Origin of the sequence: Thermotomaculum hydrothermale (assembly GCF_016592575.1) — a bacterium.
GTDB lineage: Bacteria > Acidobacteriota > Holophagae > Thermotomaculales > Thermotomaculaceae > Thermotomaculum > Thermotomaculum hydrothermale.
This window is the reverse complement of sequence record NZ_AP017470.1, coordinates 1038084-1094713: the sequence shown is the minus strand read 5'-3', so window position 1 is coordinate 1094713 and position 56630 is coordinate 1038084. Positions and strand designations below refer to the sequence as shown.

The 56630-nt window shown below is 34.2% G+C and carries 60 protein-coding genes and 1 pseudogene (2 of these 61 cut by a window edge); 37 read left to right on the top strand and 24 right to left on the bottom strand.

Annotated features, from left to right (window positions below):
* From TTHT_RS05010 to TTHT_RS04980, 7 genes are all read left to right on the top strand, one after another.
* On the top strand, positions 1–97 hold the 3' portion of the coding sequence (locus TTHT_RS05010; protein WP_201328941.1) for a 4-(cytidine 5'-diphospho)-2-C-methyl-D-erythritol kinase. Its footprint begins 773 nt before the window's first position; the window shows 97 of its 870 coding nt (coding positions 774–870); its start codon lies off the left edge, out of view; the stop codon is at positions 95–97.
* The gene (gene tilS / locus TTHT_RS05005) at positions 75–1469 is read left to right on the top strand and encodes a tRNA lysidine(34) synthetase TilS (protein WP_201328940.1); all 1395 of its coding nucleotides are present in this window, start codon (positions 75–77) and stop codon (positions 1467–1469) included. Before TTHT_RS05010 ends, tilS begins: the two co-directional genes overlap by 23 nt.
* Positions 1470–1505: 36 nt before the next feature.
* Complete coding sequence (ftsH, locus tag TTHT_RS05000; protein ID WP_236578202.1) at positions 1506–3350, top strand: ATP-dependent zinc metalloprotease FtsH; 1845 nt, start codon at positions 1506–1508, stop codon at positions 3348–3350.
* Positions 3298–4497 carry a dihydropteroate synthase gene (gene folP, locus TTHT_RS04995; RefSeq protein ID WP_201328939.1) on the top strand — a complete coding sequence of 400 codons (1200 nt, stop codon included), beginning with the start codon at positions 3298–3300 and terminating at the stop codon, positions 4495–4497. The genes ftsH and folP overlap by 53 nt, the downstream gene beginning before the upstream one ends.
* A gap of 78 nt (positions 4498–4575) precedes the next feature.
* Positions 4576–5361, top strand: a complete 786-nt coding sequence (locus TTHT_RS04990) for an electron transfer flavoprotein subunit beta/FixA family protein (protein ID WP_201328938.1) — start codon at positions 4576–4578, stop codon at positions 5359–5361.
* A 12-nt stretch (positions 5362–5373) separates the two neighbouring features.
* The gene (locus tag TTHT_RS10830; RefSeq protein WP_236578201.1) at positions 5374–6330 is read left to right on the top strand and encodes an electron transfer flavoprotein subunit alpha/FixB family protein; all 957 of its coding nucleotides are present in this window, start codon (positions 5374–5376) and stop codon (positions 6328–6330) included.
* Between the two features lie 98 nt (positions 6331–6428).
* On the top strand, positions 6429–7103 hold the full coding sequence (locus TTHT_RS04980; RefSeq protein WP_201328937.1) for a Flp family type IVb pilin: 675 nt from the start codon (positions 6429–6431) through the stop codon (positions 7101–7103).
* A gap of 11 nt (positions 7104–7114) precedes the next feature.
* On the opposite strand, the gene TTHT_RS04975 is transcribed toward TTHT_RS04980, so the two are convergent.
* Together TTHT_RS04975 and TTHT_RS04970 are read right to left on the bottom strand one after the other, a co-directional pair.
* A complete protein-coding gene (locus TTHT_RS04975; RefSeq protein ID WP_201328936.1) occupies positions 7115–8314 on the bottom strand; it encodes an ABC transporter permease in 1200 nt (399 codons plus the stop codon).
* Positions 8314–9054, bottom strand: a complete 741-nt coding sequence (locus TTHT_RS04970) for an ABC transporter ATP-binding protein (RefSeq protein ID WP_201328935.1) — start codon at positions 9052–9054, stop codon at positions 8314–8316. The genes TTHT_RS04975 and TTHT_RS04970 overlap by 1 nt, the downstream gene beginning before the upstream one ends.
* 142 nt (positions 9055–9196) lie before the next feature.
* On the opposite strand from TTHT_RS04970, the gene TTHT_RS04965 reads away from it, so the two are divergent.
* The 16 genes from TTHT_RS04965 to ispH all read left to right on the top strand — a co-directional run bounded on the left by TTHT_RS04965 (position 9197) and on the right by ispH (position 24852).
* Positions 9197–10165 carry a radical SAM protein gene (locus tag TTHT_RS04965; RefSeq protein ID WP_201328934.1) on the top strand — a complete coding sequence of 323 codons (969 nt, stop codon included), beginning with the start codon at positions 9197–9199 and terminating at the stop codon, positions 10163–10165.
* Positions 10166–10170: 5 nt separating this feature from the next.
* The gene (locus TTHT_RS04960) at positions 10171–10785 is read left to right on the top strand and encodes an ATP-binding cassette domain-containing protein (protein ID WP_201328933.1); all 615 of its coding nucleotides are present in this window, start codon (positions 10171–10173) and stop codon (positions 10783–10785) included.
* Positions 10769–11530: an ABC transporter permease gene (locus TTHT_RS04955; RefSeq protein WP_201328932.1), complete on the top strand. Its 762-nt coding sequence runs from the start codon at positions 10769–10771 to the stop codon at positions 11528–11530. Before TTHT_RS04960 ends, TTHT_RS04955 begins: the two co-directional genes overlap by 17 nt.
* Positions 11511–12554, top strand: coding sequence for an ABC transporter substrate-binding protein (locus tag TTHT_RS04950; RefSeq protein ID WP_201328931.1), 1044 nt, complete (start codon positions 11511–11513; stop codon positions 12552–12554). Before TTHT_RS04955 ends, TTHT_RS04950 begins: the two co-directional genes overlap by 20 nt.
* 13 nt (positions 12555–12567) lie before the next feature.
* A complete protein-coding gene (locus TTHT_RS04945; RefSeq protein WP_201328930.1) occupies positions 12568–13902 on the top strand; it encodes a hypothetical protein in 1335 nt (444 codons plus the stop codon).
* Positions 13903–13957: 55 nt separating this feature from the next.
* Positions 13958–14941 (top strand): DUF2971 domain-containing protein, encoded by a 984-nt coding sequence (locus TTHT_RS04940; protein WP_201328929.1) that lies wholly within the window; start codon positions 13958–13960, stop codon positions 14939–14941.
* Positions 14942–14989: 48 nt separating this feature from the next.
* A complete protein-coding gene (gene kdsB, locus TTHT_RS04935) occupies positions 14990–15745 on the top strand; it encodes a 3-deoxy-manno-octulosonate cytidylyltransferase (RefSeq protein ID WP_201328928.1) in 756 nt (251 codons plus the stop codon).
* Positions 15746–17365 carry a CTP synthase gene (locus TTHT_RS04930; protein ID WP_201328927.1) on the top strand — a complete coding sequence of 540 codons (1620 nt, stop codon included), beginning with the start codon at positions 15746–15748 and terminating at the stop codon, positions 17363–17365. It begins immediately after the preceding gene.
* On the top strand, positions 17362–18183 hold the full coding sequence (gene kdsA / locus TTHT_RS04925) for a 3-deoxy-8-phosphooctulonate synthase (RefSeq protein ID WP_201328926.1): 822 nt from the start codon (positions 17362–17364) through the stop codon (positions 18181–18183). Before TTHT_RS04930 ends, kdsA begins: the two co-directional genes overlap by 4 nt.
* Entirely contained in the window at positions 18170–19135 is a 966-nt protein-coding gene (locus TTHT_RS04920) for a KpsF/GutQ family sugar-phosphate isomerase (protein WP_201328925.1), read from the top strand. Before kdsA ends, TTHT_RS04920 begins: the two co-directional genes overlap by 14 nt.
* Positions 19114–19647 carry a KdsC family phosphatase gene (locus tag TTHT_RS04915; RefSeq protein ID WP_201328924.1) on the top strand — a complete coding sequence of 178 codons (534 nt, stop codon included), beginning with the start codon at positions 19114–19116 and terminating at the stop codon, positions 19645–19647. The genes TTHT_RS04920 and TTHT_RS04915 overlap by 22 nt, the downstream gene beginning before the upstream one ends.
* On the top strand, positions 19648–19980 hold the full coding sequence (locus TTHT_RS04910) for a lipopolysaccharide assembly protein LapA domain-containing protein (RefSeq protein WP_201328923.1): 333 nt from the start codon (positions 19648–19650) through the stop codon (positions 19978–19980).
* A complete protein-coding gene (locus tag TTHT_RS04905) occupies positions 19981–21219 on the top strand; it encodes a tetratricopeptide repeat protein (protein WP_201328922.1) in 1239 nt (412 codons plus the stop codon).
* Positions 21220–21230: 11 nt separating this feature from the next.
* Positions 21231–22226 carry a beta-ketoacyl-ACP synthase III gene (locus TTHT_RS04900; protein WP_201328921.1) on the top strand — a complete coding sequence of 332 codons (996 nt, stop codon included), beginning with the start codon at positions 21231–21233 and terminating at the stop codon, positions 22224–22226.
* 86 nt (positions 22227–22312) lie between these two features.
* Positions 22313–23131 carry a sugar phosphate isomerase/epimerase family protein gene (locus TTHT_RS04895; RefSeq protein ID WP_201328920.1) on the top strand — a complete coding sequence of 273 codons (819 nt, stop codon included), beginning with the start codon at positions 22313–22315 and terminating at the stop codon, positions 23129–23131.
* Positions 23132–23148: 17 nt separating this feature from the next.
* Entirely contained in the window at positions 23149–24852 is a 1704-nt protein-coding gene (ispH, locus tag TTHT_RS04890) for a 4-hydroxy-3-methylbut-2-enyl diphosphate reductase (RefSeq protein ID WP_201328919.1), read from the top strand.
* Here ispH and TTHT_RS04885 read toward each other — a convergent pair.
* The 4 genes from TTHT_RS04885 to TTHT_RS04870 form a co-directional block, all read right to left on the bottom strand.
* Positions 24823–25491 (bottom strand): TrmH family RNA methyltransferase, encoded by a 669-nt coding sequence (locus TTHT_RS04885; RefSeq protein ID WP_201328918.1) that lies wholly within the window; start codon positions 25489–25491, stop codon positions 24823–24825. The two genes, ispH and TTHT_RS04885, sit on opposite strands and share 30 nt — an antisense overlap.
* A 42-nt stretch (positions 25492–25533) precedes the next feature.
* Positions 25534–25758, bottom strand: a complete 225-nt coding sequence (locus tag TTHT_RS04880) for a NifU family protein (RefSeq protein WP_201328917.1) — start codon at positions 25756–25758, stop codon at positions 25534–25536.
* A gap of 27 nt (positions 25759–25785) precedes the next feature.
* Positions 25786–27105, bottom strand: a complete 1320-nt coding sequence (gene lat / locus TTHT_RS04875) for an L-lysine 6-transaminase (protein WP_201328916.1) — start codon at positions 27103–27105, stop codon at positions 25786–25788.
* A 75-nt stretch (positions 27106–27180) separates the two neighbouring features.
* Positions 27181–28116 (bottom strand): hypothetical protein, encoded by a 936-nt coding sequence (locus TTHT_RS04870; protein WP_201328915.1) that lies wholly within the window; start codon positions 28114–28116, stop codon positions 27181–27183.
* Between the two features lie 177 nt (positions 28117–28293).
* Between TTHT_RS04870 and dnaK the strand changes: the two genes are divergently transcribed.
* From dnaK to TTHT_RS04850, 4 genes are read left to right on the top strand one after another with little or no spacing between them, the layout of a single operon-like run.
* On the top strand, positions 28294–30204 hold the full coding sequence (dnaK, locus tag TTHT_RS04865) for a molecular chaperone DnaK (protein ID WP_201328914.1): 1911 nt from the start codon (positions 28294–28296) through the stop codon (positions 30202–30204).
* Between the two features lie 20 nt (positions 30205–30224).
* Positions 30225–31328: a molecular chaperone DnaJ gene (gene dnaJ / locus TTHT_RS04860; protein ID WP_201328913.1), complete on the top strand. Its 1104-nt coding sequence runs from the start codon at positions 30225–30227 to the stop codon at positions 31326–31328.
* Between the two features lie 12 nt (positions 31329–31340).
* Positions 31341–31745, top strand: coding sequence for a heat shock protein transcriptional repressor HspR (locus TTHT_RS04855; protein WP_201328912.1), 405 nt, complete (start codon positions 31341–31343; stop codon positions 31743–31745).
* Positions 31746–31748: 3 nt separating this feature from the next.
* Positions 31749–32603 carry a sigma-70 family RNA polymerase sigma factor gene (locus TTHT_RS04850; RefSeq protein ID WP_201328911.1) on the top strand — a complete coding sequence of 285 codons (855 nt, stop codon included), beginning with the start codon at positions 31749–31751 and terminating at the stop codon, positions 32601–32603.
* Here TTHT_RS04850 and TTHT_RS04845 read toward each other — a convergent pair.
* Genes TTHT_RS04845 through TTHT_RS04835 form a run of 3 tightly spaced genes read right to left on the bottom strand, consistent with a single transcriptional unit; the run spans position 32600 to position 34978 of the window.
* A complete protein-coding gene (locus TTHT_RS04845) occupies positions 32600–33397 on the bottom strand; it encodes a metal ABC transporter permease (protein WP_201328910.1) in 798 nt (265 codons plus the stop codon). The two genes, TTHT_RS04850 and TTHT_RS04845, sit on opposite strands and share 4 nt — an antisense overlap.
* Positions 33390–34166, bottom strand: a complete 777-nt coding sequence (locus TTHT_RS04840) for a metal ABC transporter ATP-binding protein (protein ID WP_201328909.1) — start codon at positions 34164–34166, stop codon at positions 33390–33392. Before TTHT_RS04840 ends, TTHT_RS04845 begins: the two co-directional genes overlap by 8 nt.
* Entirely contained in the window at positions 34163–34978 is an 816-nt protein-coding gene (locus TTHT_RS04835) for a metal ABC transporter substrate-binding protein (protein WP_201328908.1), read from the bottom strand. The genes TTHT_RS04840 and TTHT_RS04835 overlap by 4 nt, the downstream gene beginning before the upstream one ends.
* A 295-nt stretch (positions 34979–35273) precedes the next feature.
* On the opposite strand from TTHT_RS04835, the gene plsY reads away from it, so the two are divergent.
* Together plsY and TTHT_RS04825 are read left to right on the top strand one after the other, a co-directional pair.
* Positions 35274–35873, top strand: coding sequence for a glycerol-3-phosphate 1-O-acyltransferase PlsY (plsY, locus tag TTHT_RS04830; RefSeq protein WP_201328907.1), 600 nt, complete (start codon positions 35274–35276; stop codon positions 35871–35873).
* Positions 35866–36723, top strand: coding sequence for a DMT family transporter (locus TTHT_RS04825; RefSeq protein ID WP_201328906.1), 858 nt, complete (start codon positions 35866–35868; stop codon positions 36721–36723). Before plsY ends, TTHT_RS04825 begins: the two co-directional genes overlap by 8 nt.
* 27 nt (positions 36724–36750) lie before the next feature.
* On the opposite strand, the gene TTHT_RS04820 is transcribed toward TTHT_RS04825, so the two are convergent.
* Positions 36751–38337 carry a DEAD/DEAH box helicase gene (locus TTHT_RS04820; protein ID WP_201328905.1) on the bottom strand — a complete coding sequence of 529 codons (1587 nt, stop codon included), beginning with the start codon at positions 38335–38337 and terminating at the stop codon, positions 36751–36753.
* A gap of 170 nt (positions 38338–38507) precedes the next feature.
* On the opposite strand from TTHT_RS04820, the gene TTHT_RS04815 reads away from it, so the two are divergent.
* Together TTHT_RS04815 and TTHT_RS04810 are read left to right on the top strand one after the other, a co-directional pair.
* Positions 38508–39848 (top strand): AAA family ATPase, encoded by a 1341-nt coding sequence (locus TTHT_RS04815; RefSeq protein WP_201328904.1) that lies wholly within the window; start codon positions 38508–38510, stop codon positions 39846–39848.
* Positions 39849–39869: 21 nt separating this feature from the next.
* Positions 39870–40556: an RloB family protein gene (locus tag TTHT_RS04810; protein WP_201328903.1), complete on the top strand. Its 687-nt coding sequence runs from the start codon at positions 39870–39872 to the stop codon at positions 40554–40556.
* Here the strand turns inward: TTHT_RS04810 and hflX are convergent.
* The 9 genes from hflX to TTHT_RS04765 form a co-directional block, all read right to left on the bottom strand.
* Entirely contained in the window at positions 40545–41618 is a 1074-nt protein-coding gene (gene hflX / locus TTHT_RS04805; protein ID WP_201328902.1) for a GTPase HflX, read from the bottom strand. The two genes, TTHT_RS04810 and hflX, sit on opposite strands and share 12 nt — an antisense overlap.
* Entirely contained in the window at positions 41596–42612 is a 1017-nt protein-coding gene (gene lnt / locus TTHT_RS04800) for an apolipoprotein N-acyltransferase (protein ID WP_201328901.1), read from the bottom strand. Before lnt ends, hflX begins: the two co-directional genes overlap by 23 nt.
* Positions 42581–43048 (bottom strand): hypothetical protein, encoded by a 468-nt coding sequence (locus TTHT_RS04795; protein WP_201328900.1) that lies wholly within the window; start codon positions 43046–43048, stop codon positions 42581–42583. The genes lnt and TTHT_RS04795 overlap by 32 nt, the downstream gene beginning before the upstream one ends.
* A complete protein-coding gene (gene pyk / locus TTHT_RS04790) occupies positions 43048–44463 on the bottom strand; it encodes a pyruvate kinase (protein ID WP_201328899.1) in 1416 nt (471 codons plus the stop codon). Before pyk ends, TTHT_RS04795 begins: the two co-directional genes overlap by 1 nt.
* Positions 44464–44472: 9 nt before the next feature.
* Positions 44473–45042 carry an AmmeMemoRadiSam system protein A gene (gene amrA, locus TTHT_RS04785; RefSeq protein ID WP_201328898.1) on the bottom strand — a complete coding sequence of 190 codons (570 nt, stop codon included), beginning with the start codon at positions 45040–45042 and terminating at the stop codon, positions 44473–44475.
* A gap of 62 nt (positions 45043–45104) precedes the next feature.
* Entirely contained in the window at positions 45105–45383 is a 279-nt protein-coding gene (locus TTHT_RS04780; RefSeq protein WP_201328897.1) for a hypothetical protein, read from the bottom strand.
* A complete protein-coding gene (locus TTHT_RS04775) occupies positions 45380–45913 on the bottom strand; it encodes a cob(I)yrinic acid a,c-diamide adenosyltransferase (RefSeq protein ID WP_201328896.1) in 534 nt (177 codons plus the stop codon). Before TTHT_RS04775 ends, TTHT_RS04780 begins: the two co-directional genes overlap by 4 nt.
* 9 nt (positions 45914–45922) lie before the next feature.
* Positions 45923–47119, bottom strand: coding sequence for a M24 family metallopeptidase (locus tag TTHT_RS04770; RefSeq protein WP_201328895.1), 1197 nt, complete (start codon positions 47117–47119; stop codon positions 45923–45925).
* A gap of 3 nt (positions 47120–47122) precedes the next feature.
* Positions 47123–47656 (bottom strand): DUF6125 family protein, encoded by a 534-nt coding sequence (locus TTHT_RS04765; protein ID WP_201328894.1) that lies wholly within the window; start codon positions 47654–47656, stop codon positions 47123–47125.
* A 113-nt stretch (positions 47657–47769) separates the two neighbouring features.
* On the opposite strand from TTHT_RS04765, the gene TTHT_RS04760 reads away from it, so the two are divergent.
* Both TTHT_RS04760 and TTHT_RS04755 read left to right on the top strand, forming a co-directional pair.
* Entirely contained in the window at positions 47770–48270 is a 501-nt protein-coding gene (locus TTHT_RS04760; protein WP_201328893.1) for a thioredoxin family protein, read from the top strand.
* 13 nt (positions 48271–48283) lie between these two features.
* Positions 48284–49129, top strand: coding sequence for a phosphotransferase (locus TTHT_RS04755; protein ID WP_201328892.1), 846 nt, complete (start codon positions 48284–48286; stop codon positions 49127–49129).
* Here TTHT_RS04755 and TTHT_RS04750 read toward each other — a convergent pair.
* The 5 genes and pseudogenes from TTHT_RS04750 to TTHT_RS11020 form a co-directional block, all read right to left on the bottom strand.
* Positions 49116–49718 (bottom strand): ribonuclease HII, encoded by a 603-nt coding sequence (locus TTHT_RS04750; RefSeq protein WP_201328891.1) that lies wholly within the window; start codon positions 49716–49718, stop codon positions 49116–49118. The two genes, TTHT_RS04755 and TTHT_RS04750, sit on opposite strands and share 14 nt — an antisense overlap.
* Before the next feature lies 1 nt (position 49719).
* Positions 49720–50289 (bottom strand): outer membrane beta-barrel protein, encoded by a 570-nt coding sequence (locus tag TTHT_RS04745; RefSeq protein WP_201328890.1) that lies wholly within the window; start codon positions 50287–50289, stop codon positions 49720–49722.
* A gap of 75 nt (positions 50290–50364) precedes the next feature.
* Positions 50365–51495: a KamA family radical SAM protein gene (locus TTHT_RS04740; RefSeq protein WP_201328889.1), complete on the bottom strand. Its 1131-nt coding sequence runs from the start codon at positions 51493–51495 to the stop codon at positions 50365–50367.
* Positions 51496–51668: 173 nt separating this feature from the next.
* The gene (locus TTHT_RS04735) at positions 51669–52400 is read right to left on the bottom strand and encodes a cyclic nucleotide-binding domain-containing protein (RefSeq protein WP_201328888.1); all 732 of its coding nucleotides are present in this window, start codon (positions 52398–52400) and stop codon (positions 51669–51671) included.
* Positions 52401–52448: 48 nt separating this feature from the next.
* A pseudogene (locus TTHT_RS11020) lies at positions 52449–54718 on the bottom strand (NADP-dependent malic enzyme).
* Between the two features lie 343 nt (positions 54719–55061).
* On the opposite strand from TTHT_RS11020, the gene TTHT_RS04725 reads away from it, so the two are divergent.
* The 4 genes from TTHT_RS04725 to TTHT_RS04710 form a co-directional block, all read left to right on the top strand.
* On the top strand, positions 55062–55265 hold the full coding sequence (locus tag TTHT_RS04725) for a hypothetical protein (protein WP_201328887.1): 204 nt from the start codon (positions 55062–55064) through the stop codon (positions 55263–55265).
* 14 nt (positions 55266–55279) lie between these two features.
* Positions 55280–55426, top strand: a complete 147-nt coding sequence (locus tag TTHT_RS04720; RefSeq protein ID WP_201328886.1) for a hypothetical protein — start codon at positions 55280–55282, stop codon at positions 55424–55426.
* 579 nt (positions 55427–56005) lie between these two features.
* On the top strand, positions 56006–56488 hold the full coding sequence (locus TTHT_RS04715; RefSeq protein ID WP_201328885.1) for a site-specific DNA-methyltransferase: 483 nt from the start codon (positions 56006–56008) through the stop codon (positions 56486–56488).
* Positions 56433–56630, top strand: partial view of a site-specific DNA-methyltransferase gene (locus TTHT_RS04710; RefSeq protein ID WP_201328884.1) — the start only. Its footprint extends 1056 nt past the window's final position; the window shows 198 of its 1254 coding nt (coding positions 1–198); the start codon lies at positions 56433–56435; the stop codon falls past the right edge of the window. The genes TTHT_RS04715 and TTHT_RS04710 overlap by 56 nt, the downstream gene beginning before the upstream one ends.

Below are 56630 nucleotides of genomic sequence, written 5' to 3'. Positions count from 1 at the left end.
TTTAAGCAGGGCAAAGAAATTCCTTCCAGAAAACTTCAAAGCGGTAAAACTTGAATTTGTCAGCGGAAGCGATTATGAAAGACTTTTATTCGGATAAGGTTTTTCTTCAGGTAAGAGACGTTATCCTTCAAAAAAATCTTATAAAAAATGGTGACAGGTTAATTGCTGCAGTAAGCGGAGGGGCAGATTCTATTTTTATGCTTTACTGTCTTTTGGCTTTGAAAAATGAATTGAATTTTGAACTGTCTGTCTGTCATTTTAACCATAAATTAAGGGAAGAAGCAGAAGATGAAGAGGTTTTTGTGGAAAACCTTGCTAAAAAATTCAGTTTGAATTTTTACTCTGACAAGGGAGATGTTAAAAATTACGCAGAGAAAAATGGAATATCAATTGAGATGGCAGCAAGGAAGTTGCGCTATGAGTTTTTTGAGTCACTGATTAAAGAGGGAAAAGGAAATTTAATAGCACTTGCGCACAATTTAACCGACTCAATTGAGACTTTTTTTCTAAATATTGACAGGGGAACAGGAATAAGAGGGTTGAAGGGGATATCATATAAAAATAATTTCTTTATAAGGCCAATATTGAGCATTTCAGGGGAAGAGATTAGAAAAACACTTGAAAATTATGGAATTGAATACAAAATTGATTTAAGCAACTTTAGCGAAAATTACAAAAGAAATAAAGTAAGAAAGTTTTTAATAAAAGACTTATCGTTGGTTTTTGGGAAAGATTTTGGAAAAAGGTTTGAGGTGTTGTTTGAAAATATTGAAAATTCCCTGAAAGCACAAAGTTTTTTTATTGAGAATTTTTTAAAACACAATTACTTTTTAGACAAATACGGGGTAAGGGTTAAGCTTGATTTGTTAACAAATATTCCTGAATATGCCTTTTATGAAGCAATGCTTTTTTTGTTTGAAAAGGTTATGGGAAGCACATACAGGGCAAATAGAAAGTTGTTGAGAGATTTGTATGAATTTGCTAAACAAAAAAAATCTTCAAAGAGAAGTTTGTTCCCTGATAAATCTCTGTATGCGGTAAAAACTAAAAATTACTTTTATCTGGTAAAAAATGATTTTTTTTATAATTTTTCTTTCAAAGTAAAGGGTGAAGGCAGTGTATCTTTGCTTTTGGGCTATGAGTTTGTATTTGAAAAAGCTGGAAGTTTTGATTTAAGCAAAAAAAATGAGTATGTTTTACTCAACAAATCGCTTTTAAATTCGTCATTAAAAATTGAGAGGATTGATTTTGAGAAAGATTTTTTAATTTTTATGGGAAAAGAGATTAAAAATTTGAATAAATTTTTAAAGAAAAAAGGATTAAGTGACTTTGGGAGAAAAACGATTTTTGTTTTAAAAGATAATAGTGAGATTCTATTTGTGCCTGGAATAGCAGTTTCAGACAGATTGAAAATCACAGGACAGAAAGGTAATTTAATTAAGGTTTACATGAAAGATTGTTTAGGATAAAATCAAACCTGCACATTATAAGAGGAGGATTATAAGGTGAATGATAATGTAAAAACTATACTTTTATGGCTATTTGCCTTTTCTTTAATATTTTTGCTTGTAAATATATTTATGCACGCTGAAACTAAAATAACCGACATATCATTTAAGCAATTTATTGAACAGGGGGAAAAGGGGAATATAGCAAAGGTTGAAATGAAGGGGCAGAACATTAAAGGCGAATTTATTTCTCCCTTTGTTAAAAATAATTCAAAGTTTGAAAAATTTGTAACAGTTGTTCCTGCAGATTATCCAGACATTGTAAATAAAATTTTAAGCTGGAGAAACCTTGAAGACTTCAATGTAGTTGAGGATAAAGAATCAACCTTTATGACTGTTTTAATAAGCTGGGCTCCATTGATAGTGCTTATTGTAATCTGGGTTATGTTTATGAAGCAGATGCAGGGTGGAGGAGCGAAGGCTTTAAGTTTTGGGAAGAGCAAGGCAAGGCTTGTTGACAATAAAAAAATTACTTTTAAGGATGTTGCAGGGGTTGATGAAGCAATTGAAGAATTAAAAGAGGTTGTGGAATTTTTGAAAAATCCTAAAAAGTTTCAAAAGTTAGGGGGTAAAATCCCCAAAGGCGTATTGCTTATGGGACCTCCCGGAACAGGAAAAACCTTGCTTGCCAAGGCTGTTGCAGGAGAGGCAGGGGTACCTTTCTTTTCAATAAGCGGCTCTGAGTTTGTTGAAATGTTTGTTGGTGTTGGTGCATCAAGGGTGAGGGATTTATTTGAGCAGGGGAAAAAGAATGCCCCGTGTATTATTTTTATAGACGAGCTTGATGCTGTCGGAAGACACAGAGGTGCAGGTTTAGGCGGAGGACACGATGAAAGGGAACAGACATTAAACCAGTTGCTTGTTGAAATGGACGGTTTTGAAACAAAGGATGGGGTAATCCTCATTGCTGCCACAAACAGGCCTGATGTTCTTGACCCTGCTTTGCTCAGGCCTGGAAGGTTTGACAGGAGAATTGTTGTTGACAGACCTGATGTAAGGGGAAGAGAGGCTATTTTAAAGATACATACAAGAAATATTCCTTTAGGAGAGGATGTTGATTTAAAGATTATTGCGAGAAGTACCCCGGGATTTGCTGGAGCAGAGCTTGCCAATCTTGTAAATGAGGCTGCTTTGCTTGCAGCAAGGAAAGACAAAGAATTGGTGGAAATGGAAGATTTTGAAGAAGCAAAAGACAAGGTTATAATGGGGCTGGCAAGAAAATCAATGGCAATGTCAGACGATGAGAAAAAGAATACTGCCTATCACGAGGCAGGGCATGCCCTTGTTGCTGCACTATTACCTGGGGCAGACCCAATCCACAAGGTAACAATTATACCAAGAGGCAGGGCATTGGGGGTAACTGTGCAATTGCCTGAAGACGACAGGTACACCTATACAAAAGATTACCTTGAAAATAGAATTGCTATACTTATGGGTGGCAGAGTGGCAGAAGAGGTTTACATGGGGCACATAACAACAGGCGCAGGCAACGATATTGAGGTTGCCACAGACCTTGCAAGAAAAATGGTGTGCAAATGGGGTATGAGTGAATTGGGGCCTTTGAACCTTGGAGTTGAAGAGCAGGAAATATTCTTAGGGAAAGACCTTGTTAAGCATCAAAATTACTCAAACGATACTGCAAAATTGATTGATACAGAAATTAAAAACATAATTATGAGAAATTATAAAAAGGCAAAGGATTTGCTTACAAAATATGAAAAAGAGTTTCTTGAGCTTGCAAATAAGTTGCTTGAAAAAGAAGTACTAACTGCAGAAGAGGTGTATTCAATTGTTAGAGGAGAAAGCAAGGGCGATTTATCCCCTGAACCTCAGCAGTCCTGACAGGATAAAGCGCTTTTTTAACAGAATAGGGGTTGACCCGGCAGGCACTGTGGTAATGACCCCTAAATTTCAATTTAAAACCTTTGTAATAAAAAACCTTGACAATAGGGCTGCGGCTATAATCAAGCAGGATATTCTATCAATAGGTGGAGAGGCTGCAATAAGCGGGAAGTGCCTCTGGTTTGAAATGGGGAAAAACGATGTTTTTATTGCTGGCACTTTAAAGCATTTGAAACTCCTTGCTGAAAAAATGAAAAAGCAGCCGTACAAATTGAAAGAAATTGGGGAAGAGTTAGAGAGGCAGTTAAAATTAGATAAAGATTACTCTAATATTTTAAACAGGTTAAATTCTAAATCCTATCCTCTAATTATGGGAATATTAAATGTAACCCCTGATTCTTTTTACGATGGTGGCAGGTTTAACAGGGTAGATGCTGCGTTAAAAAGGGTTGAAGAAATGATTGAACAGGGTGTGGACATAGTTGACATAGGCGGGGAATCAACAAGGCCTGGTTCAAAAAGGGTTGATGCAAAAGAAGAATTAAATAGAGTACTGCCGATTTTAAAAGAGATTAAAAAAAGGTTTAATATTCCAGTTTCAATTGACACCTACAAAAGCGAGGTTGCTGAAGAGTGTTTAAAGGAAGGGGCTGACATAATTAACGACATCTCATTTGGCACAATGGATGAGAGAATGTTTAAAACTGTTGCTTCCTTTGATGCTCTATACATTGGGATGCACATAAAAGGCACACCAGAAAATATGCAAAAAAATCCATATTATGAAGACTGTGTCTTTGAAATAAGAGAATTTTTGAAAGATAGAAGCAATAAAGCAATAAGTGAAGGAATAAAGAGAGAAAACATTATAATTGACCCTGGAATTGGCTTCGGGAAGAATGACGAGCACAATCTTGAAATTTTAAGGAATATAGAAGCATTTTCTTCCATTGGCTTCCCTGTTTTAATAGGTGCTTCAAGAAAGAGTATGTTTGGCAGGCTGCTAAACTTAGAGGTTGAAGAAAGATTATCCCCATCCATTGCTGTGGCTGTTTACACAGTTTTACAGGGAGTATTTGCTTTAAGGGTACACGATGTTTTTGAAACAAAAAAGGCGATAGAAATCATCAGGCTTTTATCTGAATGAATACTCATTCATTTTTTTCTTGACTTATTTCCCCCTATAACTTAAAATTAAAATACCAAAAAAGGGTTGGAGGATTATATGAACATAATGGTGTTTATCAAACAGGTACCGGATACCGAGACCAAGATTAAAATTGCGGATGACGGTAAATCTATTGTTGAAGACGGAATTAACTGGATTGTTTCCCCTTACGACGAATTTGCTATTGAAGAAGCAGTAAAAACAAAGGAAAACCTTGGTGGTGAAGTTACAGTTGTATCAATGGGGCCAAGCAGGGCAGAATCTGCATTGAGAACCGCTCTTGCTATGGGTTGCGATAAGGCAATACTTTTAGAAGATGCTGCTTTTGAAGGTGCAGACGCATATTCAACAGCAAAGGCACTTGCAAAGGTTATTGAAAAGCACAATCCTGATTTAATCTTTTTCGGAAAACAGGGTGTTGGAAACGACAATACTCAGGTTGGACAGCTTGTTGCAGAAATGGTTGGAATTGGCCACATTGGAACCTGCATTAAACTTGAAATAGACGGAGACACAATTAGAGGTGAAAGAGAAATAGAAGGCGGAAGAGAAACAATTGAAACAAAACTTCCGGCAATTGTTACAGCACAGAGGGGATTAAACGAGCCGAGATACCCCAATTTAAGAGGAATTATGAAGGCAAAGAAGAAACCTCTTGAAAAGCTTACACCTGCCGATTTAGGCTTAAACGCAGACGAGGTTGGTCTTGCTGGTGCTAAAACAGTTTATGTTTCATTAGAATTGCCACCTGCAAGGCAGGCAGGTAAGAAGATTGAGGTTGAGCCTGAAGTTGCGGCAAAAGAGATTGTTGAATTCCTTAAAAACGAAGCAAAGGTATTATAATAGGGGGTTATCATGATATTAGTATTTGCTGACCAGAGAGATGGAAATTTAAAAAAGGCTTCTAAAGAAGCTATTTCAGAAGGAAAAAGGTTAGGCTCTGCACTTTCACTTCCCCTTGGTGTTGTTGTTTTAGGAAAAGGGGCTGGAAGTGTAGTTGACGAAATAAAAAAATACGGTGCAGACAAGGTTTTTGTATCTGAAACACCTGACGCATACTCACCTGATTTATATGCAGAGGGAGTCGCCAAGGTTGCAAAGGAAAATGGAGCAAAAATTGTTGTTTTTCCTGGTACTTCAATGTGTGTTGATTTTGCTCCAAGGGTATCTGCAAAACTTGAAGCAGGCCTTGTTACAGACATTACTGCAACCGAAGTTAAAGACGGTAAACTTATTGTAAGAAAGCCTGTTTATTCAGGTAAGGCAATTGCAACTGTTGAATTTAAATCAGATATAGCAATGGTTACTTTAAGGCCAAATGTATTTGAACTTGCTGAAAGCGAAGGAGCAGGCGAAGTTGTTGAATTTTCAGTTGAAGGCGAAGCAAAGGCAAAAGCAGTAAAGGTTGAAATGAAAGAGGCTGGCAAGGTTGAATTAACTGAAGCCACAATCATTGTTTCCGGTGGTAGGGGAGTTAAAGGCCCAGAATACTTTCAAAACGAACTCCAGCAGCTTGCAGACTTGCTTGGCGCAGCAGTTGGTGCTTCAAGGGCTGCAGTTGACGCAGGCTGGATTGACCACTCTCACCAGGTTGGGCAGACAGGTAAGGTTGTATCACCTAAGGTTTATATGGCATTTGGTATTTCTGGTGCTATTCAGCACCTTGCTGGTATGGGTACATCTCAGTACATAATTGCTGTAAACAAAGACCCAGATGCTCCTATATTCAATGTTGCTTCATTAGGTGTTGTTGCTGACCTGTTTAAGGTTGTTCCTGCTTTGATTGAAGAAATTAAAAAGGCAAAAGCTTAAAGATTAAAACCAATTGATATAAATCACAAAAGGGGGATTATTCCCCCTTTTTTTTATTCAATTTTGATTTTTTACTTAAAAAGTATTAAATTTAAATTATGAGGAAAACTAAAAACAAAAAAGGAGCATCTCAAACTGAATATATAATAATTATAGTTCTCATTGCTGTATCAACAATGGCGGCAGTGGGAAAGTACGGAAAAGAGATTAAAAGGTTTTTTCAGAAGACAAATGTAAAGCTTACCACATTAGAGGGAAATGATTCGGATAATTCCTCTCCTGATAGAGGTGATGTGTCGGGAAGTACAACCAATTCTGATTCAGAAAATTCAGATTTAGAAAATAACAATTCAGACAATCCAGAACCGGCAATTTCTCAACCATCTGACAATTCTTCAACAGAGGATGAAAACACAAAAAGCAGAGAAGAGTGTCAAAGGGAGAGGGAGAATTTGTTGAGTGAAAGGGCAAATCGTATAAGAGACCACAATACGCGGGTACGATATTACTCAAATATGGAAAGGCAATTTAGAAGTTTGGCCAATTACTATTTTAGAATGGCCTCTCGTTCTTCAGGGTGGGGTGGTTTTTTTGGCGGATGGCATCATCACCATCATAATAACTATTATAGTTCAAAAGGTAGAAATTTTCTTAACTTAGCAAATAGAATGAGGGAAAGACTCAATCAGGAGAATGAAAATTTTAACGAGTTTTTAGACAACTGGAATTTAAAAATGGAGCAATGGCAACAGGAATGCGGCGGAGGCCACTAATTTTTAATTGACTATACTCTGAAGTGAATATCTTCCCTGTTAAACAGATAAATTGAAAACCCTATAAGAATTGCCGCAAGTCCTATTGTTGTAGTGACTGCAAGCAAAAAGTGTGAAAATACCGCTTTCCCCATTAAGATTTCCTGCATAGAAAATGCTGTGTTAAGTATAGGGATAAAATAATAGTACTCTGGCACTTTTAACGGTGCGTTTAATGTAAGAATTGCAACCATAATTATTGCAAGTAAAACAGGAGTCATTAAGGTTTGTCCCTCTTTCATTGATTTTGCATAGCTTCCTATTGCAATTATCAAAGCCGCAGAGATTATTCCAATTGGAATTATCAAAGCAACAAGCATTGTAATTGTTGACAGGTTTATGCTTAAACTCATGCTTTGCATTTTGTCTGCATTCTTTACAGCCTCTTTTGCTATTTCCTTTGATACCATTTTTGAGGTTGAAAGGGATGCAAGGAGAAAACCTGCAATATTTACAATTGAGTAAATAATTTCAATTGCAATTACATAAATCAGTTTTCCTAAAACAATCTCGCTTCTGCTTGCCTGAGATACAAGCAATGTTGCTATTGTTCCCTTTTCCTTTTCTCCTGTTGATACCTCAAGCCCAAAGCCCAATGCCCCTGAGAAAAGCATAATGATAATCAGGTATGGCATAAGCCTTCCAATAAAAGCCATTGCAACATCAGTTTGAGATGCAGTGTCTTTGTCTTCAATTTCAAATGGATTAACAATTTTTTTATCAATGCCTAATTCCGTTAAATTTTTGTTTACAATAAATTTTTTATAATCATCAAGCGCATTTTTAAGCCTCTTCCTTGCCTCTATTGACAGCCTCTTGGCAGAGTTGTACTCAATTACAATCTTTCCTTCTTCCTTGAATAGATAAGCATCTATCTTTTTATCTGCAAGCAATTTTTCTGCATCGGTTACTTTTGTTTGTAAAAGAGATATGTTTTCTCCATTTTTGCTTATATATGCGATTAAATCATTTTCTATACTCTGGCTAAATCCAACCTTTACTTTTTTGTTTTTAATTTCTTTTTTGGTTTTCAACGCCATTCCAGTCATTATGTTGAAAAATACATAGTAAAAAACCAGAGGTACTATGAAGGTTGTAATTAGCGTGCGTTTATCCCTTAAAAAAACAGTTAATTCTTTGCCTAAAATGGTAAATATGTTTTTAGTGTTCATTATTTTTCCCCTTCAAAATTGACAAGTGAGAAAAATACCTCTTCAATAGTTTTGGCGTTGTATTCATTTTTTAATTCAGTTATTGTGTTGTTTGCCACAATTTTTCCTCTATGGATAATTGCAACCCTGTCGCAAAGTTTTTCAACAACATCTAAAATATGCGTTGATATTACAACTGTTTTGCCCTTTAATTTCATGTCCAATAGAAAATCAACAACAGTTTTTGTGGTAAGAATGTCAAGGCCATTTGTCGGTTCATCAAAAATAATTATCTCAGGGTTGTGAATTAAAGCCCTTGCTATGCTTAACTTCTGCTTCATTCCTGTGGAGTATTCTCCAACAAGCCTTTTTCTGTCTTTTTCAAGCCCTAAAGATGAGAATAGAAAATCAGACCTTTCTTTTATCTCTTTCTCTTCAAGCCCTGAGAGTTTTCCAAAAAATTTAAGGGTTTCCTCTCCCGTAAGTTTGTCGTAAAGACCTGTCTCTGTTGATAGAAAACCTATTTTTCTTCTAATTTCCATAGGGTTATCTTTAACTGAAACTCCGTCAATCCTTGCATCTCCATCAGTTGGGGTTAGCATTGTTGAAAGAATCCTCAAAGTTGTTGTTTTCCCTGCACCGTTTGGCCCTAAAAGCCCGAAAATCTCTCCAGGGTGTGCATCAAAACTTATCCCTTTTAAAGCCTCAACCTTTTTTCTCTTAGATTTAAAAACCTTTCTTAAATCCCTCACCTCAATCATACGCAATATTATACCTTTCTCAATGAACATTTGTTTCAAAAAAAAACAAAAAACTGGCACAAAATTTGCTTCTGAATTGATAATGATGTTATATAATGTTGTAAGAAAAAATATGATTCAGTTCTATAAGAGGAGGTTTAATATGGCGGGTTCAGTTACAGGAAGCACAATAATTGATATTGATGACAGGTTTTCAGATAGTTTGAACATTTTTACTTTAACTATTAACAACTTATGCAATGCAAGTTGTGAGCATTGCTATTTAAACTATTCTTCAGGAAAAGAATATATCTCAAAAGATGTAATAGATAGGGTATTTGAAACAGAAGCAAAAAAGATAGTAATTGTTGGTAAAGAGCCTTTTTACGATGAGAAAAGCATTGGAATTTTAAGGTACATTGTGGAAAAGGGGGAAAAATCAGGGAAAAAGGTTTCTGTTATAACAAACGGGATAAATCTCCCAAATGATATTGATTTTTTAAGAAAATTTGAAAACCTTGATATAAGTGTACATGGCGAGGGGCTTTACAGAACTGAAAGCCAGTTTGAAAGAGTTTTAAAAAACCTTGATATGCTTGAAAAAAATAATGCTGAAAATGTTAACATACTTTCGGTAATAGACAGTAAAACAATAAACTCTATTGATAAAGTAATTGACTTTACAAACAGGTATAAAAACATAAAAAGGTTACTATTCTCCCCTTTTCTGAAAACTGAAAGGGGCAAGCCTTATTCGGTAAATGAAATAGGGTTAGATAAATTATTAGGTGTTTTCTCAAAAAGCAAGTCTTTTTTAAAAAAGGAAAACTGCTTTTTATTGCTTGACACCTATCATTTTGTGGATTCAGAACTCTCTGTTTTTGATATAGAAAAAGCAATAATAGATTCAGGTTTGCAAAACAAGGTTATTTTTATTAAAACCCCTCCAACATTGATGGGAATATTAAGGGTGTCCCACGACGGGTTGGTAATGACATCATACGATGCCCTTCACACAGAATACTATAGAAGGCACTCAATAAATATTAATAAATTGTCAGGTATTGACAACTATTACAAAACCATAGTTTCCAGTTACTCCCCTTTTAACTATCAAACCTTTGCTGTTTGAATATTATGAAGGTTAAGATTGATAATGTTACCTTTGATTACGGTAACGGGGTAAGGATTTTTGAAAATTTTTTCTTTGAAAACAAATCTTCCCTTGTCCTTTTTAAGGGAAGGTCAGGGTGTGGTAAAACAACTCTCTTAAACCTTTTATTTGGTACCTTAAAGCCGTCAAAGGGTGAGATAAAATTTTCAATTAAAAACCCTAAAAAGTATATGATAACCCAGGATATAGGATTGTTCCCCTGGCTAACAGGTACTGAAAATATACTCTTAAACAAAAATTTAACTAAAAAAGACATTACTTCCCATTCTCTTTATTTTTTAGTTGAGGAGCATATAGAAAAAAAATGCTTTGAAATGTCTTTCGGGCAGAGAAGAAAGGTTGAATTGTTACGGGCTTTTCTTTCACAAAGCGATTTTTATCTCTTTGACGAACCCTTGAATTTTATAGACAAAGATAGCAGGAAGTTGATATCAGATTATATTAAAGAATTGTCAAAAGAGAGATTGGTTATAATAACCTCCCATTACGAGGAGGAGATAAGGGATTTTGGTGGAGAGGTTTATGAGTTTGGAGATATATTCCCAATTGAGAGGCTTGAAAATGTCAAGATTAACTAAAATTTTAGGTTTTATCTTAATGCCTCTATTATGGATTATTCTCTCTTACTTTTTAAAGGTTCCAGAAAATTACCTTCCTTCTCCATTAAGCGTTATAAAAGAGTTTTATGAGTTAAAATCGCTTTTTCTCTATCACTTTTCCCTTACTGCAATAAGGCTTGCGGCTGGTATGGCTGGTGGTATTTTTATAGGTATTCTTATAGGCTATTTAATGTTTAAATACGAGCAGTTTGACAACCTTTTTCAACCCTTTGCACAATCTATAAGGGCAATTCCCCCTGTTGCAACAATACCTTTTTTCCTTTTGTGGTTTGGTTTTTCAGATAAGGGTAAGGTTTTAATGTTAATCGTTGCTGTAAGCGTAAACCTTGCCTTTTCAGGCTATCAGATTTTATACGATATGCCTGAAAAGTATAGAATCTCCCTTTTAAACTTGGGGATAAATAGAAGGGATATGAGTATTAAGATAGCAATACCCCTTATCCTTGAAAAGATACTTCCAACCTTGAGGTTTGCCCTTGTAATTTCTATTGCCTCAATTATTACAATTGAGATGATAGGCTCTCAAAGCGGATTGGGATATCTTATTCAAACAGCAAGGACAACCTTTAATTTAAGCGGGATTTTTGTCTGCGTTTTTCTTCTTGCAATTTTAAGTTACATATACGATACTTTAACCATAGTTATTATAAAAAAACTTGTTTACTGGGAAAGGAGATTGGATTATGAAGAAGTCAGGTTTTAAATTAAAATTATTTTTAATCCTTCCTGTTTTGTTATTACTATTTGTTTCCTGTGAGAAAAAGGTAAAGAAGGAGAACAGTCTTAACCTTTTAATATCACCATATCAGGACCTTGCAATGATTGTAAATGTAAAACCCCTTAAACTTGAAAAAAAATATAACTTAAAGGTAAACATTACCACAGTTCCGTGGCAAAATATTATGCCTCTTTTAAGCGGGTACAATTCCCGCTTCAATGTTGGTTTTGCAAGTTATGGGGAGTACCTTACAAAGTATGACAACATTAACAAAGGTGCTGAAGATAAACTTGTATTTGTTTTCCCTGTATATATTTTCAAAGGTGGGGCGTTTGTAACCTTTAAAAATGATATCCCCCCTATTTTTAACAACGGTAAAATAGACGAAAATGCTGTAAAGATTTTTCTTGGTAAAAAAATAGGCCTGCAAAAACAAACTATTTACGAGATGCTTGTTTTTAAACTGGCAAAAACTGCAGGTATTGATAAGAAGAGTTTAAAGATATACGATGTTCCAATGGCTGATGCAATACTTGCCGCCCAGCACGGGGACATAGATATTGCCGCTGTTGGTCTTACTCAGTTAACAGAGGCTATAAAAAGGGGAGGGAAATCCCTTCTAATAATGGACGACATAGGCTTTAGCGACATTACGGGGCTTGTGTGCAAGGAAAGTTACCTGAAAAACCATAGAGAAGATTTAATAAAACTTATTAAAATGTGGTACGAGTGCACAAACTTTGTTTTCTCAGATATAGAGCATAACTCAAAGTATAGCCTTGACTATTTAAGAAAAAACGCTTCAACAAAGTACACTGTTGAAAGTTACAAAAAGGCTTTGTCTTTTGAATACTTTCCCCTCTCTTACAATGAAGCCTATAACTCAATTATAAAAGAGGGAAGCAAGTACGATTACAAAAGGCTTTATAAGGATATGACAGATTTTTTAATTGAAGAAAAAATAATCAAAAAAAGACCTCCATTACCTCAATTTATTAAATTAAAATAAGAGGTGAGAGAAAGTGATTTTAGAAATTGATGGAATTAATACCAGATTTTATTTGCATAAATATGCAAATTTTTATTCTTTTATTTATCTTTTGAAAAGAATTTTTAATGATGCTGTATCTGTTGAAGATTGGGATATATATTTCCCTGATATTGACAGAAGTATTGAATTAAATATTTTCATTGGAGAAGAAAACCAGATTAAAGAATGGTTGTTAAACGAAAAATTTTGTTTTGTTGAATTGTGGGAATTTAAGTATAAGTATTTTTTTATTGAAGAAAATAAACATTTGGGAAAAATTAAGAAGATTAATTTATACACAAATGTTGAACCAATGGTTGAGAAATTTAAAAAGCAAGAGATACTTGATAAGATTTTTTCAGGTGAGAAAGAGATATGTGAAAATAATATTAATCCAGAGTACCTGAAAGAAATAAAAATAATAGAGGAAGATGTACTCTTTAATCGGGATTTTACCATGCCTATAAATAGCTCCGAAGAAGATTCTTTAAACATATACTTTTACGGCACTCCTTTATGCGATATTTTTCATAAAATATCTGAAAGTACTAATAATAGTTTTTTTTCCAGATTTGGTTTAAAGTTAAAAAAATGCAATACTGAACTTTCCGGGAAAACTTATCTTTGTTTTATGGTAAATACCGGAGATGTTCAACCAAAGCATTTAACCCTTGTTAAAAAGTTTTATAACCTGTTCAGGTTAACCAATGATTTTATTATAGATGATAAAACAAATATAGAAGATATTACCTTCTATTTAACAAAGGAAAATGAGAACCAGAATTGTCTTGAAAAAGCAAATAAGTTTGACAGTATTGAGATTGAAAAAGTAAGTATTGGTCTTGAGAATGGGAATATAACCGTTAAAAAAGAAAAATTAAATGATAATAATGAAAAAATTGCAGTTTTATGTGGCAGAAAAAATCCTCTTGAAATAAAAAATAAATGGGAAGAAGTATCTGACAAAAAAATACCTAAAAAAGATATTGCCAGGGCTTTTAAAAAATCCTTTAATTTAAGGTTTTTAAGAAACAAAAATGCTGAGGATATTCTTAAACTCTCTGCACAACATAATGAGGTATCTAATAAATTTAAATTTGGGTGCAGCATAAGTGATTTAGAAGAGTTTATCTTTGAGGAAAAAACAAAAAAATTTAGTGAGGATATTGATTCAATTAATAAAGATGTTGATTTGATTAAAATAGATGTTGGTGAAATTAAAAAAGATGTTAATGTAATTAAAAAGAAAATAAGTAAAGTTAGTTCATCGTTGTTAAAAAAATCAGGAAATAGTATGAAAAAGGTTTTGGGAAAATATAAAAAATGATTTTATATAAAATAAGTAAAAATTTAGAAAATGATAAGGGATAAAAATTAATCCAATGCTTAACAAACTTAAGGCTGTCAGGGATAAAATCTTAAAAATGCATGAGGTGAGAGAGGGTAACTTCTATTATTACACCTCTTTTAAGGGTTTTGTTTCAATGTGTCAGGGGGCATACTCTAAAAAGCAGGAGGCCGAGAGTGTTAACCCATCATTGTCTTCAAGACCTTTTTATCCTGACTTTTTTTGTTTTGATGCAGATACATTTAACGACCCGAGAGAGGGGAAGGTTTTGCTTGAGTTATCAGAGCATTCAGGCAACGACAGTTTAAGAGGCCTTTTATCAAAAGTGTATAAAGATGATGAGATAGATAAAAAGCCTTTTTCTCCCCCACAGGTTGTTTTTGTGGGTTGCCTTGTGTCTGACAGGGTTGGGGATTTAACAATCTGGGGAAAGAAATCTTTGAAAAAAAATATAGATTATGATTATATAGATGACCAGTTGCCTATGTGGAGAGATTATGCAGACAAGGGTAAAGGTGTTTGCCTTGGTGTAAAGATTAAATCTTCAGACGGAATCCCTGTTTACAGGGTTTCTTACGATGAGAGAGACCAGTTAATGGCTATTGATGCAATCTGTTCTGTTTTAAGAGATATAAATCCTGCAAATATTGCTAAATTTGGGCTTGAGATAAGGGAAGTTATAGACCCTATAAGGTTTTTATACAAAAGCAAGGAGCATTCTTACGAAAACGAAGCAAGAGTTATAATACCATGCAGTTTAAAGAAAGGCAGATGCAAATATAGTATAGAACTATTTAAAAAAGACCCATCAGACCCCACCTCATACAGACTTTATATTGCGCTAAAGGATTTTTTCTTTAAAAATGGTGGGACAATTACTGTTGGGCCTGCTTTTGATGAAAGCGATTACATTTTTAACAAAATGGTAATTGTTAAACAGGTTCATTACTGGCTTGAAAAGTTGAATCTTTCAGGTAAGGTTGAAGTTAGTACTTCAAGGTATAGCATAAGGTTTTGATTTTTTTAATCTTGCTTTAAAGGTTTTTTTCTGATAATCTCTATTCACATGAAGGTGTATGCTATTATACCGTCAAGGTATGCGTCAACAAGGCTTCCGGGAAAACCTCTGTTAAAAATCAAAGGTAAATCTATCATTCAAATGGTTTATGAGCAGTGTAAAAAAGTGGATTTGCTTGAAGATGTTATTGTGGCAACAGGTGATGAGAGGATTTTCAATGAGGTAAAATCCTTTGGCGGAAAATGTGTAATGACCTCTAATAAACATAAATCAGGCACAGATAGAATAGCAGAGGTTGCCTTAAAGATTGATGCTGATGTTATAGTTAATGTGCAGGGGGATGAGCCTTTAATCAAGCCAGAATCAATTGAATCTGCAATAAAGCCTTTTTTAGAAGATGGTTCAATTGTTATGACAACTTTAAAAACAAAAATAAAGTCAAAAGAAGAGTTATTTAATCCAAATGTGGTTAAGGTTGTTTGTGATAAAAACAATTTTGCCCTCTACTTTTCAAGGCTTCCCATTCCTTATAAAAAAACAAAAGAGATGGGTTACCCATTTCCTTTAAGTGAAACAGAATACTCAAATTATTTTAAACACACAGGCTTGTATGCCTATAAAAGGGATTTTTTGATAAAATTATCTAAGATGGAAATGACTTTCCTTGAAAAAACGGAAGGGCTTGAGCAGTTAAGGGTTCTTGAAAATGGATACAGGATTTTTGTTGTTGAAACAGAGTTTGATAGTTTAGGTGTGGATACTATGGAAGATTACTTAAATTTGAAAAAAATATTGGGGGAATAAATGACTAAATTTATCTTTGTTACAGGCGGTGTTTTATCCTCATTAGGCAAAGGAATTGCCGCCGCATCAATAGGTGCTATTTTGGAGAGTATGGGCTACACAGTTAGCCTTCAGAAGTTTGATCCATATCTAAATGTTGACCCTGGTACAATGAGCCCTTATCAGCACGGAGAGGTTTATGTTACAGATGACGGGGCAGAAACAGATTTAGATTTGGGGCATTATGAAAGGTTTACCTCTTCCCATTCAACTAAAGACCACAACCAGACTGCCGGGAAGATATACAATTCAGTTTTAACCAAGGAGAGGAAAGGGGTTTATTTAGGAAAAACCGTTCAGGTTATTCCCCATGTTACAGATGAAATAAAGCTTTCAATAAAAAAGGTTGTTGACGGGGTTGATATCTCTATCTGTGAAATAGGGGGAACGGTAGGCGATATAGAGTCTCTTCCCTTTCTTGAAGCAATAAGGCAGTTTGGGCTTGAACACGACCCTCAGGATGTTTTATACATCCATTTAACCTATGTCCCATACATTAAAACAGCAGGGGAATTAAAGAGTAAACCGACACAGCACAGTGTAAAGCAGTTAAGGGAGATAGGTATTCAACCAAGTATAATCCTTGCAAGAACAGAAAGGCCACTGCCTCAGTCAATCAAGGATAAAATAGCCCTCTTCTGCAATGTAAGGCATGAATGCGTTGTTGAGGCAAGGGATGTGGAAAATATTTATTTTGTGCCTTTAATGTTTGCAGAGCAGGGGCTTGACCAGCTTGTATGCAGGCATTTAGGATTAAAAAAGTGCAAGCCAAATCTAAAGAAGTGGTATGAGTTAAAGGAAAAGATTGAGAACCCGAAGGATATTGTAAAAATTGGTATTGTTGGAAAGTACACCGAGTATAAAGACTCATACAAATCTCTTATTGAGGCACTTCATCATGCAGGGTTTATCAACAGGCTTGATGTCCAGTTAGAGTGGATTGATTCCTCTATGTTTGAAAAGGACGAGTCAAAACTTAAAATACTTGATGAAGTGGATGGGGTTTTGGTGCCCGGCGGTTTTGGTTCAAGGGGAATTGAGGGTATGATTAAGGCTATAGGCTATGCAAGGGAGAATAAAATTCCCTTTTTTGGAATTTGCCTTGGAATGCAGTTAACCTGTGTTGAATTTGCGAGAAATGTTGCAGGTTTGGTTGATGCAAATTCAACAGAGTTTGATGAAGAACCGCCGTACAAAATTATTTACAAGTTAAGGGAATTGGTTGGAGTTGAAGAGTTAGGCGGAAATATGAGGCTTGGAAGTTACCCCTGTGAAATACAAACTAAAGATAGTTTTGTTTACAAGGCTTATAAAAAAGAGGTTATTCACGAAAGGCACAGGCATAGATATGAGTTTAATATGGAATTCAGGCCTATACTTGAGGAAAAGGGATTAAGGTTTACAGGTATTTCCCCTGATGGAAAGTTTGTTGAGGTTGTGGAGATAAAAGACCACCCATGGTTTTTAGGCTGTCAGTTTCACCCTGAGTTTAAATCAAAGCCTTTAACATCTCACCCTCTTTTCAGGGATTTTGTAAAAGCATCTTATGAAAACAGAAAGAAAAGGGGAAGTAAGAAATGAGCGATTCTCTCTGGAATTATATAAACTCTTCTGAAAACTTCTTTGTTATTGCTGGCCCCTGCGTAATTGAGGATAGAGAGACTGTCCTTTCGATTGCAACAAGGTTAAAGGGGATAGGGGAGTTATACAATATTCCTTTAATTTTTAAGGCTTCTTTTGACAAGGCAAACAGGTCTTCAATTAACAGTTTTAGAGGTCCTGGCCTTGAGAAAGGGCTTGAAATTTTACAGGAAGTAAAGGAGGAGACAGGACTACCTGTGTTAACCGATATTCACCTTCCTGAACAGGCTGAGCCTGTATCTCAAGTGTGTGATGTAATTCAAATCCCTGCTTTTCTTTGCAGGCAGACTGACTTGCTTGTTGCCGCAGGAAACACAGGAAAGATTGTAAATGTAAAGAAGGGGCAGTTTTTAGCCCCGTGGGATATGGAAAATGTTGTAAAAAAGATAGAATCAACTGGAAACAAAAAGATTATGCTTACCGAAAGGGGAACGAGTTTTGGATACAACAACTTAGTTGTTGATTTTAAATCATTTCCTATAATGTCAACCTTTGGCTATCCTGTTGTTTTTGATGTTACTCATTCGGTACAATTGCCTGGTGGATTGGGAGATAAAACAGGGGGGCAGAGGGAGTTTATCCCCTATCTTGCAAAAGCAGCGGCAGGGTGTGGTGCTGTAAACGGTTTTTTCTTTGAGGTTCATGAGGAGCCTGAAAAATCAAAATCAGACGCTGCAAATATATATCCATTAAACAAATTTGGTTCATTACTTGATAGTATGCTGAAAATCTGGAGGGCACAGATTGGAAATAATTGATATTGCAAAAAGGGTTTTAGAGATTGAGGCAAAGTCTGTTTTAGACCAGATTGATTCATTGAACAATGATTTTGTAAAGGCTATAGAGATTTTGAAAGACACAAAGGGCAGGGTTGTTGTCACCGGAATGGGTAAATCCGGTTTAATTTGCAGAAAGATTGCTGCAACAATGGCGTCAACAGGTACACCTGCAATTTTTGTTCATCCTGCAGAAGCAATTCACGGCGATTTAGGAATGATTGTTGAGGGAGATTCGGTTATTGCTGTATCAAATTCTGGGGAAACTGAAGAGATTGTAAGGCTTTTGGAGTTTATAAAAAGAATAGGGGTGCCTATTATTGCTATTACTTCAAACATTGAATCCACTCTGGCAAAATACAGCGATGTTACAATTCACCTAAAGATTGAAAAGGAAGCATGTCCACTTGGATTGGCGCCAACATCGTCAACAACGGCAACCCTTGCAATAGGGGATGCTTTGGCAATGGTGTTGCTTGAACTAAAAAACTTTAAACCAGAGGATTTTGCAGCAAGGCATCCTGGGGGAAAGTTAGGAAAGAAGCTTTTAACTGTTGAGTCTTTAATGCACAAAGAAGATGAAATTCCCCTTGTTTACACTTCAACTAAAATGCAGGATGTAATTTACATTATGTCTTCAAAAAGGCTTGGAATTGCAGTTGTTGCTGAAGACGGAACAAAAAGGCTTAAAGGGGTTATTTCAGACGGAGATTTGAGAAGGCTTCTTGAAAAGTATAATGGGGATTTGCTTGAAAAAAAGGCAGAAGAATGTATGACAGAAAATCCAAAAACTATTTCAAAAAACAACCTTGCCGTTGAGGCATTAAACAGGTTAGAGAATTATAAAATAACTGTTTTAGTTGTAACAGACAAGGATAATAATATTGAAGGAGTAATTCACTTACACGATTTATGGAAGACAAAGTTATTTTAAAGGCAAAAAAAGTGAAGGCAATTTTTACAGATGTTGACGGGGTGTTAACTGACGGAAGTATGTACTATGCCGAAGGAATGAACGAACACTTTAAGGTTTTTTCTGTGTATGATGGAGTTGGAGTGAAGATTGCGAATTTGTGTAATATCCCTGTTTTTTTTGTGTCTGCAAAAAGGTCTTCTCTTTTGCATAAGAGGGCTTCTGAATTGAAAGTAAAGGAATGCTTTGATGGAATAGAAAATAAAAAAGAAACTGTGTTAAAGGTTGCTGAAAAGTATTCGTTTAACCTTGATGAGATTGCTTATATTGGAGATGACCTTGTTGATATTCAGGTTTTAAAAATTGTTGGTTTCCCTGTGGCTGTAAAGAATGCTTTTGACGAGGTGAAAAAGCACGCTGTTTACATTACTGAAAGAAAGGGTGGAGAAGGGGCGCTTAGGGAAGTAATAGAGTATATTGTAAAAGCCAGAGGGGAATGGAAAACTGTCCTTGATTATTTTGGAGGTTTTTAAATGAAACAACTTGACACTGTTCGGTATGCAATATGGATTCTTTTGCTTTTCTTTGTATTGATAATGATTCTTTTAAATGCAAACCAAACTGTTGATTTCAGGTATTTTATTTTTGAGTCAAATGTAATCAAAGATATTCCAATGTTTGTGGTTATTTTTGTTTCATTTGGAGTGGGTTTGCTTTTAGGTTTGCTTTTTTCTTTCAAAGAGGTTTTAAAGTTTAAGAAAAGATTAAAAGATTCTGAAAGTGAACTTGAAAAGTTAAGGAGAGAGGTTGAAGCTCATAGAAACAAAGAAGTAGAGGAGTTTTTTGAAAAAAACGGAGATAAGTAAATGGGTATAATAATTCTTTTATCTATTTTAATAATACTTGTTGTTCTTTTGTTTATTATTGTTACAAGGGATGAATCAAAGGATAGTACAAAAAATGAAGAGCGTCTTGACGATACAGTAATTCTTATTTTAGATAAGTTGCAAAGAGGAGACCTGGAAAAAATAGAAGGGCTTTTCAAAGAAATCCTCAAAAAAGATAGCTCAAAAGTGGAATTTTATGTAATTCTGGCGAATATAATAAGAGAAAATGGATATATTTCTGAAGCAATAAGCATTCATAAAAGTATTTTAAAAAGGCATGATGTTCTGGAAAACAAAATCCTCAAAGGCTGGGTGTTAGGTAATCTTGCAGAAGATTTTAGAAAAGGTGGAATGATTGACAGGGCTTTACGCACTTATAAGGATGCTCTTGCTTTGCTATCAGAAAAAGAGTCAGCTCCTTTTTTATCGAAAATGGACAATAAGCAGGCAAAAGAGGAAGACCATGTTACCCCTGCAGTTATCTGGAGAAAAAGTTTGTTGGAAAGGTATATGTTGCTTTGTAAGCAGGTAGGAGATTATGAGAAACTTTTAAGTTTAATTGATATCTATAATTCAACAGGTGGGTATAGTGATGAAAATATATATAAAAGAGAAGTTGCCTTTGTTTACAATCAATTAGGTGAAGATGAAGTTAAAAATGAAAATACTAAAAAGGCAATTGAATACTTTAAAAAAGGGCTTTCAATATATAGACAGCTGTACCCTGCATATATAAATCTGGCAAAGATTTATAAAGATACTAAAAAACAAAAGGCTATTCAATTTTTAGAGCAGTTAATAGAGGAAATCCCTTCAAAAGGGTTTCTTATTTTGCCGCTGTATAAGGAACTGGCGCCGAAAAAGTTTGAACAAATATGTAATGAGCTTATAAACTCTAATGAAAATGATTGGAGGGTAAGGCTTGAATTAGGAAGGTACTATATGGAGGAGGGAGAGAAAAGCAAAGGATTGTTGGAGTTTAAAAAATGCCTTGAAATTTCTCCCATGGTATTGATAATTCATCAGGAGATATGGAAATACTTGCTTAAACACCCTGAAGAGATAGAGATTTTCAAAGAGTATGCAAACACATTAAATAAAGTGCTTGTTTTCAATAATCCCTTTATCTGTTCAAAATGCAATTACAAGTCTTCTGAATTTTTGTGGAAATGCCCTTACTGTCATGAATTTGATACCTTTGTGGAATTAAAAATATAAAAGGAGTTATTATGGGAAAAATAAAAGCTGTTGTGACTGCCACAGGAAGTTTTTTTCCTGAAAGAGTGGTTGATAATCATTTTTTTGAAAGTTATCTTGATACTTCAGATGAATGGATTACAACAAGAACTGGAATAAAAACAAGAAGATTTTTGGAAGATGGTAAAGCAACCTCTGATATGGCTGTTGAAGCGGCAAAGGTTGCTCTTAATAGAAGGGGACTATCACCAGAGGATGTTGAGTGTATAATAGTTTGCACAGTTACTGCAGATATGCATTTTCCACAAACAGCCTGTCTTGTCCAGGATAAATTAGGTGCAAAAAATGCATGGGGTTTTGATTTATCTGCAGCCTGTTCAAGTTTTGTTTTTGGTTATGTTACAGCATGCAATTTAATTGAAACAGGTCGGTTTAAGAATGTTCTTCTAATAGGTGCTGACAAGTGCTCTTCTTTTATAAATATGCAGGATAGAAACACCTGTGTCCTTTTTGGTGATGGTGCCGGTGCATTTTTAGTTGAAGGAAAAGAAGAGTCTGAATATGGTTTTATTGACTGCGATTTACATGTTGATGGTTCTGGGGGTAAATACCTTTATATGCCTGCAGGTGGAAGCTTAAAACCTGCATCTGAAGAAACAGTGAAAAACAAAGAGCATTATGTTTTTCAGGAGGGAAGAGAGGTTTTTAAGAGAGCAGTTGTTAAAATGCCTGAATCAACAAAGGCTGTTCTTGAAAAAACCGGGTTAAGTGTTGAAGACATTGATTGGCTTGTTCCTCATCAGGCTAATATGAGAATAATTGAATCTGTTGCTAAAAGGCTTAAAATAGATAAAGAAAAGGTTATGATAAATATCCATAAATATGGAAATACAACAGCTGCCACAATTCCAACTTGTATTGATGAATATTACATTGAAGGCAAATTAAAGAAAGGCCAGACTGTTGTGATTACCTCATTTGGGGCAGGGTTTACCTGGGGTGCTGCTCTTTTTAAGTGGGGGATTTAAGTTTTTGGATTATTCTGGATTTTAAATTTTGAATTCTGGATTTTGGATTTTGGATTAATGATTTTGGATTAAGGAAAGGAATTTAAATGATATACGGGATATCCACACATCCCTTTGCATATGAAAAATTAAGTGGAGAGCATTTAAATCTGATAGCAGATTCAGGGTTTGATACTATTGAGATTTTTGCAAACAGAATGCAGGTTGATTTTGATGATGCATCTCAATTAATTGAAATTGCAAAGGCGGTTAACAACAATAATTTTTTTGTAAATTCTGTTCACGCACCTTTTTACTTCTCACTTGAAGGTTTAAGAAGTGGAATTTTTGTTGATATTGCGTCAGATGATGAGAATTTAAGAACAAAATCTGTTGAAGAGATAAAGGCTTCTTTCTCACTTGCTTCCATGTTTGATGTAGATTATTACATAATGCACTTTCCATACAAGGTTAACAGGGATTCAATGTTGAAAAGCCTTGAAGAATTGTTTAAGTTTGCTGAGCATCTTCAAATCAAACTTTGTTTTGAGAATATTCCAGGGAGAGAAACATCAGTAAGGCATATTGTTGAGTTTATTGAAAAAGAGATGGTGCCTGTCGGAATAGGTTTTGATATTGGTCATTCGAATTTAAATGGAGAGGTTTACTCTGATATTGAAAATTATGGGGTTTACTTTTACTCAAGCCACATACACGACAATTTTGGAGACAGGGATTCCCATTTGTTGCCTTTTGAGGGAAATATAAACTGGGATAAGGTGTTTGAACTTTTTAAAAAGGTTGATTACAAATGGGGAATGATGCTTGAAGTTAGAATGGCTGATAGAGATTCTTATAAATCCCTTCTTAAAAAAGCATTTAAGGTTACAAAAAAATTTAAAAAGTTGGAAAAAAAGTATTTTTAAACTGAAAAAGGGGTTTTATGAAGATAATAGTTGCGGAAACTGGTGGTTTTTGCTGGGGTGTAAGAAGGGCTATGGACAAAATCCTTGATTTATCAAGGAAAAAGGAAGAAATATATACATTAGGTCCTTTAATTCACAACAATCAGGTTGTTGCTCTTTTAGAATCAAAAGGGGTAAAGCCTGAAAAAAAATTAGAAAATTTAGATAAAGGTACAGTTGTTATAAGGGCTCACGGCACAACACCTCAGGTTTTAAATAATTTAAAAGAAAAGGGTCTTGATGTGGTAAACCTTACCTGTCCAAAAGTAGGTAAGGTACAGGGAATAATTAAGGGGCATATAAATAAGGGTTATCAGGTTGTAATTGTTGGTGATGAAGGGCATGCTGAGGTTGTAAGTTTAAAGGGGTATTCAAACAACACAGCTTTTGTTGTGGGAAGTGTTGAAGAGGCTGAAAAATTACCTGAGATGGAAAAGGTTATAGTTGTGTCTCAAACCACATTTAACTATGACGAATTTTTTAAAATTGTGGACAAGGTTAGAGAAAAGGCAAAGGAAGTAAAAGAATTTTGTACAATTTGCGATTCAACACACAGAAGGCAGGATGAGGTGAAGAAAATAGCATCCCAGGTTGACTGTATGATAATTATTGGGGGGAAGCATAGCGCAAATACAACGAGGCTTGCAGAGATTTCAAAGCAGTATTGCCCTGTGGTATATCATATTGAAACAGAAGATGAGTTAAAGGGTATTGATTTTTCAAATTTTGACAAGGTGGGGGTTTCTGCAGGTGCATCCACTCCAAGCTGGATTATTAACTCTGTGGTTGATTACCTTCGTTTTGTTGATGAAAAATCAAGGTTTTCAAAAAGAGTGTTAGGTATTGTTTTTAATTCAGGGCTATTCAGGGGATTTTCTGCTTTTGTTTTTTCTTATGGTTTATTGTCCCTTGCCAATTTTCAAGATTCATTAAAGTTTTCAGTGATTGCTTTTCTTTACATTTTTTCAATGACACTTTTTAATGGAATAATTGATTTAGAAGGGCTGAGATTTTCAAATCCAACAAAATTTTACTTTTTGAAAGAGAATAAGACTTTGTTAATTGCAATAGGTATTATTTCACTTACTCTTCTTGCTTTGTTAAGTATCAACATTTCTTTAAATGTGTTTTTTATAATCCTTTTAGCCTCTCTTTTAGGGCTTTTATATAGAATTAAATTAAGGCTTAAAGGTAGAATTATGAGGCTTTTTGATATACCTGGTTCAAAAAACATTATATATGCACTTGCATGGTCAATTGTTATTGTATTTAATCCCCTGTTTATTTATGGTAAATCAAATGCACTTTCAAGTTTTTTAATGTTTCTCTTTGTTTTTACTGTTGTTTTTGTGGGGTCAATTCTTTCAGACATAAAGGATATTCAGGGAGACAAGTTTTACGGAAGGGAGACATTGCCTATTTTAATTGGAACTGAAAGGGCTTTAAGGATTGCAAACTGGCTTGTAATTATCTTAATTTTGTTTATAGGGGTGGCAGCAATTACAGATGGACAAAATTTTTCAATGCCAATCCTTACCATGCTTTTTGGTGGTTACTATATGCTTGTGAATAAACTTGTGGTTAAGAAAAGAAATGTTTCTCCTCTTTACTATGAATTTTTGCTGGATAATTTTGCTTTAATCCCGGGGCTATTAGCTTTTGTTTTCTCTTTTTTTAAATGATTTTAAGAGGACATCGCTGTTTTTTACTGCTTTTTTGAGAAAATCAAAGTAGATTTTTTGTTTTTCATTTTCAGATAAATCAGAAGGTTTGTTTAAAGCATTCCTGTATTTGTAAATTGTGTAAGACAGGATAATAGCGCAGGCGACTGAAACGTTGAAACTTTCAGTAAAGCCATACATAGGTATTGTAAACTCACAGTCAGCATATTTTAACATTTCGTCAGATATTCCATCATGCTCATTTCCCACAACAAAGGCGTATTTATTTTCAGGAGTTATTTCAATATCAGTAAGTTTTACGGATTTCTCTCCAACATTTGCAACAAAGATTTTATACCCTTTTTCTTTTAAATCTTTGACACAAGGAGTAAAGTCCTTGTATCTATGAAGTTCAACCCATTTGTGACTGTACTTTGTTACTGCTTTATTTATCTCAAATTCGTAATCTTTTTCTATTATGTAAATATCTTTCAATCCCAATCCTTCTGCTGTCCTGATTATTGCGCTTGTATTGTGGGAATCTAAAAGGTTGTCCAAAACCACTGTTATGTTTTCTATTTTATTGTTAATTACCTGTTTAATTCTATTAAGCCTTTTTTCACTTAAAAGTGATTCTAAAAATCTTATCTCTTTTTCCATATCTTTACCTAAGAAAAAAGCCCCGATAAACGGAGCTTTTTATTAAACCTGAACTACTTCTTTTACTTCAGGAACTTCTTCTTTCAACCTTTCTTCAATGAAAAGTTTAAGGGTCATGGTTGACATAGGGCAACCGCCACATGCCCCTAAAAGCTTAACATAGACGGTACCGTCTTCGTATTTTAAAAACTCAACATCGCCACCGTCCATTTGAAGCGCTGGCCTGATATTGTTTAAAGCTTTTTCAATTTTTTCCTGAACTTCCATAATTCCTCCTTATTAATTACGCACAAATTATGCTTTTAATACCTCTGCGAGGATATTTATTCCCTCGTCTATAACTTCCTTTGTTACTGTAAGCGCTGGTCTAAACCTGATTGATTTTTCTCCTGATTTTAATACTGCAAGTCCTTTATCAAAACATTTATTGAAAACATCATCCCTGATTTCAGGAGACTCAAGTTCAATTGCTGCAAATAATCCTCTTCCTCTAATATTAGACAGTTTTACCTTTGATACTTCCTGTAATTCATGAAGCTTACTCAAAAGGTAATCTCCCATGTTGGCAGCATTTTCTATAAGGTTTTCTTCGTGAATTATTTCAAGGATTCTCTGAGCCCTTACCATATCCACGATGTTTGCTCCCCATGTAGAGTTAAGCCTTGAAGAAACTTTAAAAACAGAATCAACTTCATTTACCTTATCAGAAACCATTATTCCGCATACCTGTAGTTTTTTCCCGAATGAAACAATATCAGGAACAAATCCAAAATGCTCAAAACACCACATTTTGCCTGTTGCAGCAACACCTGTTTGTACTTCATCTACAATGTAGAGAATATCGTTTTCTTCTGTAATTTCTCTGAGCTTTCTTAAAAATTCCGGCCTGAAGTGATTGTCTCCACCTTCACCCTGAATAGGCTCAATAATAAGGCATGCAATGTCGTCCTTGTTTTCTTTTATTGCTTTATAAATCTCATCAATAGCCTGATTTTCCTTTTCAATTACCTTTGTAAGGTTTTCCTCAGTTAAAGGAAATTCGATTTTTGGGTTTGTAATTCTTGGCCAATCAAATTTTGGGAAGTATTTAACCTTTGTCGGGTCTGTATTTGTTAAACTCATTGTATAGCCTGTTCTTCCGTGAAACGCTTCTTTGAAATGAATTACCTTGTGTCCCTTTTCCTCTTTGTATCCCTTTTGAAAATTCTTTCTTACCTTCCAATCAAAGGCAGCTTTTAAAGCATTTTCCACTGCTAAGGCGCCGCCATCAATGAAAAAATAGTTTGGTAATTCAGGGTGTGCCCCTATTTTTGCAAAGGTTTCTACAAACTCAGCCATATAGGTTGTGTAAATGTCAGAGTTTGCTACCTTATGAATTGATGCAATTTTTAACCTTTCAACAAATTCCGGGTCTTTCATTTTTGGATGGTTGAATCCAAGTGGAAGAGATGCAAAAAAAGCATAAAAGTCAATGTACCTTTTACCATCCCTTGCATCCACCATATAACAACCTTCGCTCTTTTCAAGGTCAAGAACAATGTGAAAGCCGTCAACTAACAAGTGCTTTTCCAATGTTTTTAAAACATCATTAGGCTGAACCTTTATTGATTCCATAATCCTTCTCCTCTAATAAATTTTACCTCTGTATATTACCAGAATAGGTTATAAGGTCAATATATTTGTTGCAATTTATTTCAATAAATCGGGATTCCCTTTTGCCACATATTTAATTAAGGCTTCTTCAAAGAGAGAATCAGGGAATTTATTTTTGTCTGGGTATTTTTCCCTGAAAGCCTGATAACTTTTTTCAATATCTTCTTTTAATAGCTCCTTTAGATTTCCTTTTTCAAGGCCTTCTTTGATTTTTTCTTCATTATAAAGTTTAATATCACTTGCAAGAGCATTAACAAACCTTTTTGCTTTTTTCATAACAGGGTCTTCTTCTGCTTTTGAAGGTGTAGAAGGCGTTTCAGTTTTAGGTGGTTGTTCTACAGTTTTAAACTGCTGAGTTTTTATATCTTCCTGGTTTTTTAATGGAAGCAAATTTAATTCTCTTTCAAACATTGAAGTTGCTATTTCAAACAATTTAAAATCTTCTTTGTTGTTGAGCTCAAAAATGAAAAAGCCTGCCTGTTTGTATTTTATAAGTAGAGGAATTGCAATGGTAGATTCTAAGTTAAAAAAGGCTTTTAAATTATCAGGGAAAATAGGGTCTGATAACTTTTTAGGCTCCATAAAAATGATTTTGTTTATCTTGAAATCCTTTTGGGGTTTGTTCCCCTGGCCTTTTGCCGCATAGCATATAGCGTTGTTTCCCTTGAATATAAAAAAGCCTATGTAGTTTGTTAAATTAAATAAAGAGCTAAAAAAGTTTTCAATTAATTCTTTCTGGTTGGTGCTATTTTTTAAAGCAAGGTTAAGATTATATAGTGGGTCTATTGAAGTGCTTATGTTAGAAGCGCCTTGAGTTTGCGCCAATATCTTATTTATTAAAGGCTCAATTTCTTCTTCTGAAATATAAAAGTCTTTTTGAAAGATTTTTTCTATTTCAATTTTAAATTCGCTAATAAGTTTATCAAGCTTAAAATTAATAAATTGTAAAATTAAATCTTTTTTTGCTTCCATAACCTACTCCCTTTAATATTATTTCCTTTATTATATCTTAAAAAACACGTAAAGAAAATGGTTTTTAATTTTTTGGCTCTTTGATAATCTTACAACATTATTATAATAAATTCTTGACAATAACTCACTAAGGTTTTATATTAATAACGGTTGTAAAAAAGAATTTAGGAGGTAATTATGGGAAAAATAATAGGTATTGACCTTGGAACAACAAACTCTGTTGTTGCAGTTATGGAAGGGAATGACGTTACCGTTATCCCTAATCAGGAGGGAGCAAGAACAACTCCTTCTGTTGTTGCTTTTGCAAAAAATGGTGAAATTTTAGTTGGACAGGTTGCTAAAAGGCAGGCAATAACAAACCCTGAAAATACAATCTTTTCTATAAAGAGATTTATGGGAAGGAGATATGAAGAGGTAACCGAAGAGATGAAAATGGTGCCTTATAAGGTTGTTAAGGCTCCAAACGGGGATGTTAGGGTAGAGGTAAATGGAAAATTGTTTTCTCCTCCAGAAATCTCTGCGAAAATTTTGCAGAAGCTCAAAAAAGCAGCTGAGGACTATTTAGGTGAACCTGTAACTGAAGCGGTAATTACTGTACCGGCATATTTCAACGATGCCCAGAGGCAGGCAACAAAGGATGCGGGAAAAATTGCAGGTTTAGAGGTTAAGAGGATTATAAATGAGCCAACGGCTGCTGCTTTAGCATACGGTCTTGATAAGAAAAAGGACGAGACTATTGCTGTTTACGATTTTGGTGGTGGTACTTTTGATATTTCAATTCTCGAAGTTGGTGAAGGTGTTGTAGAGGTTAAATCAACAAACGGTGACACTCATTTAGGTGGCGATAACATTGACCAGAGAATTATTGACTGGCTGATTGATGAATTTAAAAAAGACCAGGGAATTGATTTGTCTCAGGATAAAATGGCTCTTCAAAGGCTTAAAGAGGCAGCAGAAAAAGCGAAAATTGAGCTTTCTTCAATGATGGAGACAGAGATTAATTTGCCCTTTATAACCGCCGATGCTTCAGGACCAAAACACTTAAACATTAAGTTAACAAGGGCTAAATTTGAGTCAATGATTGAAGATTTAATTGAAAAGACAATGGAGCCGTGTAAAAAGGCTCTTGAAGATGCTGGATTGAAACCATCAGATATTGATGAAGTTGTTTTAGTTGGAGGTTCAACAAGGATTCCTCTTGTTCAGAAAAAGGTAACTGAATTTTTTGGAAAAGAGCCTCACAAAGGGGTTAACCCTGATGAAGTTGTTGCAGTTGGTGCTGCTATTCAGGGTGGAGTACTTGCTGGAGATGTTAAAGATGTTCTTCTCCTTGATGTAACACCTCTCTCTTTAGGTGTTGAAACTCAGGGTGGGGTTATGACTGTTATGATTCCAAGAAATACAACAATTCCAACAAGAAAAACAGAGGTATTTACAACTGCTGCTGATAATCAGACAAGTGTTGAAATTCATGTATTACAGGGAGAAAGGCCTCTTGCAAAAGACAATAAATCTTTAGGTAAATTCCACCTTATGGGAATTCCACCTGCACCAAGGGGAGTTCCTCAGATTGAAGTTACCTTTGATATAGATGCTAATGGTATTTTAAATGTAAGTGCTAAAGACAGGGCAACAGGTAAAGAGCAAAAGATTACAATTACAGGCTCAAGCGGATTGTCAAAAGAAGAAATTGATAAAATGGTAAAAGAGGCTCAAGCACATGCGGAAGAAGATAAGAGAAGGGCGCAGTTAATTGAGGCAAGAAATAGAGGTGATTCTTTAATCTACCAGATAGAAAAGCTGCTTAAAGAGCATGCTGACAAGATTACTGATGCTGATAAGCAGGCTATTGAATCAGCTATTTCTCAGTTAAAAACTGCAATGGAAGGAGAAGATGTAAACGCAATTAATTCTGCAATAGATAACTTGACAAATGTATCTCACAAACTCTCTCAATACCTCTACCAGTCTCAGCAGACTGATGCTCAGGCAGGCACCCAGACAGATGCAGGTGCAACAAATCAAGGTACTCAGTCAAATGACGATAAAGGCGGTGACGACGTTGTTGATGCTGAGATTGTTGAATAAGGAGGAACGGAGAGTAAGCCATGAATAAAAAGGATTATTACGCTGTGTTGGGGCTCCCTAAGGGGGCCTCAATACAGGATGTAAAAAAGGCTTATAAAAAGTTAGCAAGAAAATATCACCCTGATTTAAACCCGGGTGATAAGCAGGCTGAGGAGAAGTTTAAAGAGATTTCAGAGGCTTATGCCGTTCTTTCAGACCCTAAAAAGAAAGAGCAGTACGACAAATACGGATTTGTTGGAGATGCTAATTTTGGACAGGATTTCAACTATCAGGATTTTCGCAATGTTGATTTTGATTTTTCAGAGATTTTTTCAGACTTATTCGGCGGAGGTAGAAAAAGCACAACATACAACGATTATTCATATTCAAATGCACCGCGCAAGGGAGAGGATATTCAATACTCAATGAGAATATCATTTATGGACGCTGTTCACGGTTTGACGACAAAGATTAAGGTAAATAGAAGTAAACCTTGTGATGCATGTGGCGGTACAGGTAAAGTTCCTCTGTCTTCTCCTCAAACCTGTCCAAGATGCAAAGGAACAGGGAAAGAAAGCGGAGGATTGCCTTTTTTCCACATGGAAAGAACATGTTCTCTTTGTGGAGGAACCGGAAGAATAACATTTACAAAATGCTCAAAGTGTAACGGGACAGGAAGAATTCCGTATGTTGAAACTATTAATGTAAGAATTCCAGCTGGTGTTGATAATGGTTCAAAGGTCAGAGTTCCTGGAAAGGGAGAGGCTGGTATTAATGGAGGGCCTCCCGGAGATTTGTATATAATAACTGTTGTGGAAGAGCATCCGTTGTTTAAGAGACAGGGAGATAATATCTATCTTAAATTGCCCATCACATTTTCTGAAGCTGCATTAGGTGCTAAAATTAAAATACCTACAATATACGGGGAGACAACTGTTAAAATTCCCCCTCAAACCCAGTGTGGCCAGAAAATAAGGGTGAGAGGTAAGGGAATAAAATCAAGGCTAACCGGTAAGAATGGAGATATGTATCTTGAGGTTGAGGTAAAAACTCCTTCTATAGTTGATACAAAGGTGAGGGAGTTGATGAAAGAATTAGAAAAGTATGAGGATAAAAATGCAATCAGGTCTCATTTTAAGGTGTAAGGGGGTGGTGCTATGGTAAAAGGCAAGAATAATGAACCGTACTATATGATAAGTGTTGTTGCAAAGATGTACAATGTCCACCCTCAAACATTAAGGCTTTATGAAAAGCATGGTCTTCTAAAACCTTCAAGAACTGAGGGAAATACAAGGTTGTATTCAAAAAAGGATCTTGAGAGGCTTGAAATTATACTCAATCTTGCAAGGGATTTAGGGGTAAACCTTGCTGGGATAGAGATAATTCTCAATATGAGAGAAAAAATGGAAAAGATGCAACAGGAGATTAATCAACTAACAATGGCCCTTCAAAAAATAATTGTTGAACATGTGCAAAATGGTGAAGAAAAAATCAAAAATGCTCTTGTAAAAATTCCAAGGTCTGGAATAATAAAACTTGATATTGAGAAGGAAGAAAAGTAGAAAATGGCGAAAAATTACAAGTTTTTTGAGGAAGAAGAAGCCTTAAAGCAGTATTTAAAACAGATAAATAAAATTCCCCCTTTAACTCCAGATGAGGAAAAAGAACTGGCAAGAAGGATTAAAAAAGGGGACAAAGATGCTTTAAGAAGGCTTGTAGAGGCTAATTTAAAGTTTGTTGTTTCAATTGCCAAAAGGTATAGAGGGAAAGGTGTACCTTTTATGGATTTGATAAATGAGGGTAACTTAGGATTGATTGAGGCTGCAAAAAGGTTTGACCCAGATAAAAATGTAAAGTTTATCACATATGCGGTGTGGTGGATTAGGCAGGCTATTATATCTGCAATAGCAGAGCAGAGTGGAATTTTTAAAATTTCCTACAAAACTTTAAATTTGATAAACAATGTTGGAAGAAAGTTTAACGAATTACAAAAAGAGTTAAACAGAGACCCATCACCGAGGGAATTGGCTGAGGCTATGGATATAGATGAATTATCTTTAAATTCTCTTTTAACCACTTATGGTGAACATAGGTCTCTTGATGATTATATATCGTCAGATACAGATGATTTAAACTATGAGGATGTTATTGAGCAGGAAAGTGTAGATGACGCTGAGACTGAGTTAATAAAAAAATCTTTTGTTGAGCATTTAATGGAGTCTCTTTCTATTTTGAGCCAAAGGGAGAGGGATGTTTTAATCCACAGGTTTGGTTTAAACGGAGAAGAACCTAAAACCTTGCAGGAGATTGGAAAAATTTTAAATCTTTCGAGGGAAAGGGTAAGGCAGATAGAAAAAAGTGCCCTTGAAAAAATTAGAAGGTCAAGGTACAAAAATATATTGAAAAGTTATTTAAATTAGTTTTTCTTTCCAGCAAACAAAGCAGAAGCAAAGTATAGCAAAGCCCCTATAGAGACAACAGTTGCTCCTGATGGTAAATTTAACTTATAGCTTAGAAAAAATCCTGAATAAAATATCACAAGGTTGATTAACATTGAGAAAAATATGATTTTTTTGTAATTGTCAAAAAATAGTATTGTAATTGCGGCTGGGATAATCAAAAAAGCAGAGACTAAAATAATCCCTATTAGTTTTATGCTTAGCACAATTACAAGTGTAAGAATTACTATAATCAAATTCTCAAAAAGATTTACAGGTAAGCCTGATGCCATTGCCACATTTTTATCAAAGGTTATAAAGATTATCTCTTTAAAAAACAGATAAAAAATTATGAAAACTCCAATCATTAATCCAATTAAAAGAAATAAATCTGATTTTGTTATCCCTAAAATTGTTCCGAAAAGGTATGACATTATGTCAAAGGTGTAATCTTTTTTTAATGATAGAAATATTACTCCCAATGCCATTGTAAAGGCAAAAAGAATTCCAATTACACTGTCGTATTCCGATTTTTCTCCGTGAATTGCTATCAAATAACCTGTTAAAAGACAGAAAAAAATAGCTGTAATGTATGGATTTAACCCTAATAGAATTCCCAGTGCCACTCCCCCGAATGCAGCGTGGGAGATGCCCACAGTTAGAAAAGACAATTTTTTCATTACAATGAAAAAAGAAAGAAAACCGAAAAGGATACTAATTATTGTCCCTGCAATTAGTGCGTTTTTTGCAAATTCAAACTGTAATAACTCAATCATGCTCGCCTCTATGACATCCTTTACAATGTGGATCGTGTACAAGAATTTGAATATTTGAGCCAAAAACTTTTTCTAAAACATCTTTTGGAATAGGTGTCCCGCTTTTACCATGGTAGTGAATTGTTTTGTTCAAACATGCTATTTTATCCACAAAGGTTGAAACAACACCAATATCGTGTGACACCATAATTATTGACATTTCTTTTTTATTTCTAATTTCAACTAATATTTTATAAAAATCTTCCTGAGCCACAATATCAAGACCTGTTGAAGGCTCATCCAGAATAAGAATTTTAGGTTCCATAGCCAGAGCCCTTGCAATAAAAACCCTCTGTCTCTGCCCACCTGAAAGTTTATTGATATTTTCGTCTTTTAAGTGGTCCATTTTTACAAGTTTCAGGCTTTCAAGTGCTATTTCTTTGTCTTTTTCCCCTGGTTTTCTAAATAATCCTATTTTGGGATATCTTCCCATTAATACTGTTTCAAAAACTGAAATGGGGAAATTTTTTGCAGTTTCCTCTCTCTGAGGAAGGTATCCAATTTCTTTTTTGTCAACTTCTTTTGGGTTTTTGCCTAAAACTTTAATTGTCCCCTTTGAATAGTCTTTTAATCCAAGAATAACTTTTAGTAAGGTTGTTTTTCCTCCCCCGTTGGGGCCTACAATTGATACAATTTCACCTTTTTCAACTTTGAGAAAAATATCTTCCAAAACAACTTTATTGCCGTATTTAACTTCTAAATCTTCAATAAAGATATAGGGTAAGCTCATTGATTTAAAGCCTGATAAATCTTCTCACAATTGTAAATTAAAAGGTTAATGTAAGAATTTCTGTCTTTGCTTTTTGGGTCGCCTATAGGGTCTAATTCAACCCTTTTTAATTTTAATTCTCTTTCGTAAATATCAATTACCTTATCTTTTGTGTTTAACCTGCATAAAAGAGCATCAGCTCCTCTCTTTTTGCCGATTTTTAAAATACTGGTAAGGTGTGCTATAGAAACTCTTTTGCTTTCTCCTGTGTAAATAGTGCCGATAATGTTTAATTTTAAATCTTTTGCAAGGTATTCCCATGCAGGATGGTATTGAATAACATTTTTTGTTTTCAGGCTTTTAAATTTTGCAAAGTAAACCTTATGGATTTCACTTAACTCTCTTGAATATTTTATTGCATTTGCAGTATAAAACTTTTTATTTTTAGGGTCTAATTTCATAAAAATAAGTTTTATATTTGAAATAATTTGATTCCCCCAAATGAAGGATAACCATATATGAGGATTTGCTGGCCTTCTTTGCAAATAGTACTTTTTAGCATCTTTTTTTAAGAATTTTTCAATCCAGCCGTCAAACTGTTTTGACACTCCAATAAATACATCTGCCTGTGCAATTATCTTTGCCTGTTCAGGGGTAGGCTCAAATGTGTGCGGGTTTGCATTTACAGGAATAACATATTTTACATCAGCCTTATCCTTCACAATGTTTGATACTATATCTGCAATTGGAAAAATTGAAGTTACAACCTTTGTTTTTGCAAATCCTCCAAAGGCAAATAGAATTATTAAAGGGTATATAATTAACTTTTTCATGCTTCTCCTCCATATTTTAAGTTCGCAAATATTATACCAAAAGGTGAAGATAAAGTATAATTTAAAAGGTTTTAGGTTTTAGGTTTTAGGTTTTTGGGGGGATGGGTTTGAGTTTTAAATTTTGAATGGTGGATTTTGAATGTTGGATTATGGATTGAGGATGTTTGATTTTTTAATTTTGAATTATGGATTATGAATTTTAGATTGAGGAAGAATTTTTTAAAAATTAACTATTTGATTTTTTGAATCTATAATTTAGCATTCAAAATCCAGAATCTATTTTTAAGGGGTTGTTGTGAAGTACTTGTTTGCTTTGTTTTTTTCTTACATTTTAGGCTCAATTCCCTTTTCTTTTCTTATTGCGTACTTTTGCGGGAATGTGGATTTGAGAAAATCGGGAAGCGGTAATGTTGGGGCAACAAATTTATACAGGTTTTGTGGGATAAAGTATGCATTTTTCGGTTTTCTTTTTGATTTTTTGAAAGGCTTTTTCGCTTTATATATTTCTCAGAGGTTTTTAGGAATAAATGGATTAAATTTGATATTAACTGCTTTTGCAGTAATTTTAGGCCATGTTTTCCCTGTTTTTCTGTATTTTAAGGGAGGCAAGGGGGTAAGTACAACTGCCGGGGTTTTGTTTTTCCTTGATTATAGGATTTTTATAATAATTTTTAGTTTTTTCTGGCTAATATACTTTTGGAAAAAAATTGTTTCCCTCGCTTCTGTTTTATCAGCTTTGTTGTTAATTATTCTTTCAATTCTCTTTTTTAGTTTTGGGATATTATCACTTGAGAGAGCGATGTTTTTCGGGATAATAGGGTTTTTAATAATTGTTTTTCATAGGAATAATTTGAAAAGGCTTATTAAAAGTGAGGAAAAGAGAGTAAATGAATGACAGAGTGAAGGCATTCTGGTGGATGGTGCTTGCATCTTTATGCTATGCCTTTTTAGCCATAGATTTTAAATTTCTTGCTAAAAGGTATCCTGTTTTTGAGATGATATTTGCAAGAAATTTCACCGCTTTTGTTTTTTTATCTTTCTTTCTAATTTTAAGAGGTATTGAAAAAATAAAGTTCAGAAATTTAAAACTTTTAACGGCAAGAGGGGTACTTGGTAGTTTTGCAGCCTTGTTTTATTTTTACGCACTTTCAAAACTGCCTGTTGCAACAGTGATTACTATTCAAAAAACAGCCCCTTTTTTAATAATTATTTTGTCGTGGTTTTTTTTAAAGGAGAAGAGTTCAAAGTATAAATTTATAGCGTTTTTCATTGCCTTTGCTGGAATTCTTCTAATTTTTAAGCCAGGATATAACTCTGGTAAATACTTCTATCTTTTTCTTCCTGTTTGTTCTGCTTTTTTCTCTGCCATTGCGCATACGATAATCAGAAAGTTAGGGGAATCAAATGAGCCTGCTGTTATTGTATGGTTTTTCTTTTTTGTTTCAAACTTTATACTTGCCCCTTTGATGATTTACCAGGGGATAGAAATTCCAGACGGTGTTTTTGACTGGTCTCTTGTTTTACTTTTAGGGGTGTTTACAATGAGTGCTCAACTTTCTATGACAAAGTCATACTCTTTAACAAAGGTTGGTGAAGCAAGCCTTTACTCATATATAAACATTCCATTTGCAACATTTTTAGCTTTTCTTTTCTTTGGTGAATTGCCTGATAAAGTTTCTTTTATCGGTATTTCACTTGTCCTTTACGCAGCCTATGTAAATTACAGAGAAAAGATTTTGATATAGAAAAAGCCGGGAATTCCCGGCTTTAATCTAACTTCTTGTTTTTTCTTTGGCTTTGTCTATTATGGGGCGTTTGCCTTTTTTGTTTTTCTTTATTGTGTGAAGTAAAACCTCTGCGTCTTCAAAGGGAAGGGTAACAAAGGAAAAGTTATCAAAAATCTTTATTCCTCTGATTTTTCTGCTTTCAATATTAATATGCTGTTGAATAAGTTCAATCAATTTGTGAACATCATAGCCGTGTTCTTTTCCCCTTGCAATAAAGAGCCTCGTTGTTCCCTTGGTGTCAATTGATGGCTCTGTTATAGGTTTATAACTTTCAGGGTCTAAGTCTTCTCTGTAGGCTATTTTCAACAATGCGGCTATTACCTTTTCAGGTGATGAAATCTCAAGCATTTCTTCCGCAATTTTTAAGTAATGTTCAAGGTGGTTGTCCCCGATAGTGTCCTCTATATCTGCTTTTAGTTTGGTAATCTTGTTTTCAAGTATCTTGTCTGCACCGGGAAGTTTTTCTTTTTTTATATCCGCCTTTGCGATTTTCTTGATAAAAATAAGGTTTCTGTACTCCCCAGGGGTGACGAAGGTAATTGCTGTCCCCTCTTTTCCAGCCCTTCCTGTTCTTCCTATTCTGTGGATATATGTTTCAGGGTTTTGAGGAATAGAGTAGTTGATAACATGGGTTAGGTCTGATATATCAAGTCCCCTTGCTGCAACATCGGTTGCAACAAGTATGTTGATATGTCTCTTTTTAAATTTTCTTATAATCCTTTCCCTTTGAAACTGTGATATATCCCCGTGCAGACACTCTGCGTCGTATCCCCTGTCAACCAATTTATTTGCCACTCTGTCTGCCTCAACCTTTGTTCTGGTAAATATGAGGCCATAGAATTCAGGCTCAAAGTCAATAATTCTGCAAAGTGCTTCAAATTTATCCCTCTCTGCAACCTCAAAATATATCTGGTGGGTTAAGTCTGTTGTCTGGCTTTTCTTTTTTATCCTGATAATTTCGTATTTCCCCATGTATTTTTCAACAAGTTTTAAAATCCTGTCAGGCATAGTTGCGGAAAATAGAAGCATTTTCTTTTCTACAGGTGCATGGTTTAAAATCTCTTCAATATCATCAATAAATCCCATGTTTAACATTTCATCCGCTTCGTCAAGGATAAAGTATTTTATTGAATCAAGTTTTAAGGTTCCCCTCTTTAAGTGGTCTAAAATTCTTCCAGGTGTTCCAACAACAATGTCAATCCCCTTTTTTAATTTTCTTATCTGTTCTGAAATAGACTGCCCACCGTAAATTGGAACAATGTGCAATCTTTTTCTCCCCTTTAAAGAGTTAATCTCTTCTGCAACCTGAATTGCAAGCTCTCTTGTTGGGGTTAAAATTATTGCCTGAACATTTTTTGAACCGCCTTTTAGTTTTTCAATTAATGGTAGCCCGAAAGCGGCTGTCTTTCCTGTTCCTGTCTGTGCCTGTCCGATTACATTTATATCCTGATGCAATAGAATAGGTATAACTTTTTCCTGAATCTCTGTAGGCTCTTCAAAGCCTTTCTTCTTAAGCGCAAGTAATGTATTATCGCTTAAGCCCAGTTGTCTGAATTTTTCTAATCTTTCCATAAAATCTCCTAATTTTAGTCAAACGGATTAAGTATATGTTATTTTTGAAAAAAAGTATATATAAACATTTTTGTTGAATATAATTTTAAGATTTTTTTGTCAAAAAAAAATTTGAATTTTGTATTTTTTTGTGCTATTTTTGTAAAAGAATTACAAAAATGAGGTGTAAAATGATTTTAAATTTTTATGTTTCAAACTTCAGATCAATATACGAGGAAATAAACTTGTCTTTTGAACCTGTTTTCAGAAGAAATGAGTCTGAAAGTGAATACAAATACTTTATTAATAAAATTGGTAATGAGAATATTCTAAAATTGGCAATAATTTATGGCGCTAATGCTTCTGGCAAAACAAATATATTGAAAGCAATAGATTTTTTTAGAAATTTTGTTTTATTCCCTCCTAAGGATAAAAATGAAGAAATTGGAGATAGTTTTTCTTTTAGAAATTTTTATAAACCTTTTTTATTAAGAGGTGATGAAGAAAATTCTTCATTAACTTTGGAATTTTTTGCTAAAGGTATTAGATATCTTTATTCGGTTATTTTTAATAAAAAACAGGTGGTTGAAGAGTATCTTTATTTTTACAGTCCTAAAAAATCGCTGGTATTTAAGCGTTTTACAATAGATGGAAATGTAGAAATATATATTGGTAATAAATTTAAAAGAAAGATAAAAAAAATTCAGAAAGAACAACTTCTGTTAAATACTTTTCCCAATCAATTATTTTTATCATCTTTTTTAAAAGTTAATTTGCCAATAGAGGAAATAGAAAATGTGCTATTCTGGTTTAAGAGTATATTAAAACCAATTATAACTCCATCAACTCGTTTAACAGGGTGGGTTTTTGAAAAATTGTCAAAAAACGAATTAGACAAAAAAATTGCATTAGAAGTTCTGAAAAGTGCAGATTTTACTATTGAGGACTTTAATTTTAATGAAATAGAACTGGAAGGAAAAGATTTGTCACTTGCAAAATTTCTTGAGGAACTTTTATCAGATATGAAAAACAGCGAAAAATCGGAAGATGTTAAAGAAAAAATAAAAGGTTTGGAATTATTTGTAAAACATAATATTAATGGCAAAGAAATGATACTTGATTTTGAGGAAGATGAATCCAGAGGAACTCACAGATTTTTTGAATTGTCGCATATAATTTCACTATTAATGAAAAAACCATGTGTAATCCCTATTGATGAAATTGAAGCATCCCTTCACCCTGACCTTTTAAGGTATTTTTTGGAACTTTTCCTGTTGTATTCACATCCTGAATCTCAATTGATTTTGACAACTCATTCAAGGGAATTGCTTAAAGAGATGGATATTTTAAGACATGATATTTTATGGTTTACCGAGAAAAAGGAAGATGGTTCAACTGATTTGTTTGCTCTCACTGATTTTAGTTCTAATGTAATAAGGGATACATCTTCAATTTACAACAAATACAAATTAGGGAAGTTAGGAGCAGTTCCTAATTTGGGATTTTTTAATCCCCCTTCAAAGAATAAATAATCGTTTTGGAGAAATATTTAAATGAGAAAAAAAGGAAGAGCAAATAGAAGAAACAAGAAGAGACAGGAAAAGAAGCTTCTGGTGATTTATGTGGACGGTGAAACTGAGGTGTGGTATTTCAATTTAGTAAAAAAGCAATTAGTAAATGAGAAAGTTTTTTTAAAATTAATGCCGGAAATAGCAAAAAGTGGTACTCCTGAAGAAAAATTAGTGGAGTTAAATAAATTTATAAAAAAGTATCAAAGAGAGTTAGAGCAAGCATATTTATTACTTGATTTTGATACAATAAGAAAAGAAAGTGATTGGTATCAGAAAATTTTTGATATAAGAAAAAAAAAGAGAAAAAGGATAAAAGGGGAAATTTTAAATGAAAAAATAAGAATTATTGTTAATAATCCGTGTTTAGAATATTGGTTTCTGCTTCATTTTAGTAATACTAAACGGTTTTTTGAAAATTGTGATTCTGTTATTCAAGCTTTGTCAAAAGAAGTAAAAAATAATTGGGAAATTGAAAATGGATATAAAAAACATGAAAAAGAGTTTAAGAATTTTTGTAATAGATTATATAGAGAGGGATTGTTTAAGGTGTTGAAAGAGCCTATTAAGAGAGCAGAAAATATTGGTTTTTTAAATGGATTAGAAGATATTGATAAAAGTGTTGCTGAAATTTTTGTTATTTTTAAGCATATTAATAAGTTAAGAAGATAAATTCTTCCATTTTTTATAATAGATGAGGATGGCCTCTTTTAACTCTTCAATGTTTAATTTTTCCTTTGCGGAGATAAAGATTGCGTGGGGGTAAAGGGCTTTTACCCTATCTAAGTGCATTTTGTTTGTTAAGTCTATTTTGTTAAAAATCAATAGTTTGGGTATTTTTTCGCACTCTTTTTGCAACTCTTTGTGTACAACCTCAATCTCTTCTTCAAAGTTGTTTGAGGTAATATCAACAAGTTGGATTATAAGGTCTGAATAGGTTATAACTGCAAATGTTGATTTAAAGGAAGCGACAAGGTGGTGGGGGAGTTTTCGTATAAATCCCACCGTATCAGATAAGACAGCATACCTGTTTTCATAAAGGTGGAGTTTTCTTGTTGTTGTGTCAAGTGTCATAAAGAGTTTGTCTTTAGCGCTGACATTGGCTTTTGTTAAGGTGTTCAAAAGGGTTGATTTGCCTGCATTAGTGTATCCTGCAATTGAGATTTTAAATATGTTTTCCCTTGATTTATGAATATGTTCCTTTCTTGACTCTATCTTTTTTAACTCTCTTTTTAGAAATGCTATCCTTTTTTGAATCTTTCTCCTGTCAAGCTCAATCTGCTTTTCCCCCTTTCCCCCCTTTACTCCTATTGCACCAACCTGCTGGGCAAGGTTTGTTTTTCTCCCTTTTAATTCAGAAAGTATTGTTTTTAATTCTGCTAACTCAACCTGAATCTTTGCCTCTTTTGTTTTTGCGTGGTTTTTAAAAATCTGTAATATTACATTTTCCCTGTCAATGGGGGTTAGCCCTGTTATTCTTTTTATATTCCTCTTTTGAGAGGGTGAGAGTTTGTTGTCAAAGGCTATGTAATCTATATCTTTTGTTTCAAGTGCAGAGAGAAAGCCCTCTCCAACATAGGTTGCAGGGTGTATTTTGTACCTGTTTTGAATAGCCTTTTTTACAACCTCAATATTTAGAGAGTTTAAAAGCCTTTCTAACTCTTCAAGGTGAAGTTTGAGGGTAATTTTATCTGTGTCTGGTGTTTTTGCCTCAACTATTATTGCTTTTCTCATCTTTACCGCTGATTACAAGTAATATTATGAAAATAAAAAGGAAAATGTATGGGATAAAGGGATAAATTTTCTGAAAAATTGTTTGTTTTTTCAAAAGGGGTATTTTTGCTTTTAAAAAACCTGCTTTGTCAATTATCAAATCTTTTACAATTTTTCCTTCAGGGTTAATTAAAACAGTATAGCCGTTGTTTGTTGCCCTTATTAAGTATCTATTATTCTCTATTGCCTTTAGCCTTGCCTGTGCAAGGTGCAGCATTTTAGCCTTTTTGCTTAAAAACCATTCATCGTCTGTTTGGTTGACGATTAGGTTTGCATTTTTTGAAATTTTTGCAACATAGCCCTGAAAAATATTTTCAAGGCAAATAGGGGTTGCTATTTTTATTTTTCCAAATTGCAAAGGTTTAACTTTTTTCCCTGCTGTGAAATTTTCATAGTTTGCAACTGCTAATGGTAGTTTTTGAATAATTGAGTGAAAGGGGAAGTATTCCCCAAAAAGCATAAGGTGATTTTTGTCGTATCTATCTTTTGAATTTTCAGTTAAAAGTATGTTTGAGTTAAAAACATTATCGTTTTCTTCAATTATGGTGTTGTAAAGTATAGCATTTAACTTAAATCTATTTAATATTGCTCTCATAATCTCATCCCTTTCATAACTTCTCTGAATGTCGTCTGGAAGGGATGATTCGGGAATAATTAAAACCTTATTCTTGCATTTGTCTTCTATTTTTTTAAGCAAGGTGAAAAATTTACTCCTTTTTACTTCAGGCAAATCCCCGTCGTAAATACACGGCTGGATTATTATTGTGTCAAGTTTTGAAAAGGGTTTTTCAGATTCTAAATTGTTTGAAATTAAACCGTAAACAGGAAGCAAAATTATAATTGCTATTGCAGTGTAAAGGTGCTTTGTGTTTTTTGTCTTTAAAAATACAAAAAGCAGGGTGTTTATTAAAATGATTATAAAGTCAAGCCCCCATTCCCCCCCAGATTTCAACACTTTTACATAGCAGTGGTGTTGAGGATAGTGTTGAGGAAATAGAGTAGGGGAATATTAAAGGAAGGAGATTTGTTAACAACGGAAAGAAAATCGCAGGGAGAATTATGTTTTTCTTTAAAAGGTAAGGAAAGGCAAGTAAAAAGATAATAAATGGAAGAGTTTGCCAGATTGAAAGCGGTAAACCTAAAATATAACTTAAAAAAGCAGGTAATTTCCCATAGAATTCTATTGTTTTTATAGCCCAGAAAAAGTTTAAAGCAAATATTGAAATTCCGAAAAATAACGATAGAAAGATTTTTTCTTTTAGGTTTTCTGCTTTTAAGATTCCATAAAAAGCAGGTATAAAGAAAAGAAAAGCAAGGAATGAAAGGTTAAATGGATAGAGAGAAAGGGTTATTAAAATTGCACTTGAAAGAACAAACAGGTATTTTTTCATTATTCAACCGTCATAACATGGAGAAGGTTTGTTGTACCTGGTTTTCCAAATGGTATTCCCATTGTTAACACTATTTTATCCCCGCTTGAAGCAAAGCCTGTATTTTTCAGGTATGGATTTAAGAATTGAAAGATATCGTCTATTGAGTTAATCTCCTCGCATAAAACAGGGATTACTCCCCTGTATGCCACACATTGCCTTGCAATGTGCCTCTCTGTTGTAAAGGTAATTATCCTTGTTGCAGGCTTTTGCTTTGATATCAACAGTGCTGTGTGGCCTGATTTTGTAAATGCAACAATGTATTTTACATCAAGGAGGTGGGATATTGCGGCTGCGGAGAATGAAATAGCAAAGTCGCTTCTCTCTTTAAGCCTTTCCTGCATGATCTTGTTTAGGGTAACAGGTTTTAGATGTTTTTCCGCTGCCTTTGCAATCCTTTCCATTGTTTCAACAGCTAAAACAGGGTATTTTCCTGTTGATGTTTCCCCTGAAAGCATTATTGCATCTGTGCCGTCTAAAATAGCATTTGCAATGTCTGTAACCTCTGCCCTTGTTGGGGTGGGGTGCTCTATCATTGATTCAAGCATCTGGGTTGCAGTAATTACAAATTTATTTTTTCTGTTTGCTATTGATATTATCCTCTTTTGTTCAAAAGGCACTCTTTCAAGGGGTATTTCAATCCCTAAATCCCCCCTTGCAACCATAACTCCGTCTGATACCTCAATAATTTCCTCAATACATTTAAGTGCTTCAGGACGCTCTATCTTTGCTATAACCTTTATGGGTGCTCCTTTTAGGTGCTGTTTTACAATTAAAATATCTTCCGGCTTTCTGACAAAGGATACTGCTAAAAAATCAAGGTTGTTTTCCTTTGCAAACTCAATAAATTCAATGTCTTTTTCTGTTATTGAAGGGGTGGAGAGTTCAACTCCCGGTATGTTTATCCCCTTATGAGGCTTTAAAACAGCGTTGTTTAAAACCTTACAGGTTACTGTGTCTTCCTCTTTTTCTATTACCTTCAACCTTAAGTTTCCGTCGTCAATTAATATTAAATCCCCTTCAGATACATCTTTTATCAGGTGTTTGTAGGTTGTTGATACTATTTCTTTTGTCCCGACAATTGGTTTAACTGTTATCTTTAAGGTTTCTCCAGCCTTTAACTGGTACTCTTTTTCTTTTAATTCACCTATTCTAATTTTGGGGCCCTGCAAATCTCCTAAAATGCCTATAAATCCTGCCGTTGTTTTTTCAACTTCTCTTATGTTTTTTATAAATTCAAGGTGCTGTTCTTTTGTGCCGTGGGAAAAGTTAAGCCTTGCAACAGCCATTCCAGCTTCAAAAAGCTTAAGCAAGGTTTCTTTATCCCCTGAAGCAGGCCCAATTGTGCATACAATTTTAGTAAGCGCTTTGTTCATTTACTCTCCTTATAACTCTTTTTCGTTAAATACATAGGCAGAAAACTTTTCTATAATAACATCGTTTCTCTTCCAGCAATCAGACGGAAGCCCTGCCTTCAAACAGGTGTGGGATAAAAATTCTTCTTTTGTCCAGTTGTTTTCCGTCGCAACCTGGGGGAGTAATAGCCCCTGAAAAATTGAATGCCTGACTATTAAACCGTCTCTTCCAACAACTATTTCATCAAGGTTTTCAACCTTTTCAATTGGGGATAGAATACTGATTTCAATGTCAATGTGTGGGTATTCTTCTTTTGTAAGCGGGTAGAACCTTGGGTCTTCAAAAGCAGCAGCCTTTGCGCACATTCTAATTTGTTTATGAAGTATTGTTACAGGTTGAATGTATCCTATGCAGCCCCTTAAATTTTTGTTAATGTGCAGGGTTACAAAAGAACCGTAATCCTTTGAAAAGAAAATAGGATATTTTTGTAATTCATCTTCATTTACAATTGTTTCAGAAAAGCCTAAATTTTTTTCTATCTCATTTCTTGCAAGTTTTATAAAAAGTTTTTTTTCCTCTTTTGAAAGTGAAAGTTCCATAATTCCTCCCCCTATCCATTCTAATTAAAAGATAGGGATTTTGTTGAGGTTAAGCAAGAAAATTATTCCTCTTCTTCAAGTTCTGGTTTTATTGCAGGCATTGTGCCTGGAAACATTACTTTATTTGCCTTTCCACCTGCCATTTGCCCTAAAACGGCAACTATAACCAGGAGAGGGATGTACTTCCATGATATTCCTGAACTTATCCTTAAACAGGCAATTAAAGGGATTGGAAGGTGTATGTATAAAAGCTTCCATTTAAGTTTTGTTTGCCTTACCCTGAATAGCCCGCAAACTATGTTGAAAACAAATGTTATTAAAATTATCTCACTTAAAGTCATTCTTTCTCCTTAAACTCTCCATTTTCAAAGTATCTTGCCAATACAAACAGCACATCGGAAAGCCTGTTTAAGTACTTTTTTTCAATATACAGGTTTATCTTTATTTTTCCCTCAAATTCAATTACTCGTCTTTCAGCCCTTCTGCACACTGTTCTTGCAATGTCTGTAATTGCAGAGTTTTCATTTGTGCCTGGATAAATAAATTTGTCAGGCATTTTTGTCTTTTCTATTAAGTGTTTTTGGAAATCTTCTAATGTGTCTAAATCTTCTTTTTTTAATGTTTTAATCTGCTCTCTTAAGGGAGATGATGGTTCAGTTGCAATTGTTGAAGCAATAGAGAAAATATTTGTCTGAATAAACTCAATCTCTTTTTTTAAAGTTTCAGGGCATTTTGCTTTAACAAGCCCTAAATGGGAGTTTAATTCGTCAAGGGTGCCAAGTGTTTCCATGTAAATGCTTGATTTTTTAACTCTTTCCCCTGAAAAGAGAGAGGTGAATCCTGAATCCCCCTTTTTAGTTGTTATTCCCATGTTATCTCCTTAAACTATTATTAAGTTGTCAGGGTAATCAATTAGTTTTTCTCCCCCATTTTTTGTTACCAAAAAGGTATTTTCAACTCCAACTCCGCCGATTTTATCAATGTACTTTTTTGGTTCAATTGCAATAACCATATTTTCTTCAAGGGGGAAGTTAAATTTTTCTGTTATAACCGGGAATTCATCAACCTCAAGCCCAACACCGTGTCCGAAAAATTTTACCTGATTGGATTTAAATCCCATCAAGTTTTCATAAAAGTTTTCTTTTTTTGCTTTTTCAACGGTTTTTAGGTAAATCTCTGAGGGCAATGTCCCTGGCTTTAAATTTTCTGCTATAAAGTTTTGAATTTCTATGCACTTGTTGTGGGCATATTCTGTTTCCTTTAAAGGTTTACCTATGTGATAAATCCTTGTTCCATCACAGAGGTATCCCATATATGCCCCCATAAAGTCAAACAAAACAGGTTTCCCTTTTTCAGCTTTTTTTGTTCCAGCAGGGTGGATTGCAGAGGGGTATAGGCCTAAAGAGCCTGAAGGGCCGTCAAAGTTTGTGGGAAGGTTTGCAGTTTCTCCGGCACAGATTACAGAGTAAAAGAGTTCAGCGTTGAAGCCTCTCATTCTGATTGTTCCCTGATGACCGGATAGCCTTGCAAACCTCTCACTTTCAGCGGCAATCTCAATCTCGCTTACTCCCTCTTTTATAAATCCCTTCATGTGTTCAAATAGTCTGGATAACTGTTTGCCGGCCTGTCTTATGTTTTCAATCTCCCACTTAGACTTTACGCTTCTAATCAGCCTTAAAGGGAGTGAGAAGTCAATTAATTTTGTGTTTGACAGCGCCTTTGAATACCTTTGATAGAGGGCAAAAGGGAGTACATCCCCTTCAAAACCAACTGTTTCAGGTAAAAATCCAAATACGGCTTTTAAATCTCCCTCAATGTTTTTTAGAGAGGTTAATGGAAAGATATTTTCAAGTTTGCTTTCAATTTTTGCTCTCTCAAAGGATTTTTTTACGAAAAATGCGTGTTTTCCTTCAGCATTTGCAAAGAATACTCCGTTTTGAATTGTCCCTGTATAATAATAAATGTTTGAAATTCCTGCAATAAGGCAGGCGTCAACATTGTTTTCTTTTAATTTTTTAGCAAGTTTTTCAATTCTTTTTTTTAGTTCACTTTCAGGCACAAGGGGGTAGTCAATCATTCTTTACTCCTCAATAGAAAATTCCCATGCACAATAGTATTCATCAGGGTGTTTATCAGGTGGACAGCATATACACTTTGTTTTTATCTTAGGGTCAATTGTCTTTGCAAAGTATTCGTATTCAACAATTCCAACAGGCTTGCAGGGAAAATCAGGTCTTTTATCCCTCTTTCTTGCAGCCTGTACCCTGCAATTGTTCATGTATAACCTTAATTTGTTTCCCTCTCTTTCAATTGTCTGTTCGTTTATATACGAGTAAAGCCTGTATTTTAGCGCTTTTTCCAGTCCGTCTAAACCTGAATTTTCAGGGATATTGTGTCTCTTCATAATCCTTTTAGCCTCTATCTGGGTAAATTTAATCCATGCTCCTTTATCGTATTTTATTGCTTCTTCCATTCCCCTTCCCGCTTCAACCTCTAAAAACCACAAACCATCGTGGGCAAGCCAGTTTTTCGCAGCATCTGAAAGCATTTCAATCAATGTTTCTTTGTCTAACTCTTTTAAATACTCCCTGAAATTAACTTTATATTTAACCATATCCTCTCCCTTGAATTGGTTTCGCATTTAATTATATAAAATTTGTTTATTTTAATGGGAATTATTTTGTTAAAATTAACTCTGACCTAATAATTGCTTTAAGGAGAATGGCTATGAAGAATTTTAAATTACTGATATTTTCATTCCTTGTTTTGTTATCTGTTTCAAATTTTTGCTGCAATGCAGCTCAAAGTGAAAAAGGCAATATTTTAACAAAGGGATATGAGCCAGGAAAGTGGACAATGGATATTCAGGCTGCAAGGGAGTATGCAAAGGAGCATAATTTGCCTATCTTTCTCAATTTTACTGGCTCAGACTGGTGTGTTTGGTGTCAGTTGATGGAAAAGAGGGTATTTTCAAAGGACGAGTTTTATAAAAAAACTAAGGATAAGATTGTTCTTGTGTGGATAGATTTTCCAAGAAACAGGGATTTGGTGCCTGATGAGTACAGGGAGAGAAACAGAAAGCTTGCAGACGCCTTTGGGATAAGGGGTTTCCCAACATATGTAATTCTTGGCCCAGATGGAGAAGAGTTAGGCAGGTTAGGTGCGTCAAGAGATGCAAATGTTAGGCTTTTTCTGGGGCAACTTTTCAGGCTAATTAACAAAAAATAAGTTTTTTTGATTTATGGAAAAGCTTAAAGGAGACGCTTCTTCAAGGCAGTATTACAGAGGGAAAGGCTTTATAAGGGTGGTTTATCCCCCTGAAATGAGGGATTCTTTTTTTAACTATCTAAAGTGGTACAAAATCTATAAAAAATACTCTTTGCCTGTACCTGAACTTTACGATGCTGACTTTGTAAACCTTGAAATGATTGTTGAGGATTTAGGGGATACAAACGGGGTTGATTATTTAAACTCTATTAAATTATCAATAAACAAAAAAAGGTTTGTGGAAGAGGTTTATCAGTATATAAAAGTAATCCAGTCAATTGGGGAAAGTGAGGAAATTGAAGCCCCAACACTTCCTGCTGAAAAAGAGTTGAATTTTTTTCTTAATCATTGTGTTGGCTGTTTAATACCTGAGGAATTCAAGGATTTTTTAGAAGAATTGATTGAATTTACTTTGAAAAGGATTAAAACTATTCCACTAAAACTTGCTCATAGAGACTATCATTTCAGAAATATTATGGTAAAAAACAAGAAAGTTTATATTATTGATTTTCAGGATACATTATTTGCCCCTGAATTTTATGATTCTGCCTCTTTGATGTTTGACGCATACATTGATTTAGGGAAAATAAGAAATATTGAAAAGGATTTGAATGAGTTAGATTACAGAATTGTTGCTTTGCAAAGAAATTTAAAAGCACTTGGTACATTCTGCTTTTTTGGTTTTAAAGAAGGAAAAGAGTGGTTTAAAGATTCAATTCCCAATGGGTTAAACTATGTAAAACAACACCTTGAGATTTTAAATCCTGAATTTGCTGAAAGTTGGGAAAAATTAACAGGAAAATCAATTAAAAATATTTAAAACTCTTTCTGTGGATCGGAGATAATCCAAACTTTTTTATCAATTCTTTGTGTTCTTTTGTCGGGTATCCTTTGTGTTTCTTAAAATTGTATTGAGGGTAAATTTTATCCATCTCAAGCATAAATAAATCCCTTGAAACCTTTGCCATTATCGATGCTGCAGCTATTACCTTACACTTTAAATCCCCTTTTACAATCGTTTTTTGAGGGTAGGGGATATTTAAAGGCTTGTTTCCGTCAACTAAAACTATTGAGTTTGAAAGTATTTCTTCGTTAAAACTGTTTAAAGCTTCTTCCATTTTTTTTAAAGTGGCTTTTAAAATATTCAATTTATCAATTTCTATATTTGAAGCAGATTTGATTGAGTACTTAAACTGGTGTTTGAAGCCTGAATAGAGTTTTTCCCTCTTTTTTTCATTTAATTTTTTTGAATCAGTTAATTCTTTATAGGATAAGAGATTTTTGTAATCCTCATAATCACAGCAAAAAGCACAAACAAAAACAGGGCCTGCAAGAGGCCCTCTTCCTGCTTCGTCTATTCCAATAATGTATTTGTATTTTGCAAAAAAGTTTAATTCATTGCACTCCATTTTAAAATCTGAACTTTGCCCCTACTGTTGCTAAAACTCCGTCAAATGTTTTTGAGTCGTATCCTAAAGCCTCTTCTGGCACATCTTCGTCAACTGCAATATACCTTACATCAAAGGTTATGGTGGAATAATCTCCAAGCATTATGTCCACTCCTGCACCTAAATGTCCCCCAAATTTGTGGGATGTAAAGTCTGTGTACTTGTATCCGTTTACCCAGTAATCGTATCCTGAGATATAGTAGCCCCCGCCACCAACAAGGTATGGTTGAACATTAGAGTTAGAGTTAAGGTATAAAAGCAGGCTTGCCTGAAAAGCATAGGTTGTTCTGTCAACAGCAGAAAAGTCGCTTGAATGGTAGTCAAGGGAAAATTCAATTGCAACAGGGTTTGACACTCTAAATCCCAATGTAAAACCTAAATTAGCACTTCCCTCATCTTCTATCCCGTCAATTTCCATATATCCCACTCTAACTCCGAAGTAGCCGTATGCTTGCTCCCTTTCAATATCTGCAGAATAAAGAAAGGGGCTGAATAAGATGCCAACCAAAATTACAAATAATAGTTTTTTCATATATCCTCCTGAATGTTTTTCTCTATTTTAGCATACGGCTTATTGCTAAAAAATGTTATGAGTTATATCACAAGTCTATATAAAAGGGTTTTCTATTTTATACTCTTCAACAAGTTCTGTGTAATCGTCCAGCCAGTATGCCTCAGGATTTCTATTGAAAATCATTATCTTTCCTATGTTTTCAGGATTTGCTGCCTGATGATACTTCATTATTACATGTTTTTCTGTTAAGCCAACAATTTCAATTTTACCTGTTGCATGTGACATAACAAATTTAATCCTCTTTGCTAACCCTGAGCAATTCATTTTTGCCTGCTCAAAAATTTTATACCCCTCTTCTATTGGAACAGCATAGGGTTTATTCCCTGTCGTTGGTCTGCACTGAAAAAGATAGTATGGGGTAAGTCCTGCGTTTATTGCCTTATTCCACAACTCCGATAATGCTTCTGGTGAGTCGTTTATACCTTTTAGAAGAGGCATTTGAGTTAGCATAACGCACCCTGTTTCCATCATTTTATTAATTGCTTTTTTAGCCTGTGGTGTTATTTCATTTCCATGGTCAAACTGAGCAACAATGTGGATTCTTTTTCCTTTTTTATTGGTTAGTTTAAATAAGTCAAGTAATTCTGGGTCATTGCTAATTCTATGTGGATAGAATGCCGGTGCTTTTGTACCAATTCTTATATTGATTAAATGGTCTATTTCGGCCAATTCATTTAAAATTGAACTTAATTTATTGGTTGATAGGGTAAGGGGGTCTCCGCCGGTTAAAAGAACATTCTGTATCTCTTTATGCTCTTTTATGTATTGGATTGCAGGCTCAATGTCTATTAATATTTCATTGTCGTCATCCATAAATAGCCTTTTTCTGAAACAGAAGCGGCAATAACCAAAACAGGTAGGCCCTATTAAAAAGAGAGCTGTTTCTCTGTATTTATGTTGTAATCCCGGTGCTACTGTGTAAGATTTTTCATAAGATGGGTCTTTTGCCCCCCATTTTTCAAGCTCTTCTTCAATAGGGATTATTAACCTTTTTATTGGGTCATTGGGATTATCCCAGTTAATCAATGATAGATAATAATCGGTAGCCCTGAATCCGAAAACTTCTGTTATTTTTTCTATTTTTTTTATTTCTTCTTCAGAAAGTTTTTGAATTTTAGAAATAGAGGTAATATGATTTACCTTTTTCCCTAAAGTTGTTTCCATATTTTCCTCCTTTCTGTCTTAAAAGAGACAATTTAGAACTAAATTTTTTTTAAATTTTACTTTTAAATTTATAAAGATTTATATTTAACCATTATGTATCAAATACGAGGGATTTAAGTCCCAATTAATTTTATTTTATCAGATTTTTAGACTTAGTCAAATTTGAGGGGAAATTACCTTTCTTTGTAATAACAGCCAACAAGCCCAAAATATATTTTGTCTCCATTTTTAAGTTTGTATTTTTGACCGCTTTTGATTTTTTCTCCATTGAGAAATGTTCCGTTGATTACTCCTATTTGCTCTTCAATATATGTACCATTTCCTTCTCTGGTTATCACTGCATGTTTTCTGGATACTGTCTTCTGGGGGTCGTAAGGGCTTATGTCTATATCAGGATAAATCCCGATTATAGGGTCATATCTTCCTATTACCACATTATTTGATGTCAATGGAATTTTTTCTCCTGAATCAATTAGTTCAAGGTAAGCGTAGTGTTCTAATTTTGAAGAGTCAAATGACAATTGTTTTTGTTTAAGAAGAGCATCAATCATTTTATTCGCATCTTTTAATTTTTCTGAGAATTTTCTTATCATTCTAACCGCTACTTCTGCATTATTTTTCAAAAGCTTAATAAAAACAGGTTTTGAGATAACAATAACCTTAACAGGTTCAATAGCTAAGGCGTTTTCAGTTCTTTTATCCTCTCCAAGTACAGCCATTTCACCAAAAAAATCACCTTTTCCAAACTCTCCTAAAACAAATTCTTCTCCACTTTCGGATTTTTTGTACAATTTTACTTTTCCCTGATGAATAATAAACATAGTGCTGGCATTATCATTTTCTCTGTAGATGTACTCGCCTTTGTCAAATGTAACTATTAAATTTTTAAAGTCAAAATTCCCCATATCTCCTGCTTTTAAAATATAGGGGGGAAAATTCCCCCCATAAAATCATTACTCTTTTCCCAATTCCTCTAATTCTTGTGCTTCCACAACTGTTAATGCAGCCATATTCAAGATTTCTTTTAATTCAGCATGTTTTTGAAGAATATTTACAGACCTTGACAATCCAACAATTACAGGACCAACAACAGTAGCATTTCCTAACCTTTGCAATAGTTTGTATGCAATATTTCCAGATTGTAAATCAGGAAATATAAGTACATTTGCTCCGCCCTGAAGCTCACTGAAAGGATAGTTGCTTTCTATTATTTCAGGAACAACTGCGGTGTCAGCCTGCATTTCTCCATCAATTAATATATGAGGAGCCCTTTCCTTAACAATTTCTACAGCGCTTCTTACCTTTCTTGTTAGTGGATGGTTTACACTACCAAAGTTTGAGAATGACAGCATTGCCACTTTTGGTTCAACATTGAAGTTTTTGGCGTATTCAGCTGTTAAAATAGCTGTTTCTGCAAGGTCTTCAGCACTTGGCTCAATATTCATTGTTGTATCAGCAAAAAAGAACAATTTTCCTTTAATGATTACCACATAAAGTCCTGCAACCTTTTTTATACCCTTTCTCTTCTCAATAATTTCAAGAGCAGGTTTAACAATGGTTGGATAATTGTGGGTTAAACCGCCTAACAAGCCGTCAGCCCTTCCCATTTTAACCATCATTGCACCGAAGTAATGGGTGTCAAGCATTCTTTTTTGAGCATCTGAAGGTGTTACCCCTTTTCTCTTTCTTAAATCATAGTATTTTGCTACATAAGCAGGTAGTTCGTCGTCTGTTAATGGGCAAACAATTTCAACTTCATTTTCGTCAATATTATACTCTTTTAATTTCAATTTAAGGTTTTCTGGTGTGTGGGTTAACAGTATAGGTTCAACAATACCTTCTTTTTTCAGCTCCTTGCATGCAGCAAGTATAAGTTCGTTATCTCCTCAGTAAACACAATTTTTTTCGGGCTTGCTTTTGCTTTGTCAAATATAACACGCAGGAATTCTTTCGATTTATCAAGTAGTTTTTCTAACCTTTTTTTGTACTCATTAAAATCTTTAATAGGCTTTCTTGCAACACCGGAATCCATTGCCGCTTTTGCGACGGCAGGGGCTACCCAGAAAAGCACCCTCGGGTCAAAAGGTTTTGGAATAATATAGTTTTTACCAAATGAAAACTTTTTGCCGCCATAAGCCTTTGATACATAATCTGGCACTTCTTCTTTTGCCAATGAAGCCAAAGCTTTAACCGCTGCAATTTTCATCTCTTCATTGATTTGTTTTGCCCTAACATCAAGAGCACCTCTAAAAATAAAAGGGAATCCCAAAACATTGTTAACCTGATTGGGATAATCACTTCTTCCAGTTGCCATAATTGCATCATCTCTAACCTCTGCTACTTCTTCAGGTGAAATTTCAGGGTCAGGGTTTGCCATAGCAAATATAATAGGGTTAGGTGCCATTTTCTTTACCATTTCTTTTGTAAGCATTCCCTTCACGGAAACGCCGACAAAAGCATCAGCCCCTTCAATTGCTTCATCAAGTGTTCTCAATGGGGTATCAACTGCAAACCTCTCTTTGTATTTATTCATTCTTTCTTTTCTGCCTTTGTAGATTACTCCTTTTGAGTCAACCATTATAATGTTTTCTCTTTTTACTCCCATTGTTACGAACAATTCAGCACAGGCAATGCCTGCTGCACCAGCTCCGCAGAAAACACACTTTACTTCTTCTATCTTTCTGTTTGTAATTTCTAATGCATTAAGGAAAGCAGCAGCAGAAATAATTGCTGTTCCGTGCTGGTCATCATGGAATACTGGAATATCAAGCTCTTTCTTTAATGTTTCCTCAATATAGAAGCAATCTGGTGCTTTAATATCCTCAAGGTTAATGCCACCGAAAGTTGGTGCTAAAAGTTTACAAACTTTAATAACATCATCCGGGTCTTGAGAGTCAACTTCTATATCATAAACATCCACATCGGCAAACCTTTTAAAAAGAACACCTTTTCCTTCCATTACAGGTTTACCTGCCAACGCTCCAATGTTTCCCAATCCAAGAACAGCAGTTCCGTTGGAAACAACAGCAACCAAATTCCCCTTGTTTGTGTAATCATAAACCTTTGTAGGGTCCTTATGAATCTCTCTACAGGGTTCAGCAACACCAGGGGTATAGGCCATTGATAAATCTTTTGATGTTTCACACGGTTTGCAAGGCACAACTTCTAATTTCCCAGTACGCTCTCTTGAATGATACCGTAATGCCTCTTCTCTCCAATCCATTTTAAAAACTCCTTTTTTAAAAGATTACGAACATATTTTACTATATATTTTTTCTAAAATTTCAATTTTTATTCTGTTTTTTATGCAAGCTAATAGTGAAGGTTAATTTTCGGCATTGTAACATTAATTGTGTCAGAGAGGAAAAAACTTCTTTCGGGAAGGAGAGGTTAAAATAACCTCAGAAGAAAAAATCCTTTAAAAAAGGCACCACCAATGAGCAATTTAATTTTTACTCAATTAAAAGAATTTTTCAAGAATATGTTGCAGGAAATGCATAAATGGGTATAAACATGTTGGTCCACCTAAAAGAGAGAAGAGGAGAAAGAGAAGAAGAGGGAGGGGAATGAAAACGAATGTTGGAAAAGAAAAAGGAATGAAAAGAAAAAAGAATGAACAATATAACTTCCCTGAAGCCGTAGGCGAAAGGGAAGTTATTACCAACGCTTCAATTTCAAGGGCAAGGGCCCTCCACCTTTTCCTTGCCCTTATCAAGCCTTTGAGACTTGATTTTTTCAGGTCTGTAATAACCTTTAAATACCCTAAATAATCAAAGGATGGCCTATGAAAGAATTATATCACGAGTTAAGGAAAGAAGAATTCCCGAAGGCTGTAAGAACTCTTGTTCAAATGATTTATACTTCCAAAAAGAATATTCGTGAAATCGCAGCTATTCTTTCTATTTCAAGGAATACTGTAAGAAAGCATTAGGTATTAAATTAATGTGAATGGGATGACTCCGTTTGAGAAGCTCAAGAGTTTCAGGATGTGTATTTCAGAGCATGTGATTCAGTTCCCAGTTATGCTTTTAGAGCATCTTTTAAAAGCATCAAAACAGAATTTATTTTTTTATAGAGTAGGTCAATATGCCCTTGATAGGTGCTGATTTTAAGTATCCCTGCAAAGTGAATTAACATAGGTAATTTTTTATTTAGTGTCAAACTTTGACACATTTTTTTAAAAAGCAAAAATTTTATGAAAAATAAACTTGATTTCTGTTTGATCTTTTTTATAGTAAAGCTAAGAAGCTTAAGTATTACATTTTAGGCGAAATAAAAAATTTGTAAGTTATTTATATTTTTAAAAAATAATTTGTACTTAACTCGAAAAAGACAGTAAAATATTTATTATGATAGTAGAGTTGGAAAGAAATAATAGGTTTTTAGTTGTTTTAATAAAAGAAAGAGTAAAACGCCATACTAATTATTTGGTATATCCAACCTTTTTTTTAAATAAGTGTAAATTTATAAAAAATTTATAGATTACTTTAATAATAATAAGGAGATAACAATGGTAGAAAAAAACTATTCCAAATGGACAAAAGAAGATTTAATCAAAGAAATAAAAAAACTAAAAAAGAGAAAGAAGTATGGAATAGTCTGGGAAGATAAACCTGAAAAAGTGGCTGAATTGTGCAAAGAAAAATTACCTGTTTTAATAGAAGACAAAAGCAAAGAAATCAAAACAGATAAAAACAAACCAATTAATATTTTAATTGAAGGAGATAATTATCATGCACTTTCAGTTCTTAATTACACTCACAAAGAAAAAATTGATGTGATATATATTGATCCGCCATATAATACAGGTGCAAAAAATTGGAAATACAATAATAATTATGTTGATAGTAATGACCTGTGGAGACATAGTAAATGGCTTTCTTTTATGGAAAAGAGGATTTTACTGGCAAAAAAAACTATTGAAAAGAAATGGATTTTTGATTTGTGCAATAGATGCAAACGAATTATTCTCATTAGGTTTATTATTAGATGAGCTTTTTGGGGAAAAAAATAGAGTAGGTTTAGTAACAGTAGAGCATAATCCTAAAGGAAGAAACTTATCAAAATTTTTTTCAGAAAATTCAGAGTTCATGCTTATTTACACAAAAGATATAAGATTAGCAAAATTTAATGAT

Excerpts from the sequence above, each read along its gene's own strand:
- tilS (WP_201328940.1), top strand. The coding sequence starts at position 75 with ATGAAAGACTTTTATTCGGATAAGGTTTTTCTTCAGGTAAGAGACGTT.
- TTHT_RS04990 (WP_201328938.1), top strand. The coding sequence starts at position 4,576 with ATGAACATAATGGTGTTTATCAAACAGGTACCGGATACCGAGACCAAG.
- TTHT_RS10830 (WP_236578201.1), top strand. The coding sequence starts at position 5,374 with ATGATATTAGTATTTGCTGACCAGAGAGATGGAAATTTAAAAAAGGCT.
- TTHT_RS04980 (WP_201328937.1), top strand. The coding sequence starts at position 6,429 with ATGAGGAAAACTAAAAACAAAAAAGGAGCATCTCAAACTGAATATATA.
- TTHT_RS04975 (WP_201328936.1), bottom strand. The coding sequence starts at position 8,314 with ATGAACACTAAAAACATATTTACCATTTTAGGCAAAGAATTAACTGTT.
- TTHT_RS04970 (WP_201328935.1), bottom strand. The coding sequence starts at position 9,054 with ATGATTGAGGTGAGGGATTTAAGAAAGGTTTTTAAATCTAAGAGAAAA.
- TTHT_RS04965 (WP_201328934.1), top strand. The coding sequence starts at position 9,197 with ATGGCGGGTTCAGTTACAGGAAGCACAATAATTGATATTGATGACAGG.
- TTHT_RS04960 (WP_201328933.1), top strand. The coding sequence starts at position 10,171 with ATGAAGGTTAAGATTGATAATGTTACCTTTGATTACGGTAACGGGGTA.
- TTHT_RS04955 (WP_201328932.1), top strand. The coding sequence starts at position 10,769 with ATGTCAAGATTAACTAAAATTTTAGGTTTTATCTTAATGCCTCTATTA.
- TTHT_RS04950 (WP_201328931.1), top strand. The coding sequence starts at position 11,511 with ATGAAGAAGTCAGGTTTTAAATTAAAATTATTTTTAATCCTTCCTGTT.
- TTHT_RS04940 (WP_201328929.1), top strand. The coding sequence starts at position 13,958 with ATGCTTAACAAACTTAAGGCTGTCAGGGATAAAATCTTAAAAATGCAT.
- kdsB (WP_201328928.1), top strand. The coding sequence starts at position 14,990 with ATGAAGGTGTATGCTATTATACCGTCAAGGTATGCGTCAACAAGGCTT.
- TTHT_RS04930 (WP_201328927.1), top strand. The coding sequence starts at position 15,746 with ATGACTAAATTTATCTTTGTTACAGGCGGTGTTTTATCCTCATTAGGC.
- kdsA (WP_201328926.1), top strand. The coding sequence starts at position 17,362 with ATGAGCGATTCTCTCTGGAATTATATAAACTCTTCTGAAAACTTCTTT.
- TTHT_RS04915 (WP_201328924.1), top strand. The coding sequence starts at position 19,114 with ATGGAAGACAAAGTTATTTTAAAGGCAAAAAAAGTGAAGGCAATTTTT.
- TTHT_RS04910 (WP_201328923.1), top strand. The coding sequence starts at position 19,648 with ATGAAACAACTTGACACTGTTCGGTATGCAATATGGATTCTTTTGCTT.
- TTHT_RS04905 (WP_201328922.1), top strand. The coding sequence starts at position 19,981 with ATGGGTATAATAATTCTTTTATCTATTTTAATAATACTTGTTGTTCTT.
- TTHT_RS04900 (WP_201328921.1), top strand. The coding sequence starts at position 21,231 with ATGGGAAAAATAAAAGCTGTTGTGACTGCCACAGGAAGTTTTTTTCCT.
- TTHT_RS04895 (WP_201328920.1), top strand. The coding sequence starts at position 22,313 with ATGATATACGGGATATCCACACATCCCTTTGCATATGAAAAATTAAGT.
- ispH (WP_201328919.1), top strand. The coding sequence starts at position 23,149 with ATGAAGATAATAGTTGCGGAAACTGGTGGTTTTTGCTGGGGTGTAAGA.
- TTHT_RS04885 (WP_201328918.1), bottom strand. The coding sequence starts at position 25,491 with ATGGAAAAAGAGATAAGATTTTTAGAATCACTTTTAAGTGAAAAAAGG.
- TTHT_RS04880 (WP_201328917.1), bottom strand. The coding sequence starts at position 25,758 with ATGGAAGTTCAGGAAAAAATTGAAAAAGCTTTAAACAATATCAGGCCA.
- lat (WP_201328916.1), bottom strand. The coding sequence starts at position 27,105 with ATGGAATCAATAAAGGTTCAGCCTAATGATGTTTTAAAAACATTGGAA.
- TTHT_RS04870 (WP_201328915.1), bottom strand. The coding sequence starts at position 28,116 with ATGGAAGCAAAAAAAGATTTAATTTTACAATTTATTAATTTTAAGCTT.
- dnaK (WP_201328914.1), top strand. The coding sequence starts at position 28,294 with ATGGGAAAAATAATAGGTATTGACCTTGGAACAACAAACTCTGTTGTT.
- dnaJ (WP_201328913.1), top strand. The coding sequence starts at position 30,225 with ATGAATAAAAAGGATTATTACGCTGTGTTGGGGCTCCCTAAGGGGGCC.
- TTHT_RS04855 (WP_201328912.1), top strand. The coding sequence starts at position 31,341 with ATGGTAAAAGGCAAGAATAATGAACCGTACTATATGATAAGTGTTGTT.
- TTHT_RS04850 (WP_201328911.1), top strand. The coding sequence starts at position 31,749 with ATGGCGAAAAATTACAAGTTTTTTGAGGAAGAAGAAGCCTTAAAGCAG.
- TTHT_RS04845 (WP_201328910.1), bottom strand. The coding sequence starts at position 33,397 with ATGATTGAGTTATTACAGTTTGAATTTGCAAAAAACGCACTAATTGCA.
- TTHT_RS04840 (WP_201328909.1), bottom strand. The coding sequence starts at position 34,166 with ATGAGCTTACCCTATATCTTTATTGAAGATTTAGAAGTTAAATACGGC.
- TTHT_RS04835 (WP_201328908.1), bottom strand. The coding sequence starts at position 34,978 with ATGAAAAAGTTAATTATATACCCTTTAATAATTCTATTTGCCTTTGGA.
- TTHT_RS04825 (WP_201328906.1), top strand. The coding sequence starts at position 35,866 with ATGAATGACAGAGTGAAGGCATTCTGGTGGATGGTGCTTGCATCTTTA.
- TTHT_RS04820 (WP_201328905.1), bottom strand. The coding sequence starts at position 38,337 with ATGGAAAGATTAGAAAAATTCAGACAACTGGGCTTAAGCGATAATACA.
- TTHT_RS04815 (WP_201328904.1), top strand. The coding sequence starts at position 38,508 with ATGATTTTAAATTTTTATGTTTCAAACTTCAGATCAATATACGAGGAA.
- TTHT_RS04810 (WP_201328903.1), top strand. The coding sequence starts at position 39,870 with ATGAGAAAAAAAGGAAGAGCAAATAGAAGAAACAAGAAGAGACAGGAA.
- hflX (WP_201328902.1), bottom strand. The coding sequence starts at position 41,618 with ATGAGAAAAGCAATAATAGTTGAGGCAAAAACACCAGACACAGATAAA.
- TTHT_RS04795 (WP_201328900.1), bottom strand. The coding sequence starts at position 43,048 with ATGAAAAAATACCTGTTTGTTCTTTCAAGTGCAATTTTAATAACCCTT.
- pyk (WP_201328899.1), bottom strand. The coding sequence starts at position 44,463 with ATGAACAAAGCGCTTACTAAAATTGTATGCACAATTGGGCCTGCTTCA.
- amrA (WP_201328898.1), bottom strand. The coding sequence starts at position 45,042 with ATGGAACTTTCACTTTCAAAAGAGGAAAAAAAACTTTTTATAAAACTT.
- TTHT_RS04780 (WP_201328897.1), bottom strand. The coding sequence starts at position 45,383 with ATGACTTTAAGTGAGATAATTTTAATAACATTTGTTTTCAACATAGTT.
- TTHT_RS04775 (WP_201328896.1), bottom strand. The coding sequence starts at position 45,913 with ATGGGAATAACAACTAAAAAGGGGGATTCAGGATTCACCTCTCTCTTT.
- TTHT_RS04770 (WP_201328895.1), bottom strand. The coding sequence starts at position 47,119 with ATGATTGACTACCCCCTTGTGCCTGAAAGTGAACTAAAAAAAAGAATT.
- TTHT_RS04765 (WP_201328894.1), bottom strand. The coding sequence starts at position 47,656 with ATGGTTAAATATAAAGTTAATTTCAGGGAGTATTTAAAAGAGTTAGAC.
- TTHT_RS04760 (WP_201328893.1), top strand. The coding sequence starts at position 47,770 with ATGAAGAATTTTAAATTACTGATATTTTCATTCCTTGTTTTGTTATCT.
- TTHT_RS04755 (WP_201328892.1), top strand. The coding sequence starts at position 48,284 with ATGGAAAAGCTTAAAGGAGACGCTTCTTCAAGGCAGTATTACAGAGGG.
- TTHT_RS04750 (WP_201328891.1), bottom strand. The coding sequence starts at position 49,718 with ATGGAGTGCAATGAATTAAACTTTTTTGCAAAATACAAATACATTATT.
- TTHT_RS04745 (WP_201328890.1), bottom strand. The coding sequence starts at position 50,289 with ATGAAAAAACTATTATTTGTAATTTTGGTTGGCATCTTATTCAGCCCC.
- TTHT_RS04740 (WP_201328889.1), bottom strand. The coding sequence starts at position 51,495 with ATGGAAACAACTTTAGGGAAAAAGGTAAATCATATTACCTCTATTTCT.
- TTHT_RS04735 (WP_201328888.1), bottom strand. The coding sequence starts at position 52,400 with ATGGGGAATTTTGACTTTAAAAATTTAATAGTTACATTTGACAAAGGC.
- TTHT_RS04725 (WP_201328887.1), top strand. The coding sequence starts at position 55,062 with ATGAAAACGAATGTTGGAAAAGAAAAAGGAATGAAAAGAAAAAAGAAT.
- TTHT_RS04720 (WP_201328886.1), top strand. The coding sequence starts at position 55,280 with ATGAAAGAATTATATCACGAGTTAAGGAAAGAAGAATTCCCGAAGGCT.
- TTHT_RS04715 (WP_201328885.1), top strand. The coding sequence starts at position 56,006 with ATGGTAGAAAAAAACTATTCCAAATGGACAAAAGAAGATTTAATCAAA.